Genomic DNA, 57,671 nt, shown 5'->3' on the forward strand with positions numbered 1-57,671 from the left:
TGATCATGGGCATTGTCGGAGTGGCGCTCGTGGGCGTGCTGACCGGTGCCGTCTGGCTGGGCCTGCGGCGCCGGGCCCAGGAGCTGCCCCCGCCCCGGCCCGAGGAGCAGCCGCTGCGGCCCGACCACCGGAGCCATATCGAGGAACGCGATGTCCACGGAGACGACAGCTTCCCGCCCGACGGCCGGGGCCTGTCCCCCTATGAGCTCGGTGACCACGGAAACGAGATCATCCGTCGCGACAGCGACGAGCAGCGTGACCGGCCCCCGGAGGACCGGGGGACGCAGACGCCTCACTGAGCGCTGCCGCGAGGCGGGCGGCGGTGCCGCGTGTTGCGGGAGCGACCGCTCGCGGAGAGGCTGGTGAGGCCCGACGGCCGCCGTCACGCGCGGGCCGCAGAACCGATGAAGGCAGTAGGACCATGACCGGAAGCCATCCTGGGACGGCGTCGATGCCGGCGCCGCTGACCGGATCCGCAGCGCCCTGCTGGGTCAACCTCATGACCCGCGACCTGGAATCCGCGCAGAAGTTCTACGCCGCAGTGCTGGGCTGGACGTTCCGGCCGGGCAAGCTGGGGCAGGAGTTCTCCGTCGCACGCCGTGGGGACGTGCCGGTCGCCGGCATCGGTGCGGTGGCGACCGCCTACCGGGTGGCCGTGGCCTGGACCCCGTACTTCGCCGTCCCCGACGCCGACGCGGCGGCCTCACGCATCCGTGAGCGCAGCGGCACGGTCGCGGTGGGACCGATGGCGCTCGGCAAGGGGCGCGGGGCCCTGGCGGCGGACCTCGACGGTGCGGTGTTCGGCATCTGGGAGCGGACCGAGCCCGCGACCTCGCCCTCCGCGCCGGACGACCGCTCGCACGCATGGCTGCGCCTGCACACCAGGAACGCCTTCGACGCGGCGATCTTCTACGGCGGGGTGCTCGACTGGGCGAGCGGGCGGCCCGGGTGCTGCGAGGTGTCGTACGAGAAGGACGAGGTCATCGTCGAGTGCGAGGGGCGTCAGCTCGCCCGGATCAGCTCCGGTGCCGTGGAGGCGGCACCCGATCCGCTGGTCCGCCCGCACTGGCAGGTCCACTTCCCCGTCGCCGATCTGGCGGCCACGGTCGAGGCGGCGCGGCAGCACGGCGGCAGTCTGGTCGAGCAGCGTCCGCTGGGGCAGGGCAGCGAGGCGACCCTGCTGGACCCGGACGGCGGGCTCTTCACGGTCACGGACGTCCGCGGCCCCGTTGCGGGCGATTCCGGCTGAACGGACCGCCCTCGCACAGCGGTCACTTCTCGCGTCCGGGTGAGGGTGAGGAGCGTGCCAGCGCCCAGGCCGGGAACACGAACCAGCAGACCAGGAACCACAGCGCCATCGCGCCGACCAGCCACAGGGCGAGAGGGTTGTGCAGTGCCACCCGCAGGATGAGCAGCAGCGCGGAACACATGGTGCACAGCAGCAGGACCAGCCCGAGCACCGTCAGCCGTGACGCCCAGGTGACCGTCTGCGGCTTGAGCCGTCGCCCGGTGAGCAGCCGGTGGTACGACACGGGCCCGATGAGGGCGGCGACGGTGGCGGAGCCCAGCATCACGGTGACCACGTAGATGGTGCGGTCGGTGTCCGACAGTTCGGTGAAACGTGGTTGGAAGACCACGGCGAGCAGGAAGCCGAACAGGATCTGGACGCCCGTCTGAGCCACCCGCAGTTCCTGGAGCAGTTCGTTCCACTGCCGGTCCGCCCGCTCCTCCGGCGTCTCGTGGCGGCCTGTGTCGCGGCCCGGGCCGCCGGGGAGGTGGGATGTCGAGGTCACCGTGAGCCTCCGTCCGAATGCGCGGAGTACTTCGCCTTCCCCTCCTCCCCCACCGTAGACCTCGCGGCGGGCGCTCCGGGCCTCGACGACCGGCACGACCCCGCCTAGGATCTTGAGTACGGCATCGCGCGTCGGTCACCGGCCGGGTGAGGCGTGGAGGTGCCCGTGAGATGCCCGTTGGAGGCATTCCACAGTGTCAGTCGAGTTGAATCACACCATCATTCACGCCCGGGACAACCGGGAATCCGCCGAGTTCCTGGCGAACATACTGGGTCTGGAAGTCGGCGGCGAATGGGGCCCGTTCATACCGGTCGCCACCGCGAACGGGGTCACCCTGGACTTCGCGACCATTCCCGAGGCGTCGATCGTCATGCAGCACTACGCCTTCCTCGTCTCGGAGGCGGAGTTCGACACGGCGTACGCCCGCATCAAGGAGCTCGGGATCACGTACTACGCGGATCCGCATCAGAAGCATCCGGGCGAGATCAACCACAACGACGGCGGCCGAGGCGTCTACTTCCTCGATCCCGCCGGTCACGCCATGGAGATCATCACGCGTCCGTACGGGGGCTGAACCTCGTAACACGACGTGCTGGAAAGGGGGTTCGGCCGGGGTCCGTGCGCGGGTTCCGGCCGGGCCCCTCCGCGTCGGGTCAGGCGACCGGCAGTACCAGTTCGGGCCGGTCCCACATCACCGCGGGCGGGTTGGCCGCACAGGTGCCGGTCCGCCGGGCCCCGACACTGCGGTAGAAGCCCTCGGCGGGCGGGTGCGAGACGATGCGGACGCCGGTCAGGCCGGCGCGCTGCGCCTCGTCGCGCAGATGCCCGATGAGCAGCCGCCCGATGCCCCGCCCCTGCGCATCGTCGGCGACGAACATGAGGTCGAGTTCCGACGGGGCGAGGACCAACGAGTAGAAGCCGAGGAGTCGGTCGGTGCCGGGCTCGACAGCAGCGAAGACCTGGTGGGTCTCGATGTAGTCGGGCCCCACCCGGTATCCGGCGACCATGGCGGCGTAGGGCCCCTCATAGGCGCGGGAGGTCCTGACCAGCCGGGTGAGCCGCTTCGCGTCCCGTGCGGTCGCCCGCCTGATCCGTATGGTCTCGCTGCGCGTCCCGCGACCGGAACGCGTAATGCTCGATGTCATGGAGCGAGTATTACGCATCCGGTTGCGGGGCACACACTTCCGGGGCCGCGGACTCCCCACCGCTATGACGGTCCGCGCGCCGCGCGCCACTCCTCGACCATGGCGTCGATGTCGAACGGCTTGAGGTTCAACAGGGGACCCGGCGGCGGCCGCCTGATGGCTGCCCGGATCTTCTCGTTGACGTCCGTCAGCATGCGCCGCACCTCGGCCTCCGTCCGCGCCCCGGGCACGGCGTCGCACACCTCCTCCGCCTCTTTGCGCAGCGCCAGTGTCGGCGGGAGCACCGACACCCCTTCCCGCTGCATCTTCTGCTTGATCCACCAGGTCTCGTCGTAGGGAGCGTCGAGGCCGTCGAGCGGCTTGCCGAATCCCGGCAACTGCGAGAAGTCGCCGCGCTGCTCGGACTCGCGGATCTGCTTGTCGACCCATGATTCGAAGCTGACGCCCGCAGGCTTGCGTTCGGTCAACGTACGCCCCTCTCGGAGGATTCATGATCCGGGTCCTTTCACCATACCGAGGGGCCACAGGAGCACCCGCTGTGCCCATGTCGTCACCTCGTGACGGGCGTCGGCGCAGCGCCGCTTCGGGTTCCGGGGGGCGGCACCCTCGCGCCCGCTTCAGTGCGCGTGCCCGCCGGTTGCCCCAGCCCCGCTCTCCTCATGGCCGGCGACGCCCTTCCCCGATGCCGCCACCGGGACGGTGAACGCCGCGGTGCGGACCTTCCCGTCGTGCCGGAAGTCGAGGAAGAGCCGGTACGTACCAGCACTGGGCGCCGTCGCCGTGAAGGACACCACGGGCCCCGGTCCGCCCTCGTTCGGGTGGACGTGCAGATAGGCCAGGTCGCCCGAGCGCAGTGCGACCAGGTGCCCGTACGCGCCGAGGTAGGGCTGCAGATCGGTGACGGGCCGGCCGTTCCTGCTGACGGTCAGCTTCAGCTCTCCGCCCTGGCCGGCGCGGAGTTCGCCGTCGAGTGCGACGTGGTAGCCGTCCACCTCGGCGATGGCGCGCGGGGCCGGCAGAGCCGTGGGGCGGTAGGTACCTGCAACGGCCAGATCCGCACCCAGCGTGAGGTTCCCGGCGCCCTCGGCAGCCGGCGTGAAGTCGGCGAACGCCCGGTAGCCACCGGCCTTGGGCAGGTCGACGGGGGTCGACCAGGTGCCGTCGGCCGCGCGGACGGGATGCAGGTGCCGGAATTCGGTGAGATCGCTCGACGCAAGGATGAAGTGCAGTTCCTTGCCGTGCTCGCGTTGATAGGCGGTGACCTTGCGGCCGTTTTCGTCCGTGATGGCGAACCTGACCTCGGTCCGGGCCCCTGCCCGTATCGCGGGTGTTTCGAGGGCCAGCGTGTAACCGCCGTCGGAGATCTGCAGTCCGCCGGCCACTTGCTCCGCCGCCCCCTTCGTCCCGCCCTCCTCTCCCGCGCCGTGGCCGGCGTGCTGCTGCGCGGGGCGGTCCTCGGCGGCCACGAGCGGGGCGGCGCTCCTGCCCACGCCGTACGCGGTCCCGAAGGTCGTGGCGAGCGCGGCAGCGAAGGCCGTGATCCTCAGTGCGTTGTTCATGACGGTGTCCTCCATCGGGTTCGTCGGGAGGCGACGCTTCCCGACGAAGTTCAACATACCCCCTGGGGGTATCAAGTCAACCCGGGAGTGCGTCATTGCTTCCCGATTGCCTCACGCTTCCGAGAGAGACCGGCCGACGACGCCGGGGCCGGGGCCTCGGCGTCCGGCTCAGGCGGACACCACGAGCCCGCTGCGCAGCCGCTCCACCGCGACCTCCGGAATCCTCAGACCGTCGCGCACATACCCGTCGAGCCCGCCCCACCTCTCGTCCATGGCGTCCAGCGCCATGTCGAGATAGCGAGGGCGGACCTCGATGATCGCGGATGCGATTTCCGGGTCACCGCCCGCGTCGAGGAAGCCCTGTACGTACGGGGCGTAGGCGACCCGAACGACCGGGTTCACCGCGAGGAACTCGGCCCGCACCACATCCCGTGACGCCCCGACCAGCATCAGCAGCAACGCGGCGGCCCAGCCGGTTCGGTCCTTGCCTGCCGTGCAGTGAAAGAGCACCGGGCGGGCCAGATCGTCGGCGGCCGTCTCCACGAAGGCCCGGTAAGCAGCGGCGGCTCCCGGCGAGAGCACCATCTGCCGGTAGGTCTCGGCGAACATCTCCTCGGCCTTCCCGCTCCCCAGCAACTGCTCCGCCGCGACCGGATCGGCGAGCAGCGCACGCAGCCGGGCGGGCGCCACGCCCGGGTTGTCGCCGAGCACATCGGCGACGAAGAGCCGCGCACCGGGCGGCAGCCGGTCGGGGGCCGCCGCACGCTCGTCGGCAGTGCGCAGATCGACGACGGTACGGATTCCGAGCGCGGCCACCGCCATGTCCTGCGCCGCATCCAGACCGCTGAGCTGGCCGGAGCGCAGCACGGCGCCCGGCCGGACCCGATGGTCAGGACCCAGAGCGATGCCGCCCAGGTCGCGAAGATTGACGACGGTGGATGCCGGGACGGCCCTGGCGGTTTGCACGATGAACTTCCCCTTTTCCCGGCACGTATCCGAATTGATTCGACCTGGCCGGATCAAACGTCGCACGCGGTCGGGAGATCGACAAAGTAAAACGCCGGAGGAGCACCGATCGACGACACCTGAGGAGATAAAGGAAATGTGAAATCTCAACCGCCCCCTCCGGGTCAGGGGCACAGCTCAATTGACGAGCCACGCTTCCACGCCAACTCGCTCGGTATGGAACAGTTGTCGGCGCGTAAGCGGGGCCGGTAACCGTTGATTTTCCGACCGCACGATTCCCCGACGCGGTACGAGCGGATCAGTCCGCCAGGATCTTCCCCTTCTGGGTCTCGAACTCGGCATCGGTTGCCCTGCTTCTTCAGCTCGGCCGGCCGCTCCAACCGGCTGATGAGATCGTCCGACCGCCCGAGGCGCGGACGGCCGCCGTGAGCGGCACCGCCCACAGGTCCTCCCACACGATCGGCGCCGCGGAGCTGCCCGGCGGCACCTGCTCACCCAGCGCTCGGATGTCTTCACTGTTCAGCAGGTCAGTGATCACGCCTTCGACCGGCTCGAACGACACGAGCTCATCGGGGTCGAGGTCTTCCGGTTCGATCACGTCGAGGGTGCCGTCCTCGGCCCGGTGCACAAAGGTCGTCACCGCACGGCCTTCGACGCGACCGCTTCGGCCGGCGCCGGTGCGATGGCGCCCCTGAACCGGCTGCCCGGGAAAGCGATGACAAGGTATTCCACAGGTCCCACAGCCACGGGCGTGTCCTCTCCCGATGGATGGATTGCCGGCAGCATAACTTCGGTCATTTGGCCCTGCATCATGTCCAATCATGGATAACCGATGGATACACGGCCTATTCAGTCACAGGGTGACGACGGTGGTCTCGGTTGCCTTCACGTCGGTCCGGACGGCGCCTCCCGTCGCCGGGACCCAGCTCGGTCACTGAAGGCCTGCCGCCTGCGGCCTGTCGGAGGAAGCACCAAGTCACCGCAGCCGCGCCGGCTACGCGACGGTGTGTGAAGGATCAAGTGCGCTCGGAGAGGGCAAGGTCACAGACGGAGCCCCTGCTGCTCGTCTGAGACCTGACCTAGCATCTGGGCATGACGGTCCTGCCTGCCGACGGGCTTTCGTTGGCCGCCGAATTCCCTCACGCCGCCCATGAGCAGTGGCAAGGCCTTGTCGAAGGCGTGCTGCGCAAATCGGGCAAGGATGTTGCGGGTTCGGCCGCCGAGGAAGCGCTGTCCACCACAGTGGAGGACGGGCTCATCACCCGCCCCCTCTACACCTCGCGCGACAGCGCGCCCGATGCCGGATATCCGGGCTTCGCCCCCTTCACCCGCGGCGGCAAGGCCGAGGGCAACGCGGCGGGCGGCTGGGACGTACGGCAGCGACACACCCTGTCCGATCCTGCGCGTCTCAACGAGGCGGTGCTCGCCGATCTGGAGAACGGTGTCACCTCGCTGTGGGTGACCGTAGGCGGTACCGGCGGCGTTCCGGTGTCCGCCCTGACGAGGGCGCTGGACGGCGTATATCTCGATCTGGCTCCCGTGGTGCTGGACGCCGGAAGCGAATTCGACGCCGCGGCGGCGGAGTTGCTGCGGCTCTACGCGGAGCGGGGCGTCGGTGCGCAGACCGCGCGCGGCAACCTCGGCGCCGACCCGCTCGGGCAGGCCGCCCGCAGCGGCGCCGAACCCGCCCTGACGGCGGCGGTCCACTGGGCACAGCGGTGCGCGCAGGAGTATCCCGGACTGCGGGCCCTGACCGTCGACGCCCTGCCGTACCACGAGGCCGGCGGCTCGGCAGCCGAGGAGCTGGGCGCTTCGCTGGCGACGGGTGTCGCCTATCTGCGGGCGCTGACGGAGGCCGGGCTCCGCGTCGAAGAGGCCTGCGCGCAGATGGAGTTCCGGTACGCGGCGACGGCCGATCAGTTCCTGACCATCGCCAAGCTGCGGGCCGCTCGACGGCTGTGGGCCCGGGTGGCCGAGGTGTGCGGGGCCGCCGACGCCGGGGCGCAGCGCCAGCACGCGGTGACGTCCTCGGTGATGATGACGCGGCGCGATCCCTGGGTGAACATGCTGCGGACGACACTGGCATGTCTGGGCGCGGGCGTCGGCGGGGCCGACTCCGTCACCGTGCTGCCGTTCGATCACGCCCTGGGTCTGCCGGACGCGTTCGCCCGGCGCATCGCCCGCAATACGTCGACGATCCTGCTGGAGGAGTCGCATCTGGCCCGGGTGATCGACCCGGCCGGCGGTTCCTGGTACGTGGAGCGTCTCACCGCCGAACTCGCCGACGCCGCGTGGGCGTTCTTCCAGGAGATCGAGCGGTCGGGCGGCCAGGAGGCCGCCCTGCGCTCGGGGATGATCGGTGAACGTCTCGCGGCCACCTGGGCGGCGCGCAGCAAGGATCTTGCGCGGCGCAAGGAGCCGGTCACCGGGGTCAGCGAGTTCCCGCAGCTGGCGGAGCGCGCGGTGGAGCGCGAGGCGGCCCCCGCCGAGGTGTCCGCCACGGGGTCGGGCGGTCTGCCCAGGGTCCGCCGTGACGAGGCGTTCGAGGTGCTGCGCGCCCGGTCGGACGCCCATCTGGCGGCGACCGGGCAGCGGCCGCGGGTGTTCCTCGCCGCGCTCGGACCGGCCGCGGCCCACACCGCGCGGGCGTCGTTCGCCTCGAACCTGTTCCAGGCGGGCGGGATCGAACCGGTCCACGACCCGGTCTCGGTCGACGCGGCAACGGCCGCCGACGCGTTCCGGGCCAGCGGGGCCGGCGTGGCGTGCCTCTGCTCCAGCGACACCCTGTACGCCGAGCAGGCCGGGGCGGTCGCCGAGGCACTGGGCTCGGCCGGCGCTCAGCGGGTGTTCCTCGCGGGCCGACCCGGCGAGTACACCGGTGTCGACGAGTACGTCTTCGCGGGCTCCGATGTGGTGGCCGTGCTCTCTTCCCTTCTCGACCGCATGGGTGTGGCGTAATGCGTATCCCTGACTTCTCCGACATCGAGCTCGGACCGGGCGGCGCCGCCGAGGTGTCCGAAGACCATTGGCGCGCCTCGGTGAAGGAGTCCTCCGGCAGTTCCGACGGCGACCTGCTGTGGGAGACCCCGGAAGGCATCACGGTCAAGCCGCTGTACACCGGGCGCGACCTGGAGGGGCTCGACTTCCTCGGTACATATCCGGGCATGGCTCCCTATCTGCGGGGCCCGTATCCGACGATGTACGTCAACCAGCCCTGGACGATCCGGCAGTACGCCGGGTTCTCCACCGCCGAGGAGTCCAACGCCTTCTACCGCCGCAACCTCGCGGCCGGGCAGAAGGGCCTCTCCGTCGCCTTCGACCTGCCGACCCACCGCGGTTACGACAGCGACCACCCGCGGGTGACCGGCGACGTCGGCATGGCCGGCGTGGCGATCGACTCGATCTACGACATGCGTCAGCTCTTCGACGGCATTCCGCTGGACAGGATGTCGGTTTCCATGACGATGAACGGCGCGGTGCTCCCCGTACTCGCGCTGTACATCGTGGCCGCCGAGGAACAGGGTGTTGGGCCCGAAAAGCTGGCCGGAACCATTCAGAACGACATTCTGAAAGAGTTCATGGTCCGCAACACGTACATCTATCCGCCGAAGCCCTCGATGCGGATCATCTCCGATATTTTCGCGTACACCTCGCAGAAGATGCCGCGCTACAACTCGATCTCCATTTCCGGCTATCACATCCAGGAGGCGGGTGCGACAGCCGATCTGGAGCTGGCGTACACCCTCGCGGACGGGGTGGAGTACCTGCGGGCCGGGCGGGACGCCGGTCTCGACGTGGACGCGTTCGCACCGCGGCTGTCGTTCTTCTGGGCGATCGGTATGAACTTCTTCATGGAGATCGCGAAGCTGCGGGCGGCCCGGCTTCTCTGGGCCAAGCTGGTCAGGGAGTTCGAGCCCCAGAACGCCAAGTCACTGTCTCTGCGCACCCATTCGCAGACGTCGGGGTGGTCGCTGACCGCGCAGGACGTGTTCAACAACGTCACCCGGACCTGTGTGGAGGCGATGGCCGCCACCCAGGGGCACACCCAGTCGCTGCACACCAACGCGCTCGACGAGGCCCTCGCCCTGCCGACGGACTTCTCGGCGCGGATCGCCCGGAACACCCAGCTGCTGCTTCAACAGGAGTCGGGCACCGGCCGGGTCATCGACCCGTGGGGCGGCAGCGCGTACGTGGAGCGGCTGACGTACGACCTGGCGCGCCGGGCCTGGCAGCACATCCAGGAGGTCGAGGCGGCAGGCGGCATGGCGCAGGCCATCGATGCCGGCATCCCGAAGCTCAGGGTCGAGGAAGCCGCGGCCCGTACCCAGGCGCGCATCGACTCCGGGCGCCAGCCGGTGATCGGGGTCAACAAGTACCGGGTGGAGACCGACGAGCAGATCGATGTGCTCAAGGTCGACAACTCCTCGGTGCGCACCCAGCAGATCGAGAAGCTGCGCCGACTGCGCGAGGAGCGCGACGAGCCGGCGTGCCAGGCCGCGCTGCGGGCGCTGACGGCGGCGGCCGAGCGGGCCCCCGGACCCGGTCTCGAAGGCAATCTGCTGGCACTCGCCGTCGACGCGGCACGCGCGATGGCGACCGTGGGCGAGATCTCGGACGCCCTGGAGAAGGTGTACGGGAGGCATGCGGGCCAGATCCGTACGATCTCCGGTGTGTACCGCAACGAGGCAGGTGAATCCCCTTCCGTGGACGGGACCCGGGAACTGGTGGACCGGTTCGAGCAGGCCGAGGGGCGCCGTCCGCGCATCCTGGTCGCCAAGATGGGGCAGGACGGCCACGACCGCGGACAGAAAGTGATCTCGACGGCCTTTGCCGACCTGGGCTTCGACGTCGACGTCGGCCCGCTGTTCCAGACGCCGGCCGAGGTGGCACGACAGGCGGTGGAGGCGGACGTGCACATCGTGGGCGTCTCCTCGCTGGCCGCCGGGCACCTCACGCTCGTACCGGCGCTCCGCGAGGAGCTGGCCGCCGAGGGCCGCGACGACATCATGATCGTGGTGGGCGGGGTGATTCCGCCGCAGGACGTCGAGGCATTGCACGAGGCGGGGGCGACGGCGGTGTTCCCGCCCGGCACCGTGATTCCGGATGCCGCGTACGACCTGGTGACGCGGCTCGGTGCCGCGCTCGGCCACGAGCTGTGAGCCGCTGACCCGATGCCTGCGAAGATCGACATCGACAGCTATGTGAAGGGGGTGCTCGACGGGAAGCGGGCGTACATCGCGCGCGCGATCACTCTCGTCGAGTCCACCCGCCCCGATCACCGGGCGCTGGCCCAGCAGTTGCTGCGCGAGCTGCTGCCGCGCTCCGGGAACGCCCGGCGCATCGGCATCAGCGGCGTGCCGGGGGTCGGGAAGTCCACCTTCATCGACGCGCTCGGCACGATGCTCACGGGGCTCGGTCACCGGGTCGCGGTGCTGGCCGTCGATCCTTCCTCCAGCCGTACCGGCGGCTCCATCCTGGGCGACAAGACCAGGATGGAGCGCCTCGCGGTGGACCGAGCGGCGTTCGTACGTCCCTCTCCGACCGCCGGGACGCTCGGCGGGGTGGCCAGGGCGACCCGGGAGTCCATCGTGGTGATGGAGGCCGCGGGGTACGACGTGGTGCTGGTGGAGACGGTCGGCGTCGGCCAGTCGGAGACGGCGGTGGCCAATATGGTCGACACGTTTCTGCTGCTGAGCCTGGCCCGTACCGGCGATCAGCTCCAGGGGATCAAGAAGGGCGTCCTGGAGCTGGCGGATGCCATCGCGGTCAACAAGGCGGACGGCCCACATGAACGCGACGCACGAGCTGCAGCGCGCGAACTGGCGGGCGCACTGCGGCTGATGCACCCGGTCGACGCGGCCTGGACGCCTCCGGTCCTCACCTGCAGCGCCCGGGAGTCAACCGGTCTCGATACGCTGTGGGAGCGGCTGGAGCAGCACCGTGCGCTGCTCGAATCGACCGGTCGGCTCGCCGCGAAACGCCGTGACCAGCAGGTCGACTGGACCTGGACGATGGTGCGGGACGAGCTGTTGGAGAGCCTGCGCGGCCATCCGGAGGTGCGCGCGCTCACCCCGGAACTCGAACAGCGGGTACGGGACGGCGAGTTGACGGCCACACTGGCGGCCGAGCAGATCCTGGGGGCGTTCCGGCGCACGGCCCCGGCGGCGGAGGGCGGTGACCCTGCGGGATGACGGAGGCCGCGCTGCGCGGCCCCCCGTCGTGGAAGGCTCCTGCGACCGGCCCCGCACCCTCTCCGGGGTCGTACGGGTCAACGGCCGCTCTCCGCAGGCGCTGCGCGACTCACCGAGGAGGGCGGCTCCCTCACCATCCTGGCCACCGCGCTGGCGGAGACCGGCTCCCGCGCCGACGACTACTTCTTCGAAGAGCTGAAGAGCACCGGCAACATGGAACTCGGGCTCGACCGTACCCTGGCGGACAGGCGCACCTACCCGGCCGTCAACATCCAGGCGTCCGGCACCCGACGCGATGAACTCCTCGTTCCGGAGGCCGAGTTGCGGGTGGTACACGGACTGCGCCGCGCGCTGCACTCCCGGGACCCGCAGACCGCGCTCGAAACACTGCTGGACCGGATCCGGCACGCTCCGGACAACGCGGCATTCCTCCGTACGGTCCACCGCACCCTCCCGGACACCTGAGCCTGCTCGAGCCGCGCCGGACGGCGCAATAACATGGACCGCCCTTGCACGATCCGTCCCTCACGAGCACAGGGAGAGCAGGCACATGGAATTCCGCCGACTCGGCCGCAGCGGTCTGACCATCAGTGAGATCGCCTACGGGAATTGGCTCACCCACGGCTCCCAGGTGGAGGAGGACGCAGCGGTCGCCTGTATCCGCGCCGCCCTCGACGCCGGGATCACCACCTTCGACACGGCGGACGTCTACGCCGAGACGCGGGCCGAAGCCGTCCTGGGCCGGGCGCTCAAGGACGAGCGCCGCGAGGGACTCGAGGTGTTCACCAAGGTCTACTTCCCGACCGGTCCCGGGCACAACGACCGGGGTCTCGGCCGCAAGCACATCATGGAGTCCATCGACAACTCGCTGCGCCGCCTGCAGACGGATTACGTGGACCTGTACCAGGCGCACCGCTACGACCACTCGACCCCGCTGGAAGAGACCATGGAGGCGTTCGCCGACGTCGTCCGCTCCGGCAAGGCCCTCTACATCGGCGTTTCGGAATGGACGGCCGACCAGCTCCGCGCCGCACATGGGTTGGCCCGCGAACTGCAGGTACCGCTGATCTCCAACCAGCCGCAGTACTCGGCGTTGTGGCGGGTCATCGAAAGCGAAGTAGTTCCCGCTTCCGAGGAATTGGGCATCGGTCAGATCGTCTGGTCACCGATCGCTCAGGGCGCCCTCACGGGCAAGTACAAGCCCGGTGCGCCGCTCCCGGCCGGCTCTCGGGCGACGGACGACAAGGGTGGCGCGAGCATGGTCGCCGGCTGGCTCCGTGACGACGTGCTGGAGCGTGTCCAGCGGCTGCGGCCGCTCGCCGACCAGGCCGGTCTGAGTCTTGCCCAGCTCGCGGTCGCCTGGGTGCTGCAGAACTCCAATGTCTCCGCCGCGATCATCGGCGCCTCCCGGCCCGAGCAGGTGACGGAGAACGCCGGGGCGGCGGGTGTGACACTCGACGCGGAGCTGCTGAAGGGCATCGACGACATCCTGGACCCGGTGGTGGAACGGGACCCGGGGCTGACGGCCGGGCACGAGAGCAACAGCTGATTCGACCGGCCCGCACTTGTGGGGCAAGGGCCTCCGGCACAGCGGCCTCTGCCCCACACCTCGTACGCCCGCGGCGAACCGGGGCCCCTCGCCGCCCGGCATCGGTCAGGCGCCGGTGTGCAGCGAGGCGGTGTGCTCGCGGACCTGTGCCGGTGTGAGGTAGGAGTCCGTGAACTCGAAGTCGCGCAGCTTGGCCGGGTTCCGGGACTGGAAGCCGGTGCGTACGAAGTCGTCGCCCGCGATGGCGTTGAGCATCCAATTGGTCATGACCCGGACCTTGGCCACGTTGGTCCGCAGCGCGGACCAGTGGTAGCCGCGGGCGACGGCCTGCGCGATGATTCCGCGCATTTCGATGCCGATCGGCTTGGAGACCGCGTCCTTGCCGCCGAGGTCCACGACGAGGCCGAGATCCTTGTGGACGTACGGTTTCAACGGCTGGTGCCGCAGCGTGGCGATGAGGTTGTCGGCGAGCCTGCGGCCCTGGCGCATGGCATGCTGCGCGGTGGGCGGGCAGACCGCCCCGTCGCCCTTGCTCAGGTCCGGTACGGCCGCGGCGTCGCCGAGCGCGAAGACGCCGTCGAAACCGGGCAGCCTCATCTCGGGCGTCACCGCCAGCCGGCCGCGTACGGTCTCCGCGTCGAATGTGGCGACCAGCGGGCTCGCGGTGACTCCCGCCGTCCAGATCAGCGTGCGGCAGGGCACCACCCGGCCATCGGTGAAGGTCACCTTCTCCCGGCCCGCCTCGGCGACCGAGACTCCGAGCGACACCTCGATGCCACGTGCGCGCAGCACTTCCAGGGCGCTCCGGCCGAGCTTGTCCCCCAGTTCGGGCATCAGCTTCGGGGCGATGTCGATGAGATGCCACTTGATCAGCTTCGGGTCGAGCCGTGGGTAGTGCCTGACCGCGTTGGTGGTGAGGCGCTGCAGACAGGCAGCCGTCTCGGTGCCCGCGTACCCGCCGCCGACCACCACGAACTGCAGGCGGGAAGCCCGCTCGTTCTCGTCGTGGCTGGCGTCCGCGAGATCGAGCTGAGCGATCACGTGGTCACGCACGTACGCCGCCTCGGCCAGCGTCTTCATACCCCGGGCGTTTTCGAGCAGGCCGGGGATGTCGAAGGTACGGGTGACGCTCCCGGGGCTGAGCACGATGTAGTCGTAGGGCTCGTAGACGACCTCGTCGGTGATCTTGCGAACGACGCAGATCTTCGCCTTGGGGTCCACTCCGATGGCCCCGCCCGGGATGATCCGGGTGCGGTGCTTGCGACTGCGGCGCAGCGACACCGCGACCGACTGCGGGGTGAGCACACCTGCCGCCACCTGCGGCAGCAGGGGCAGGTAGAGCTGGTACGAGAACGGGGCGACGAGCGCGATCTGAGCCTCGCCCGGGATCAGCCCGCGCTCCAGACGGCGTACGCACTCCACCCCGGCGAATCCGGCGCCGACAACGAGAATCCTGGGTCGTGCCACAGTGTTCGTCCCTTCTCGGGCCTGCACGGTCGTCCGTTCGCCTGCCCCGTCGCACGCGCCGGTCACGTCACATCTTTACGAGCCGCATCCGACTTCGCCTGCTGGGGGCGGCGGACGGACGACACCACCGGGTCAGCGGGCCAGCAGGGTGACGGCCGTGCAGGTGCCGCCGACCGCGCTCACGAACACGACACCGGCGGCCACGCAGCGTGCCTTGAGCCGGCGGTAGCGTGCCTCGTATTCGCCGCGCAGTCCGGTGGCGCGGGCGGAAACACGGCAGAGCATGGCCCGGGACGTGGCGAGGCGGTCCGCGGTGTAGACCCGTTCCACGTCCTCGCGCTGTGCCGATGTGAGCCAGGGCAGCTCGTCGGTGAAGCGACCGGCCTGTCGTCGCGCCTCCTCGACCTCGGCGTTCCACAGCAGATAGCCCTCCAGTTGTGCCAGACCGCGGGCACTGTCCTTGTCGGGGTCCACTCGCTCCTCCTCTCCCGGGGCCGCCGTGCTCACGCCTGCCTGTCCCCCGGGGTCCACGTCGTCCCGGTGCCGGGATGGTTGAGGCCTTCGTCGAGGGAGCGCACCGAGGGGTGGTGCAGGTCGAACGCCGGGGATTCGGAGCGGATCCGCGGCATCGTGAGGAAGTTGTGCCGCGGCGGCGGGCAGGAGGTTGCCCACTCCAGCGAACGGCCGTAGCCCCACGGGTCGTCGACCCCTACGTTCTTGCCGTACTTCGCGGTCTTCCACACGTTGTAGAGGAACGGCAGCATCGACAGGCCGAGCAGGAACGAGGAGATCGTCGAGATCGTGTTGAGCGCGGTGAAGCCGTCTGCGGCGAGGTAGTCCGCGTATCGACGCGGCATGCCCTCGGCACCCAGCCAGTGCTGCACCAGGAACGTGCCGTGGAAACCCACGAACAGCGTCCAGAACGTGATCGTGCCGAGCCGCTCGTCCAGCATCTTGCCGGTGAACTTCGGCCACCAGAAGTGGAATCCGGCGAACATCGCGAAGACCACGGTGCCGAAGACGACGTAGTGGAAGTGCGCGACGACGAAATAGGAGTCCGAGACGTGGAAGTCCAACGGGGGCGACGCCAGGATCACACCGGTCAGACCACCGAAGAGGAAGGTGACCAGGAAGCCGATCGACCAGAGCATCGGCGTCTCGAAGGACAGCGATCCCTTCCACATCGTGCCGATCCAGTTGAAGAACTTCACACCGGTCGGTACCGCGATGAGGAAGGTCATGAACGAGAAGAACGGCAACAGCACACCGCCGGTGACGTACATGTGGTGCGCCCACACGGTCGCCGACAGCCCGGCGATCGCGATCGTCGCACTGATCAGACCGATGTAGCCGAAGATCGGTTTGCGGCTGAAGACCGGAATGATCTCAGTGACGATCCCGAAGAACGGCAGTGCGATGATGTACACCTCCGGGTGACCGAAGAACCAGAAGAGGTGCTGCCAGAGCAGGGCGCCACCATTGGCCGGGTCGAAGACGTGTGCACCGAACTTGCGGTCCGCCTCCAGCACCAGCAGGGCCGCCGCGAGGACCGGGAAGGCCAGCAGGACCAGCACAGCGGTCAGCAGGACGTTCCAGACGAAGATCGGCATGCGGAACATCGTCATGCCGGGAGCGCGCAGGCAGATGATCGTGGTGATGAAGTTGACCGAACCGAGGATCGTGCCGAAGCCGGAGAAGGCCAGACCCATGATCCACATGTCGCTGCCGATGCCCGGCGAGCGGACCGCGTCGGTCAGCGGGGAATAGGCGAACCAACCGAAGTCGGCCGCACCGCTCGGGGTGAGGAAGCCGGCCACCACGATGATCGAGCCGAAGAGGTACAGCCAGTACGCGAACATGTTCAGCCGCGGGAACGCCACATCGGGCGCGCCGATCTGCAGCGGCATGATCCAGTTCGTGAATCCGGCGAAGAGCGGCGTCGCGAACATCAGCAGCATGATCGTGCCGTGGATCGTGAACGCCTGGTTGAACTGCTCGGGCGAGACGATCTGGATTCCGGGACGGGCCAACTCGGCGCGCATGACCAGGGCCAGCACGCCGCCGACGATGAAGAAGGCGAACGAGGTGACCAGGTACAGCGTGCCGATCGTCTTGTGGTCGGTGGTGGTCAGCCACTTGATGACGACGTTTCCCGGTTCCTTGGCCCGGACCGGAAGCTCGTTCGCGTACGCCTCCTCTTCCTCGGCTGCCCCTGTTGTACCCGTCGTCGTCACCGGGACGCTCCTTCGATTGTCGTTCGCGAGTGGACTGAGCACCCGGCAGGGGCGCCGCCTCCACCGGCCGGCCGACAGGCCGAACCCGCGCGCGTCACGCCAGATTCCAGGTGCAGCAAATCAGTCGCAGGGCCACTATGTGCGGCCCTGCGCCCGCCGTCGCGTGACTTTCACTCGTCAGGGCGTCCTGAGGTCCGGGCCTCGGCCCGCTCGCACAGGGCCGAGGCCGGTGCGGACCTGCGCATCGGTGCGGACGTCTTGCAGCAGTCCGAACTCCCGCACGGTCCAACGCTGTTACCGCAGAATCCCGTGAACGCCCGGACCGGTGACCGGTCCCGGGCGACCCGGCTGTCGCTCAGGCCAGCCCGCCCGTCGCGCGCACGTTCTGGCCCGTGATCCACCGACCGTCGTGGCCGGCCAGGAAGGCCACCACATCGGCCACATCGGAGGGTTCGCCCAATCGGCCGAGGGGGGTCATACCGGCGACTGCCTCAAGGGCCTGCGGCTGGTTGGTTCCGCGCAGCAGATCGGTGTCGGTCGCGCCGGGCGAGACGGTGTTGACCGTGATCCCGCGCGCTCCGAGTTCATGTGCGGCAATGGTGGTGAGTTGCTCGACCGCACCCTTGCTGGCGGCGTATGCGGAGATGCCAGGACCCGGCCGCACGGTGTTCGCCGTGGAGATGTTCACGATGCGGCCGCCGTCGCGCATCCGCCGGGCCGCATGGCGGATCGTCATGAAGACCGCTCTGGTGTTGACCGTCATCACCTTGTCGAACACCGCCGGGTCGGTGTCCGCGATGAGGGACGGGGTGAGGCACAGTGCGGCGTTGTTCACCAGGATGTCCAGGCCGCCCAGCTGTGTCTCGGCGGCTTCCATCAGCTGTTCCGGCGCATCCGGGTCCGCGAGATCGAGCCGGACGGCCCAGGCCTTGCCTCCGTTGTCCTGCACCGTGCGGACGACCTCTTCGGCCGCGTCGTCGCTGGTGGCGTAGTTGAAGACCACATGGGCCCCGTCTCGGCACAGTCGCTCGACGATCGCGCGGCCGATGCCCCGCGACCCTCCGGTGACCACCGCATTCCTGCCTGTCAGCACGGTCTCTCCCCCTCCAGGAGCAGTTGATCCGGGTCATTCGAACCTACCGGCACAGCTGCTCCCTGTAAGCGATTGCGCGCAGAACCGTCGGCGCCGGCCGAGCGTCTTCGCTGCAGGCTCGGGACACGGAACCGCCCCGGCCGGGCAAAGTGCCGACCGGGGCGGGAGGGGTGAGGGGGGTGCCGGGATGCGCCCCCTTCCGCGACTGTCTCGTCAGCCGATCGTGGCGATGGCCTGGGTGAACGTCGACGACGGGCGCATGACAGCCGAGGCATTGGCCGGGTCGGGCTGGTAGTAGCCGCCGATGTCGGCCGGCGAGCCCTGCACCGCGATCAGCTCGTCGACGATGGTCTGCTCCTGCTCTCCCAGCGTCTTCGCGAGCCCGGCGAACGCCTGCGCAAGCTGCGTGTCATCGGTCTGCCGCGCCAGCTCCTGGGCCCAGTAGAGGGCCAGGTAGAAGTGGCTGCCGCGGTTGTCGATGCCACCCAGCTTGCGGCTCGGCGACTTGTCCTCGTTGAGGAAGGTGCCGGTCGCACGGTCGAGGGTGTCCGCGAGGACCTGGGCACGCGAGTTGCCCGTGGTCGTCGCCAGGTGCTCGAAGCTGGCCGCGAGCGCGAAGAACTCACCCAGGCTGTCCCAGCGGAGGTAGTTCTCCTTGACGAGCTGCTGGACGTGCTTGGGTGCGGAGCCGCCGGCACCGGTCTCGAACAGTCCGCCGCCGTTCATGAGCGGGACGATGGAGAGCATCTTCGCGCTCGTGCCCAGCTCGAGGATCGGGAACAGGTCGGTCAGGTAGTCACGCAGCACATTGCCCGTGACCGAGATGGTGTCCTCGCCGCGGCGGATGCGCTCCAGCGAGAACGCGGTCGCCTTCACCGGCGACATGATCTCGATCTGCAGGCCGTCGGTGTCGTGGTCGGCGAGGTACGTCTTGACCTTGGCGATCAGCTGCGCGTCGTGGGCGCGGTCCTCGTCGAGCCAGAACACGGCCGGGACGCCGGTGGCGCGAGCGCGGGTGACGGCGAGCTTCACCCAGTCCTGGATCGGCAGGTCCTTGGCCTGGCACATGCGGAAGATGTCGCCCGCGCCCACGACCTGCTCCAGCACGACGTTGCCGCTGCCGTCGACGACCCGCACCGTACCGGTGGTGGGGATCTCGAAGGTCTTGTCGTGGCTGCCGTACTCCTCGGCCTTCTGCGCCATCAGGCCGACGTTCGGCACCGAGCCCATGGTCGACGGGTCGAAGGCGCCATTGGCGCGGCAGTCGTCGATGACGACCTGGTAGACACCCGCGTAGCTGCTGTCGGGGAGCACCGCGATGGTGTCGGCCTCCTTGCCGTCCGGGCCCCACATGTGACCGGAGGTGCGAATCATGGCCGGCATGGAGGCGTCGACGATGACATCGCTCGGTACGTGCAGGTTGGTGATGCCCTTGTCGGAGTCGACCATGGCCAGCGCGGGGCCTTCGGCGAGCTCGGCCTCGAAGGATGCCTTGATCTCGGCGCCCACGTGCGGCACCGAGTCCAGACCCTTGAGGATGCCGCCGAGGCCGTCGTTCGGGGAGAGACCGGCCGCGGCGAGCACCTGGCCGTACTTGGCAAAGGTGTTCGGGAAGAAGGCGCGGACCACATGGCCGAAGATGATCGGGTCGGAGACCTTCATCATGGTGGCCTTGAGGTGGACGGAGAACAGCACGCCCTCGGCCTTGGCGCGGGCGACCTGCGCGGTGAAGAACTCGCGCAGGGCCGCGACACGCATGACCGCCGCATCGACGACCTCACCCGCGAGCACCGGCACCGACTCACGCAGAACGGTGGTGCTGCCGTCGTCGCCCGCGAGCTCGATGCGCAGCGAACCGGCCTCGGCGATGACCGTGGACTTCTCGGTGGAGCGGAAGTCGTCGACGCCCATGGTGGCGACGTTCGTCTTCGAGTCGGCCGACCAGGCGCCCATCCGGTGCGGGTGCGCCTTGGCGTAGTTCTTGACCGAGGCGGGGGCGCGGCGGTCGGAGTTGCCCTCGCGCAGCACGGGGTTCACCGCGCTGCCCTTGACCTTGTCGTAACGCGCGCGGACGTCCTTGTCCTCGTCGGTCTGCGGGTCGTCCGGGTAGTCCGGAAGGGCGTAGCCCTGTGCCTGCAGCTCGGCGATGGCAGCCTTCAGCTGTGGGATCGAAGCCGAGATGTTCGGCAGCTTGATGATGTTGGCCTCGGGCTTCTTGGCCAGCGCACCGAGCTCGGCGAGCGCGTCGTCGATGCGCTGGCTCTCCTCGAGGTACTCGGGGAAGCCGGCGATGATGCGCCCGGCCAGCGAGATGTCACGGCTCTCGACATTGACCCCGGCCGTCGAGGCGTAGGCCTGGACCACGGGCAAGAACGAATACGTCGCCAGGGCCGGGGCCTCGTCGGTGTGTGTATAGATGATGGTCGAGTCAGTCACCCTGTGCTCCGCTCCACGTCTGCAACATTGCTTGACATCAAGATATCTCGTGATCGCGGCCGACTCGACAGGGCCCTGCCCCCTGCTTCGGCAGGAGCCGCCACGGGCGCCGGGTTCAGGGACGCCCCGACGGCGGGACTTCCTCCCCGGGCGGCACCGGACCGGGCGGGGTGCCGTCGCCGAACGGGCGTCCGCCCAGCTCAGCCCGGTGGTGCGGGGTCAGCCAGCCCGACAGATCGGGGCCGACGGGCACGATGCCGGTGGGGTTGATGCCCGTGTGGACCCGGTAGTAGTGCTGCTTGATGTGGCGAAAATCGACCGTGTCGCCGAAACCCGGGGTCTGGTACAGGTCTCTGGCGTACGCCCACAGGACACGGTCCTCGGCCAGCTTCGAACGGTTGCACTTGAAGTGTCCGTGGTAGACGGCGTCGAAGCGCACCAGTGTGGTGAACAGCCTGATGTCGGCTTCGGTGAGGGATTCGCCGACGAGATAGCGCCGGTCCGCGAGACGCTCGGACACCAGGTCCAGGCGGCCGAACACATCCTGGTAGGCGGCCTCGTATTCGGACTGCTGCGCCGCGAAGCCCGCGCGGTACACGCCGTTGTTGACATCGTGATAGATGCCCTGCATGACCTCGTCGATCTCGTCACGCAGGGCCTCGGGATACAGGTCGGGGGCGCCCTGCCGGTGCAGCGCGGTCCACTCGGTCGCGAAGTCCGGCGTGATCTGCTGGAAGTCGTTGGTGACGAGTCTGCCGCTGGGTACGTCGACGATCGCGGGCACGCTGACCCCGCCGGGGTGGTCCCGCTCCCGTGCGTCGTACGCCTCGCTCAGATAGCTGATGCCGAGCACCGGGTCCCTGCCGCCCTCGTCCAGGGTGAAGCGCCAGCTGCGGTCGTCCTGAATCGGATCGGCGACGGCCAGCGAGAGGGCGCTCTCCAGGCCGAGGAGCCGCCGGGACACGAGTGCGCGGCTCGCCCACGGGCAGGCGCGGCTGACAACCAGCCGGTAGCGGCCGGCCTCGACGGGCCAGCCGTCCCGGCCGTCGGCGGTGATGCGGTCGGCGAAATGACTCCTGGACCGTTTGAAGGCCTTGTGCCCGTACGCCGCGTTGCTATCGGTCCCTGCGCTGGTGGTCGCGCTCCTCTCGCTCTCCTTCATGGCGTTCTCCCTACGGACGGACTGCGGACGGACCGGTGTGTACGACTCCTGCTGCGACGCTCCCCGCGCACATCTGCCAGCCCGATGAGCAGAGCGACCAGGACGAAGGCGACCGCGACGAGGAGCCCGTGGTCGTACGCGACGGCCCACCCGCCGCCGCCCAGTTGGGCGAAGAACATCGAGCCGACCGCGGCGATCCCGATCGCCGACCCGACGCGCTGGCCGGTCTGGAGAGTTCCGCCGGCGCTCCCCGCCCTGGCCACCGGGACTCGGGAGAGGGTCAGTGTCTGGTTCGGGGCGATGACCAGGCCGCTGCCCAGACCCCCCAGCAGCAGCGGGGCCACCATCGCCCACCCCGCGCCCCGCCCCGGCACCAGATGCACAGCCAGCGCCGTGGCCGCCAGCCCCACGGCCACCGTGGTCAGCCCGGCTACGACGAGGGGGCGCCCGAATCGGCCGACCATTCGGCCGCCGGGGCTCGCCGCGACGGCCGCGCCCAGTGCGAAGGGTGTGATGGCGAGTCCCGCCTGCAGGGCGGAGTAGTGCAGTCCGCTCTGCAGGTAGAGCGTGGTGATGAAGAAGATCGAGGTGAATCCGGCGAAGTACATCAGGCTCAGCAGACAGCCCAGCCAGTAGGAGCGGACCCGGAAGAGCGACAGGTCGACGACCGGTTGCGTGCCGCGTCTGCCGCAGCGGGATTCCCAGCCGACAAAGAGGGCGAGCAGCGCCGCGGCCACAGCGATCAGCAGCCACTTCCGGTTGCCGGGCCACTGCTGCGACTGCACGAAGGGCAGCAGCAGAGCCAGTACACCCGTGCCGAGCAGCAGCACGCCGAGGGGGTCGAGGTCACGCAGGCGCACCCGGCCGGCCGAGGGGGTGTCCGGAAGCAGGCGCCGGGCAAGCAGAAGGCAGACGGCGCCGAGCGGCAGATTGACGTAGAACACCCAGCGCCACCCCTCCTCGGAACCGGCCGCCTGGATCAGCAGGCCACCGGCGAGCGGGCCGACAGCGGTGGAGATGGCGACCACGGTGCCGAACATGCCGAAGGCCCGGCCGCGCTCCTGGCCGGAGAACATCTGCTGGATCAACGCGGAGATCTGTGGCGAGATCAGTCCCCCGGCGAGGCCCTGCACCAGACGGGCGACCACCAGCCAGAGGCTGGACTGAGCGGCTCCGCAGGCTGCTGATGCCAGGGTGAACAGGGCGAGCCCGGCCATGAACACCGCGCGGCGTCCCCGCGCGTCACCGAGCCGTCCCGCGGGGATCAGGAACAGGCCGAAGGCGAGCGAGTACCCGGAGAGGACCCACTGCAGGTCGGACTCCGGGGTGTGGAGCCCTTCCCGGATCGACGGCAGGGCGACATTGACGATGGATACGTCCAGCAGGGTCATGAACCCCGCGATCAGACACACCGCGAGCGCCTGCCACCGGCGCGGGTCGGGGGTGCCGGGGCCGGGGGCCGAGTGAGCATCCCACCCCGCAGCGCCCCAGTGAGCTGCACTCTCTGCCATGGCTCGCACCCTAGGACCAAGGGCCCCGATACTCATCCCGGCAGGGCCGCGACGGCGGTTTTCCGGCATCCGTTTCAGTGGACGGGAGGCATCGCACGCAGGCCACGGCCGTGCCCCGGGGGAGGACACGGCCGTCGACGGTCCGCACGGGCTCCGGGCCGTGGCGTTCGAGAGCCGGTCGGCCGGACGCGCCGTTCGCAGCGGTGGTGCGGTCACACCCCCGGCAGGCGGTGCGCGGACCGTCGCAGGTAGAAGGCCCAGGTCACCACCAGACAGAGGCCGTAGTACCCGAGGAACGCCAGATAGGCGGCCTGTCCGTTGTGTGTCTCCAGGAAGGACTGCCGGAAGGCCAGATTGACCAGCACTCCGCCGAAGGCGCCGATCGCCCCGGCCACCCCGATCAGTGCCGTGGTCTGCCGCCGCGACCTCCGCTCGGCCTCGGCCGGCGACGTGCCGCCCGCGATTTCGGCCCGCGCCCTGGCCCGGAAGATCGCCGGGATCATCTTGTACGTCGACCCGTTGCCCGCCCCGCTGAGCACGAAGAGGGCGACGAACCCGCACAGGAAGAGCGCCAGCGAGTGCTGCCGGGACGCCGCCAGCACCGTGCCCGCGCCCAGCGCCATCGCCGCGAAGGTCCAGAAGGTCACCCGGGCGCCGCCGAACCGGTCCGCCAGCAGCCCGCCCGCCGGGCGGGAGAGCGAGCCGAGCAGTGGACCGAGGAAGGTGAGGGAGGCCGCCTTCACCGGGGTGTCGAACTGCTCATGGAACTGCACCTGGAGGACCTGACCGAAGGCGAAGCCGAAGCCGATGAACGAGCCGAAGGTACCGATGTAGAGCACCGACATCACCCAGCTGTGCGCGTCTCCCAGCACCTCGCGCATCGCTCCGCGTTCGTTGCGCGCGCCTGCGAGGTTGTCCATCCGCAGCGCCGCGCCGAGCGCAGCCAGTACGATCAGCGGCAGATAGACCAGCACCAGCAGGCGTGGGTGGCCGGCGCCCGCGGTGGCCAGCACCAGCAGGCCGAGCAGCTGCACCACCGGTACCCCGAGGTTGCCGCCGCCCGCGTTCACACCCAGGGCCCAGCCCTTGAGGCGCTGCGGGTAGAAGGCGTTGATGTTGGCCATCGAGGAGGCGAAGTTGCCGCCGCCCACCCCGGCCACGGCGGCCACCGCGAGCAGCGTGCCGTACGAGACGCCGGGCCGCAGCACGATTCCGGCCAGCACGGTCGGCACGAGCAGCAGCAGGGCGCTGAAGACGGTCCAGTTGCGCCCGCCGAAGCGCGCCACCGCAAAGGTGTACGGGATGCGCAGCACCGAGCCGAGTGCGGTGGGCACGGCGGTGAGCATGAACTTGCCGGCCGCGTCGATGTGGTACTCCGGGCCGAGGAAGAGCACCAGCACCGACCACAGGCTCCAAATGGAGAAGCCGATGTGCTCGCTGAGGACCGAGTAGACCAGGTTGCGCCGGGCGATCCGGGCGCCCGCCAGGCTCCAGAAGTCGGTGTCCTCGGGATCCCAGTCCTTGATCCGGCGGGTGCCGGCATCGGCGGCGGTCGCGGTGACGCTGCTCATCAGCACGCCTCCGCAAGCCTTGCCGCGACCACGCGCACCGGCCAGACCCTGAGGTGGGCCGTGGCGCCGTCGGGGGCGTGGTCCTCGTCCAGGCAGCGTCCGGTGCGCAGGTCGAAAGCCTGCTTGAGCATAGGCGAGATCACCACCGGTACGCTCCCCCGGCTGCCGAGCAGGCCGCGCGAGATGACGTGGGCGCCGCTGAACGGGTCGCGGTTCGCCAGCGCGTGCACCGCGCCACCGCGTTCGCTGAAGACCGCCACTTGTTCGCCCTGCGGGCCGACGAGCACCGCGATACCGCGCCCCGGGAGCAGGTCCTGGTACCGGCAGACCGGTGTCCATGCCCGGCCGTCGTCGATCTCCACCGTGTACTCGGCGTTCTCGGGCGGATTGGCCTCGCTCATCGTGTACGTACCTCCAGGGCAGGGCCGGCGATCAGGGCCGGCGCGAGGGGGAACCCGTCCTCTTCGGGACGGGCGGGGCGGATCCCGTCGCGCTCGTGGACGAAGCGCACGGTGGGGTCGGGAGTTCCCGGGGCGTTGGCGAAGGAGACGAAGCGGCGTACCCGCTCGGGGTCGGCGAGAGTGGCCGCCCATTCGTCCTCGTAGGTCTCGACGTGGCGGGCCATCAGTTCGTCCAACTCCGCGCAGATGCCCAGCGAGTCGTCCATGACGACCGCGCGCAGGTGGTCGAGTCCGCCCTCCAGGCGGCCCAGCCAGGGAGCGGTGCGCTCCAGGCGGTCGGCGGTGCGGACGTAGAACATCAGGAACCGGTCGATGGTGCGGATCAGGGTGTCGTGGTCCAGGTCCGCCGCCAGCAGATCGGCATGACGCGGCGTCATTCCGCCGTTGCCGCCGACGTAGAGGTTCCAGCCTTCCGAGGTGGCGATCACCCCGAAGTCCTTGCTCTGCGCCTCCGCGCACTCCCGGGCGCAGCCGGAGACCGCGGACTTGAGCTTGTGCGGTGCCCGCAGACCCCGGTAGCGCAGCTCCAGTTCGATCGCCAGGGCCACCGAGTCCTGTACGCCGTAGCGGCACCACGTCCGTCCGACACAGGACTTGACCGTGCGCAGCGCCTTTCCGTAGGCATGGCCGGACTCGAAACCGGCGTCCACCAGGCGGCGCCAGATGCCCGGCAGCTGGTCGACGGTGGCGCCGAACAGGTCGATCCGTTGCCCGCCAGTGATTTTGGTGTAGAGGCCGTAGTCCCGTGCGATCTCACCGATGGTGATGAGGCCGGCGGGGGTGATCTCGCCGCCCGGGACCCGGGGCACCACCGAGTACGAGCCGTTGCGTTGCAGGTTGGCCAGGAAGTGGTCGTTGGTGTCCTGCAGGGCGGCCTGTTCCCCGTCCAGCACGTGGCCGTTGCCGAGAGCGGCCAGGATCGAGGCCACGGCCGGTTTGCAGATGTCGCAGCCCTCGCCGCTCCCGTGCTCGTCGATCAGACGGGAGAAGCCTGTGATGCCCTTGACCCGAACGATCTCGTAGAGCTCGGCGCGGGTGTGGGTGAAGTGCTCGCAGAGGCCGCGGGCCACCTCGATCCCGCCCGCCTCCAGCTCCTCGGCCACGACGGATCCCAGCAGCTTGACGCAACTCCCGCAGCCGGTACCGGCCTTGGTGCACTTCTTGACCTCGGGAACGGTGCGCATGCCCCGCTCGGACACGGCCGCCCGGATCGCTGCCTTGCTGACGTGGTGGCAGGAGCAGACCACCGCTTCGTCCGGCAGCACCAGCGGGCCCTGCCGTCCGGCCGCGGCGGGCACGAGCAACTGTTCCGCAGGTCCCGGCAGTTGAGATTTTCCGATAGCGAGCGGTCGGAGCGTGGCATAGGACTCGGCGTCACCGACCAGGATTCCGCCGAGAAGCCGGCCGTCCGCGCTGACCACCAGCTTCTTGTAGATTCCGGCCCGGCTGTTGGCGTACAGCACCTCCAGGGCGCCCTCGGTGGTACCCAATGCGTCACCGAAGCTGGCCACGTCCACGCCCAGCAGCTTGAGCTTGGTGGAGGTGTCCGCGCCGGTGAATTCGGCTCCGGTACCGGCGAGTTCACGGGCCACCGTGTCGGCCATCGCGTAGCCGGGGGCGACCAGGCCGTAGACCCGGCCGTCGACGGCGAGGGCGCACTCGCCGATCGCCCAGATGTGCGGGTCCGGGGTGCGGCAGTGCTCGTCCACCGCGATACCGCCTCGCTCGCCGACCGGCAGACCGCAGTCGCGGGCGAGCTGGTCGCGCGGGCGCACACCCGCCGAGAAGACCACCAGGTCGACGGCCAGGCCGGTGCCGTCGGAGAGCGCCATGGTCCGGGCCCGGCCGTTCTCGTCGGCGTCGATCCGCCGGGTGCCTGCGCCGGTGTGCACGTGAACGCCGAGATCCTCGATCTTGCGCCGGAGCACCGCTCCGCCGCCGTCGTCGACCTGCAGGGCCATGAGCCGGGGCGCGAACTCCACCACATGGGTCTCAAGACCCATGGCCCGCAGCGCTCCGGCTGCTTCCAGGCCGAGCAGGCCGCCGCCGACCACCGCGCCGACCGTGGCGTGCCGAGCGCTCGCGGTGATCGCCTCCAGGTCCTCGATGGTCCGGTAGACATGACAGCCTGCGGCGTCGTGGCCGGGCACCGGCGGCACGAACGGGTAGGAGCCGGTGGCCAGCACCAGGGCGTCGTAGCGCAGCTCGGCGCCGCTGCGCGTGGTGACGGTGCGGGCCCGGCGGTCGATCGCGGTGGCCGGGTCGCCGAGTCGCAGGTCGATGCCGTGCTGTTCGATGAACCCGGGCGGGCACAGGGTCAGTTCTTCTGCCGATGTGCCGGAGAACCAGCTGGTCAGGTGTACTCGGTCGTAGGCGGGACGGGGTTCCTCGGCGAGTACGGTGACTCGCCAGCGGTGTGGTTGTCCGGCGGCCGGCTGTTCGGACAGGGCTTCCAGGAAGCGCTGTCCGACCATGCCGTGGCCGACCAGGACCAGGGACTTCTCGATCACGGGCGGGCTCCTCGGGTGGCGGTACAGACGGTCATGGGGTGGAGGTGAGCAGATCGAGGGGATCCGGCGGCAGCGGATCGTCGCGCTCGTAGGCCCGGGCCAGGGTGCCGACCGCGGCCAGGTCGCCCAGCAGGATGCCGCCGACGAGCCGGTCACCGCGCAGCACGAGCTTCTTGTACGAGCCGCGGGTCGGGTCGACCAGGCGAAGTACGTCGGTGCCGGGGAGGTTCTCGCCTACTTCACCGAAGGCCGCGTACTCCACGGGCCCTGCACTGAGCCGGGTCAGCGGGCGTGAGCCGGTGTATCGGGCATCGTCGTCGGCGCCCGCCAGCCGGACCGCCAGCAGATCGGCCTGGTCCCAGGCCGGGCTGGTCAGCCCGTGGACGATCCCACGGTGTTCGGCGCAGTCGCCGATCGCATATACCCCGGGGGCGGAGGCCGCCAGCCGGTCGTCCACCACGACTCCCGAGCGCACCGTGAGCCCGGCCGCGACGGCGAGCCCGGTGCGCGGGCGGACCCCGCAGGCGAGCACCACCAGGTCTGCTTCCAGCACGTAGCCGCCGGCCAGTTCGACTCCGGTCACGCGTGCTTCCCCGTGCAGGGCACGGGCCCGGTTGTCCGGGTAGGTCTCCACACCCAGCGCGGCAAGGGATCCGCGCAGCGCGTGCCCGGCCTGCTCGTCGAGATGGCGATCGATCAGATGCGGTGCCTGGTGGACGATCTCCACCGGGAGGCCGAGCGCGGCCAGTGCCCGGGCCGCACTCACCCCGAGCACCCCGCCGCCGATCACCACGGCACGCTCGGCAGCGGCGGCGTCCTCGGCGAGCCGGGCGCAATCGGCCAGTGTGCGGAACGCGTGCACCCCGGCTCTCAGACCGTCCGGCCCATGCAGTCCGCGCAGCGGCGGGAGGAGGGGGTTGGCGCCGGTGGCCAGGACCAGCTCGTCGTAGCGGGCCGACTCACCACCGGCCAGCCGCAGTTCGCGCTCCGCCGGATCCAGAGCGACCACTTCGCAGCCGCCGCGCATGAGCGTCCCGGCGCCGTAGGGCAGTGCGATGGCCTCCGGGTCATAGCGGCCTGTCAGGACTTCGGCCAGCAATACCCGGTTGTAGGGGCCACGCGGCTCGGCGCCGTACAGCACCACTTCCCCGTCCCCGCCCAGTGCCCGGTATTGCTGCGCGAAACGGGCGCCCGCCATGCCTGCGCCGACCACCGCGATGCGCCGGCTCATCGGACCCGCTCCACACGCACGGCGCACACCTTGAACTCGGGCATCCGGGACACCGGATCGAGTGCTGGATTGGTGAGCGTGTTGGCCCGCCCGGCACCGGCCCAGTGGAAGGGCATGAAGACGGTGTCGGGCCGGATCGTGTCGGTCACCCGGGCGGGGGCCACCGCGCGGCCGCGCCGGCTGGTGACCGCAAGCGCCTCCCCGTCGGCCACGCCGAGCCGCGTGGCCAGCCGAGGGTGCAGCTCCACGAACGGCCCGGGCTCGGCACGGTTCAGCTCGGGCACCCGGCGGGTCTGGGCACCGCTCTGGTAGTGCGAGAGCACCCGGCCGGTCGTCAGGTAGAGCGGGTACTCGTGGTCCGGCTCCTCGGCGGCCGGACGGTGTGTGACGGGGGCGAAGCGGGCCCGGCCGTCCGGGGTGGCGAAGCGTTCCAGAAACAGCCGGGGGGTGCCGGGGTGCTCCTCTCCGGGGCAGGGCCAGAAGACCCCGTCCTCGGCCCGGATCCGCCGGTAGCTGATTCCGGCGTAGTCGGCCGGGCCGCCGGCCGAGGCACGGCGCAGCTCCTCGAACGCCTCCTCGGCCTCTTCCGGGAAGCCCTTGTCCACGCCGAGCCGCGCGGCCAGTTCCCGCAGCACATGCAGGTCGGTGCGTACGCCCTGTGGAGGAGTGAGTGCGCGCCGGCGCAGGATCACCCTGCCTTCCAGGTTGGTCAGCGTGCCGGTCTCCTCCGCCCACTGCGTGGCGGGCAGCACCACGTCGGCGAGGTGCGCGGTCTCGGAGAGCACGAGGTCGCTGACGGCCAGGAAGTCCAGGGCGCGCAGACGTCCGGTGATGTGTGCGGCGTTCGGCGCGGAGACCACCGGGTTGGAGCCCATCAGCAGCAGCGCCCGCGCGCCGCCCTCGGTCCCCAGGGTGTCGAGCAGTTCGTAGGCCGAGCGGCCCGCACCCGGCAGATCGTCGGCCTCGACCTCCCAGACGTGGGCGATGTGTGCGCGGGCGGCCGGGTCCTCGATCGAGCGGTAGCCGGGCAGCTGGTCGGCCTTCTGGCCGTGCTCGCGTCCGCCCTGGCCGTTGCCCTGGCCGGTGAGGCAGCCGTAGCCGGAACCCGGCCGGCCGGCCTTGCCCAGTGCGAGACAGAGGTTGATCCAGGCTCCGACGGTGTCGGTCCCCTTGCTCTGCTGTTCGGGGCCGCGGGCGGTGAGCACGATGCCGGTGGCTGCGTCCGCGAAGAGCCGCAGGGCCTCGCGCAGTTGGTGCACGGGGACGCCGGTCAGCCCCTCCACCCGCTCCGGCCAGTGCGCCATCGCCGCGGTACGGGCGGCTTCGAAGCCGGTGGTGCGCTCGGCGACGAACGCCTGGTCCACCCTGCCGTCGGCGATCGCCAGGTGCAGCAGGCCGAGCGCGAGCGCCAGGTCGGTGCCGGGGACCGGCTGCAGGTGCAGGTCGGCCTGTTCGGCGGTGCGGGTGCGACGTGGGTCCACCACGATCAGGGTGCCGCCGTTCGACCTGAGTTCGCGGAAGTAGCGCAGCGCGGGCGGCATGGTCTCGGCCGGGTTGCCGCCGACCAGGATCACGCAGCCGGCCTTCGCGATGTCCTCCAGCGGAAAGGGCAGTCCGCGGTCCAGGCCGAAGGCGATCTTGTGTGCGGCGGCTGCCGAGGACATGCAGAACCGGCCATTGTAGTCGATGTTCGGGGTGCGCAGCGCCACCCGGGCGAACTTGCCGAGCAGGTACGCCTTCTCGTTGGTCAGGCCGCCTCCGCCGAAGACCGCGACGGACTCCCGCCCATGGCGCTGCCCGGCCGCCGCCAGACCGGCGGCCACCCGGTCGAGCGCCTCGGTCCAGGACGCCTCGCGCAACTCGCCGCCCCGCTTGTCGCGGATCAGCGGCGTGGTCAGCCGGGCACCTGCGCCGAGCACCGCGGTGGCCGACTGGCCCTTCCCGCAGAGTGCGCCGCGGTTGACCGGGAAGCCGGGGCGCGCCAGCACGTGCGCCTCGCCGCCGTCGTGCGGCACCTGCAGGCGCATGCCGCACTGCAGTGAGCAGTACGGGCAGTGGGTGTCGGTCGTCGTCATGCCCCTGAGCGTCGGTCCGCACCATTACGCGGCCGGGTCGCACTTGTTGCGCCGGAGGTACGGCTTCTTCACCTGCCGCCGGGCCCAAGGTGACACGGCGGAAATCTTGCGTAACGCCGGGGCGGCCTCCGCTTACCCGGGTGTGATCGGCGCGCAACGAGGACGAAACAGCGTCGGCGGAGCCTGCACGGCATGGACAGCACGCAGCCCTCGGGCCCTTTGGTCGGCTTCACCGTCGGAGTCACCGCCGCGCGCCGCCGTGAGGAACTCGTCGCGCTGCTGCGCCGACGGGGCGCCAGGGTGGTCGAGGCGCCGGCGCTGCGGATCCTCCCGCTGGAGGACGACGCGGCGCTGCGCCGGGCCACCGCGCGCTGCCTGACCGGGCCGCTCGACTACGTGGTGGCGACCACCGGGGTCGGCTGGCGCGGCTGGCTGAGTGCCGCCGACGGCTGGGGGTACGGCGCACGGCTGGCCGAGGTGTGCCGGGAGGCCGTGGTACTCACCCGTGGTCCGAAGGCGACCGGTGCGGTGCGCGCCGGAGGCCTGAGCGAGACCTTCTCCCCGGTCAGCGAGGCCACCGACGAGCTGCTGACCTGGCTGCTCGCGCGCGACCTGCCCGGCAGACGGATCGCCGTGCAGGAGCACGGTGTGCCGCTGGACACGTTCACCGCCGCGCTGAGCGAACGCGGAGCCGAAGTGATCCCGATACCGGTCTACCGCTGGGGCCCGCCCGACGATCCATCGGCGCTTCGCCGACTGGTCGAGCAGACGGTCCGCCGCGAACTGCACGCGCTCACCTTCACCAGCGCACCCGCGATCACCGCGTTCCTCTCCACCGCGGACGAACTCGATCTCCGCGAAGAGGTGCTGGCCAGTCTTCGGAAGGATGTGCTGTCGGTCTGCGTCGGCCCTATCTGTGCCCGGCCGCTGGAGGAGGCCGGAATCGCCGTGCTCTGCCCGGAGCGGGGCCGGCTCGGGGCCATGGTGCGGACCATCGAGGCCGCACTGCCTGCCCGTGGCAGGCGTGAGTTCCGCTCCGGCGCCAGCGTGTTGGTGCTTCAGGGGAACGCCGTACTGATCGACGGCGGGCCGGCCGTGCAACTGCCTCCCCTGCTCGCGGCGGTATTGCGCGCGCTGGCCGAGCAGCCGGGGCGAGTGCTCAGCCGGGCCGAACTGCTGCGCCGCGTCTGGGTCACCGGCCAGGCCGACCAGCACGCCGTGGAGGCGGCCGTCGCCCGGCTGCGCGCGGCGCTCGGCGGGCACTCCCGGCTGGTGCGTACGGTGCCCAAGCGCGGCTACAGCCTGGCGGCCGCGCTATGACGGACGCGCCCGCGACCCCCACCCTGCTGGCCGTCGCACATGGCACCCGCGACCGGGTGGGCATCGCCACCTACCACGCGCTGCTCGACGAGATCCGCGCCCAGCGGCCCGGTCTGGCGGCCCGTCTCGCCTTCCTCGACCTCGCCCTGCCCACCCCGGCCCAGGTACTGGCCGATTCGTGCGGCACGGTGGTGCTGGTCCCCCTGCTGCTGAACACCGGCTACCACATCCGGGTCGACCTCCCCGCCGTCCGGGCCACCGCACCGCACCTCGATGTCCGGATGGCCGCGGCGCTCGGTCCCGACCCGCTGCTCGCCGCCGCTCTCGGCGACAAACTCGCCGAGGCGGGCTGGTCCCCGACACGTTCCGGTGCCGATGCCGTCGTGCTCACGGCCGCGGGGTCCACCGACCCTGCGGCCGTCGCGGACACCGAGCTGATGGCCGGCCTGCTCCGGCAACGGCTCGGCCGGCCGGTCGTCCCGGCCTACCTCGGCGCGTGCACGCCGACCCCGGCCGAGGCGGTGGGAGCCCTGCGCGCCGCGGGCCATCGCCGGGTGGCGGTGGCCCGCTATCTGATGGCTCCCGGCCACTTCGCCCTCCGCGCGCAGAGAGCCGGTGGCTGCTTCGTGTCCGCCCCGCTCGGCGCGCACCCCGATGTGGCGCGGCTGGTGCTGAAACGCTTCGACGAAGCGTCCGGGCAGACGGCGTAGCAGCGAAGTACCGCTTGCGTGTGGTGGCCGACGCCGTCGGCGAGGATCTGCTGCGTCGTGTCCTGCCGCGGCTTCCCCCGGCTACGACCTGCTCTTCGGCCGCCCCATGTCCGGCTGAGAAGCCGGCAGTGACGGCGCACCCCATCCGGGTCCTGGCCGATGCAGTCGGCCTCGCTGTGGCACTGTGGACGGTGCTGCAGGCCATCGGAGGCTGACGTGACCGTGCTTGTCTGGATCAATGAGGGCACCTGGCGGGCCGCGGTGGACGCCGCCCGCTCCCACGCCCGAGCCGGGGACGAGATCACCTTGCTGCACGTCACCGGCGACGACGTCGCCGAAGCAGCCCACGGCGCATTCGTCGGTCTGCTGGGCCGTGGCCACCGCGAGCGCGACCCCGGCGACCGAGTGGCGGCCCTGTCCGCGAGCGCGGCCGCCGAACTCATGGATGCCGCCGCCGACCGCCTGGGTCGGCCCGCGGTGCGCCTACAGGCCCACGGCCGCGCCGAAAGGGAGGTCGTCCGCGCTGCCGAGGGCGCGGGCCTGCTCATCTGCGCTCGCGACGGCGACCGGCACCGCCTGGGGCCCCGCAGCCTGGGCCCTGCGACGCGCTTCGTCGTCGACCACGCCCCTTGCCCGGTCCTGTTGGTCTGGCCGGAACCGCCGCCCGGCATCGATTCACTGCCACAGCAGCCCCACCCTTGACGGCTCGGCCTTCTCGTCCAGTGATCAGCCGACGAGACCTTGTCCACTGCCGAGGGCTTCATCCGGCTGCCCGGTTCACCGGGTGAGTCTCCCGCCGGAGCGCGGGCTCCGGTCACGGTCGGCAGTGCGGGATCGGGGGCGCACGCAGTGGTGCTGAGGTGCGGTGCAGCCCTGTCGGGTACAGGGTGAGGGCATGAGCCCGACCCCGCCGTTCGTGAGACACAGGTCTCGAAGACCCGGGGGCGATCGTCGACAACCCTATGGGGTGGGATGACGAGGAGCCGATGCCCAGCCATACGAGCTGAAAGCCCAACAGGCCCCAGGAATGCAGGGTCCGCTCCGACGTGTCCGGGGGCAACGGAACCGAGGAAGTGATCGTCATGGGACACGGTGGCAACGTGATCGCGGAACTGACGGCCGATCACCGTGAGGTGGAGGAGCTGTTCCAGCAGATCGAAGCACAGCCCGTCGGCCATCCGCAGCGACGGGACCTGGCCGACCGGCTGACCGCGGAACTGGTGCAGCACTCAGTGGCCGAGGAGATGCACCTGTACCCGACCGTACGCAAACGCGTCCGCAGCGGTGCGGAGCTGGCGGACAAAGAACTCGCCGAACACACCAGGATCGAGCGCATGCTCAAGGACCTCGAAGACCTGAACGCCGACGATCCGCAGTTCAACGACATCGTCGCGAAGCTGAAGCTCGAGTTCGCCGCCCACCTTCGCGAGGAGGAGAACGACCTCTTCCCGAAACTCGCAGCCACCTGCTCACCCGAGAAGCTGGACGAGCTGGGGCAACTGGTCCGCCGAGCCAAGGAAACCGCACCCACCCGCCCGCACCCCGCACTCCCCCACACCCCGCCCGCCAACAAGTTGATCGCGCCCGGCGCAGGGCTCGTGGACCGCGTACGGGACCTGCTGAGCGGCCGCAGGACCACGGGCTGAAGTCCCGTACTCACTGCGTTCCGACGACACGTACGGCCCGCTCGAAATAGTCGCGATCACATGCGCAGACCCTCCTGACCCGACCTCATCACCGTGAGCCCCTGGCCCCCATCAGTTCAGATGCGGCTGCCGGAGGCGGTGTCCGACGAGAGCCGTTGGGCGAGGTAGATCGGTATGACGGACAGCAGGACGAGCACGGCGGCGACGACGTTGACGACAGGAGCCTGTTGGGGGCGGGCCATGTTGGAGAAGATCCAGACGGGGAGGGTCTGGACGCCGGGTCCGGCGGTGAAGGTCGTCACGACGATCTCGTCGAAGGACAGAGCGAAGGCGAGCAGTCCGCCCGCTACCAGCGCGGAGCGCACCAGCGGGAAGGTGATGTCGAGGAACGTACGGAAGGTGTGGGCCCCGAGGTCCATGGCTGCCTCTTCGTACGATCCGGGCATCCGGCGCAGCCGGGCGATCACGTTGTTGAAGACGACCACGATGCAGAAGGTGGCGTGGCCGACGACCACCGTGAACATTCCGAGGCCCACGCCGAGCGGTTCGAGGACCGTTCGGAAGGCGGTGTTGAGCGCGACGCCGGTGACGATGCCCGGCAGTGCGATCGGCAGGACGACGACGAAGGAGATGGCCTCGCGTCCGAAGAACTTGTAGCGCTGGCAGGCGAAGGCGATGAGAGTGCCGAGGACCAGGGCGATCGCGGTCGCGCCGAGACCGGCCCTGACCGAGGTCCAGAGTGCGTCACGGGCGCCTGAGCTGTGCCAGGCGGCCACCCACCAGTCGAAGGTGAGACCGGGTGGCGGCCAGCCCGAACTTCTGTCCGGGTTGAGGGAGTTGACGAGGACCAGGAGCAGCGGGACGTAGATCACCGCGAAACCGAGCCCGGCGGCGATGCGCAGTGTGACGCGCGCGGGACGGGAGAGATTCATCGGGGGCCTTCGCTGTGCGTGATGCGGAGGAGAGGGAGAGGGGTCAGAGGCTGCTGAGGGCTCCGGTGCGGCGAACCGCGAGCAGATAGAGCACGATGATCACGACGGGCACGGTGCCGAGTGCGGCGGCCAGCGGCAGGTCCAGGGTGATGTTGGAGTAGATGAGGTTGCCGATGAGCTGCGTCTTGCCGCCGACGATCTGTACGGCGATGTAGTCGCCGAGGCTGAGCGAGAAGGTGAAGACCGAGCCGGCCGCGATGGACGGCAGAATCATCGGCAGCACCACGGAGCGGAAGGTCCGGCCGGTGCGGGCGCCGAGGTCTGCGGAGGCGTCCAGGAGGCCGGCCGGGAGTTGTTCGAGTCCGGCGTGGATGGGCAGGATCATGTACGGCAGCCACAGGTAGGTCAGCACCAGGACGGTCGCGGTCAGCCCGTAGCCGGGCCCCTCGAGTCCCAGTGGCTTCAGCGCCCAGTCGAGCAGGCCGCCCTGGGCGAGGATCAGCCGCCAGGCATAAGCCTTGACCAGGTAGCTGGCCCACAGCGGAGTGAGGATCGCCACGACGAGGAGCGGTCGCCACTTGGGGTTCGCGATGCGGGCGGTGTAGAACGCGATCGGGAAGGCGATCAGTGCACACAGCGCGGTGACTGCGAGGGCGACGCCGATGCTGCGCAGGGCGACCTGACGGTAGACGTCGGTGGTGAACAGTGCGGTGAAGTTGTCCGTGTTCCAGATCTTCACCACGTTGGAGGTGAAGGAGTCCGTGGTCCAGAAGGCGGAGAGGAACAGCACGGAGAGCGAGCCGAGGTAGGCCAGGACGAGCCAGGCCAGCGGTGCGGAGAGCAGCAGGGACAGCCGCAGCCGGGGGCGGCGGTGCAGGGTCCCGGCGAGCCGCCGGACGGGTCCGGCGGCAGGCGCGGTGGTGGTCATCGACAGGTAACCCTCAGCCCTTGATCCCGGTCCAGGCCTGGACCCACTTGGCGTACGGCACGCACTTGGTGTCCGTACGTCCGTCCACGCACTGCACGATGGGTGTGGTCCAGAAGTGGACGTTCCTCCAGTACGACTCGTCAGCGGCGTGATAGGTGGTGCAGTGGCTCTTGTCCGCGGTCAGCGTGCATGCCTTCGCATTGGACGGGGCCTCACCGAAGTACTCGGCGACCTGGGCGTTCACCTTCGGCGAGACGATCCAATTCATCCAGCTGTAGGCGCAGTTGGGATGCTTCGCCTTGGCGGAGATCATCCATGTGTCGGACCAGCCGGTGGCACCCTCCCGGGGAAGGACGGCTTCGACCGGGACCTTCTCGGCCTGGGCGGTGTTCAGGATCACCTGCCAGCTGGTGCCGACCACCGAGTCACCGCTCTTGAAGGCGGAGACCTCCTTCAGGTAGTCGCTCCAGTACTCGCCGACGTTGGCGTTCTGCTTCTTGAGCAGGTCGACGGCGGCGTCGAACTGCTCCTGGTCCAGGGCGTACGGGTCCTTGATGCCGAGGGACGGCTGGGTCTTCATCAGATACAGGGCGGCGTCCGCGATGTAGATCGGCGAGTCGTACGCCGTGACCTTCCCCTTGTACGCCGAGGACTTGTCGAAGACCACGGACCACGAGTCGGGCGCCGGGGAGACCGTCTTCGTGTTGTACATCAGCAGATTGGCACCGCGGCCGTGCGGGATGCCGTAGGAGACGCCCTTGACCGAGTTCCACTGCTGGTCCTTCAGCCCGGAGAAGACATCCTTGTAGTTGGGCACCAAATCGGTGTTGACGGGGGCGGCGTCACCGGAGGCGATCAGCCGCAGCGCCGCGTCACCGGAGGCGGAGACCGCGTCGTACTGACCGGTCTTCATCAGGCTGACCATCTCGTCGGAGGTGCCCGCGGTCTTGGTGTTGACCTGACAGCCGGTCTGCTTCTCGAAGTCGGTGACCCAGTCGACCTTCGGGTCGTTGGAGCCGTCCTCTGCGTATCCGGCCCACGCGATCAGGTTCACCTGCCCCTCCGTCTTGCCGAGGGTCTTCTGTGCGACGAGCTCGGGCGGAGTGAAGCCACTGCCGCCGGGTGACGTACCGGCGGTGTCCGACGAACCGCAGGCAGTGGCGAGGAGCAGGGCACCGAGCGCGGCCGCTGCTCGGGACGTTCGGTTCAGACGCACAGGGATCTCCACGGAAGAGGGGTAGGGCGGGGACGGGTCGTGCGGGTGGGCGCTCACCGGGCCTCAGGGACCCGGAAGTTGTGTCGTCGGTGCCACTGGAGCGTGACCCGGGAGCCACGGAAGGCGGCGACGTCCTCGGAGGAGGTCTCCAGGTTCTGCTGGAGGGCGGTGAGCCGGCCGCCTGCGTCGAGGTCCACCAGGAAACGGGTGGCGTCCCCCAGGTAGACGACCTCCGCCACGGTGCCGGTGGCAGTGGAGTGCTGTGCCTCGTCGGCGAGGGCGGACGCCCCCAGCACGCGGATCTTCTCCGGCCGGATGCTGTACGTTCCCCGGTCGCCCACGACCTGCTCCGCGGCGTCGTCGGTCAGCAGGTTCGACGTACCGACGAAGCCCGCGACGAACGGGGTGGCGGGACGTTCGTATATCTGGGCGGGGGTACCGATCTGTTCGACGCGGCCCTGGTTGAAGACCGCGATCCGGTCGCTCAGCGTCAGCGCTTCCTCCTGGTCGTGCGTGACGAAGACGAAGGTGATGCCGACCTCGCGCTGGATCGCCTTGAGTTCCACCTGCATCTGCTCACGCAGCTTGAGATCGAGGGCGCCCAGCGGCTCGTCGAGCAGCAGCACCTTCGGACGGCCGACCAGGGCGCGGGCCAGTGCCACGCGCTGGCGCTGGCCTCCGGAGAGCTGGGACGGGCGACGCGTGCCGAAGTCTGCCAGCCGCACGCCCGCCAGAGCCTCCCTGGCCTGTGCCATACGCTCGGCCTTGGGCACCTTGCGGACCTTGAGGCCGTAGGCGACGTTCTGCTCCAGGGTCATGTGCGGGAAGAGCGCATAGTCCTGGAAGACGGTGTGCACGTCGCGTTCGAAGGGTGCCAGACCGGTGACATCGGCCCCTGCGAGCTCGATGGTTCCGCTGGTGGGAGCCTCGAAGCCGGCGATCATCCGAAGCACCGTGGTCTTGCCGGAACCGGACGGCCCCAGCATCGAGAAGAACTCGCCGTCCGCTATCTCCAGGTCGACTCCGGCCACAGCCTCCGTCCGGCCGAAGGACTTGCGCAGGTTCTGCAGCCGGATGGCCATTCCCTCCATGGGCGGGAACCTTTCTGGTGCTGTCGGGAGTTGGCCGTAAACATATGAAGTCATAGTTCTAATTTCAATACCCCGCTAAGGTAAAGGCTGGGTCAACTGGCAAGGTGGTGAACGTGAACCGAGACAAATCCGGCGCCCGCAGAGCCGTCTTCACGCCCGTCGACACCCTGGCCCGCGTGGAGGCCGTCGTGCGGCGGCTCGGTGACGCCATCGACCTCGGGCTGCTCGCCGACGGAGAGCAACTGCCCGGCGAGACCGACCTCGCCGCCCAGCTCGGCGTCTCCACCGTGACCCTGCGGGAAGCTCTGATGGCACTGCGGCAGAGGGGTCTGGTCACCACCCGCAGGGGCCGTGGCGGTGGCACCTTCGTCACCGTGCCCGACGGTCCTGCGGAGGATCGGCTCCTTGCCCGCCTCTGCGACTGGAGCACCGAGGAACTCCGCGATCTCGCCGACCACTGGGCAGCCGTCTCAGGTGCCGCCGCCCGGCTCGCGGCCCAGCGCACCGAGCCCGGAGATCTGCAGCCACTGCACAGATCTCTGGGAGAGTTGGTGGACGCCGAGGACTCGGGGGCACGCAGCCGCATCTTCGGGCGCTTCCATGTCGAGCTGGCCGCGGCTGCCCAGTCCACCCGGCTGACCAGGGAGGAGGTCGCTCTCCAGACCGAGGTGGGGGCGCTTCTGCGCCTCGTACTCTGCGAGGACGGGCACCTCAAGGACATGGCGGATCGTCACCGCGCCGTAATCTCCGCCGTGCATGATGGGGCGGATGACCGTGCCAGGGCCCTGGCCGAACAATGCGTACAGGCATCCATGGCGCGCCTGATCGAACTCCGCCTCGGCTCTGGTGACGGTGCGCGCGGTCCCTGTCCGAAGGAGGGCCCCGATGGGCAGCAGTCCCCGTCTCGCAAGCGCCGGATCGGCAGTACTTGACGAGATGTCGGTCGCCGACGTGGCCGCCCGTGTGCGCGACGCGCTCGAAGGAGTCTTCGACGCTGTGGGCAGGACCGCCACGGACACGGGGGCGGTGCTCTCCTCGGCCGTCGCAGCCGGCCGTCGGCCGGTGTCGGCCGATCTGGCCGCGCTCCGCCCCGGCCTGAACGCCTGTCTCACCCGGTACGACCTGGTCTCGGGGCTCGGCTTCGTCGCGGCGCCAGGACTGCTCGACGACGTACCGGCGTGGCTGGAGTGGTGGCAGACCACCATGGACGGTTCCGTGCATCCGCTGTTGCTCGATCTGGACCCGGAGCACTCGGCGTACTCCGACTACACCCACTGGGACTGGTTCACCCTGCCCCGCGACACCGGACAACGCGCGGTCGCGGGACCGTACGTCGACTACCTCTGCTCCGACGAGTACAGCCTCACCCTCTCCGCACCGGTGACGATCGGGGGACGCTTCATGGGAGTGGCCGCTGCCGACGTCTACCTGCGGCACTTCGAAGCAGCCGTCATGCCCCTGCTCCAACGCCTGCCGGGAGCCGCCCGCCTGGTCAATGCGCGCGGCCGGGTCGCCGCCTCCACCGACCCCCATCACCTGGTCGGATCACTCACCAAGGACCCGGACTTCGCGGCGGTACTGGCCGGACCGCCATGCGGCGCCGAACACGGCGGGCGGCACCTGCGGCCCTGCGACGGCGTCCCCCTCATCCTGGTGACGGCGGAAACCCCGGCAAAACACCCCTGAGCCCCGATCTGCCGGAGGCCACGGATGCGCGCTCCGGCCCAGGCGCGGGCGGCCTGCGGGTCGGGGGCCCGGCGCCCGTCCGTCTTGCTGTCGGGGCCGGTTCTTCGGGTACGTACCGGCGGCTCGGCTCGACGATGGTGACGTCGCGGCCGGGAAGGCCGTCGCCGGCCTACGTAATTCGCTCCCGACGAAGCGGCTGCTACTGCTGTCGCAATCACGATGGCGGTCGAGCCCGGTCGGCGGGTACGGCATGCGGAGCCTGTACTACGACAGTCCTCAACTCCGGTTCTACTGGGAGAAGATCGAGGGTCTGAAGTTCCGCCGCAAGCTGGGCGTCCGGCACTACGGCAACCTCGACGGCGTCACCGACGAGTCGCCGGTGTGCGTGGAGATCAAGCAGCGCGTCAACCGGGTCACGCAGAAGCGCCGCATCACCCTTCCCTACTGCGTGGCACGGCAGTTGTGTAACGACCGGGTGATGGTAGGCCACTCGGCGAAGGAGAGCGCCTTCATCCAGGAGGTCCTCGAACTGGTCGTGCGACTCGACCCGCAGCCCACCGCCATCACCGGCTACCAGCGCGAGGCGCTTGCCGCGACCGGGACTTTCACTTCGGCACCCCCACTCCGGAGAACCGGTTCACGATCCCGCCGCACCTCTCCGTGATGGAGATCAAGGTGAACGAGCACACCCCGCACTGGATCACCGACCTGGCCGCGCGGCGCAGCCTCAGCCTCGTCCGGATCTCGAAGTACGTGCAGTCCATCGAGGCGTTCGGCCTGGCCCCGCGTTCGGTCTTCCACGTCAACGAGGCGGATTATCCGCCACCCACCCCCAATGAAGAGCAGCCTCTCCAGCAGCGGCCGACGCAGCACGATGCGTCGTTGACGGCATGAGCGAAGTGTCTTCGGTCTGCAGGAACTCAGCGGCACGTTCATCAGCGTCGCCGACGTCGTGGCGGCGACGGCGCTGTCGTTCATCCTGTCCACGCTGATCGGTTACGTGTACCGGTACACGCACCGCAACGTCCCCCACAGCCAGTCCTACGTGCAGACCCTGGTCATCGTCGGCATGATCGTCGCCTTGATCATGCTGGTGGTCGGCTCGAACCTGGCCCGCGCATTCTCGCTGGCCGGCGCCTTGGCCGTGGTCCGCTTCCGTAACGCGGTCAAGGAGACCAGGGACGTCGTTGCCATCCTGACGCTCGTCGGGCGCGGGGGCGCGTCGAGGCCGTCGGGTGCCCGCTCAATCCCGCACAGCTCGCAGCACGGCGACGCTGGACAGCTAGGCACGACAGGCACACCGCAGGCGGCAGCAGCAAGCTGGGACGCCAGAAGGCGTACCCGGACATCACCTGCAGGTGGCACAGTGGACCCACGTCGCGGCCACCCGCCTCACCCGCTTCCAGGCATCCGCCGGCGTGGTCAACGGCAACGTCGAGGGCTGGGCCCTGTACGCGGAACGCCTCATGGACGAACTCGGTTTCTTCCACGACCCGGCGCACCGCCTGGGCCACCTCCAGGCACAGATGCTGCGGACCATGCGACTCGTCGTCGACATCGGCGTCCACCTGCGCCTGCCCATCCCCGCCGACGCCCCGTACGGCCCAGGACAGCGCTGGACACCCGAAGTCGCCGGGAGCTTCCTTCGCGACAACCACCCCCGTCCGGGGGCCTTCGTCGACTCCGAAGTCGTCCGCTACCTGAGCCTCCCGGGCCAGGCGATCGGCTACAAACTCGGCGAACGCGCATGGCTCAGGGGCCGCGAGGCCGCCCGCGCCCGGCGGGGCGCGGGCTTCGACGCCAAGTCCTGGCACATGGCGGCCCTGTCCCAGGGCTCCCTCGGCCTGGACGACCTGGTGGAGGAACTGGCCCGCCTGTAGATCGCCCTGCTGCCCCTGGCAAGTGCCCAGGCCTCACTGATGCGTCCGCGGTGCGGGCGCTCGGGGGCTCCGTTGTCGCTGTGGAAGATCGCCCCGTGCAGGCCGTCGGCGCCGCGGGCCGCTGCGGCGGCCCTGAGTGCGTCGGTGACCAGCTCCGTGCGCATGTAGCCGGCGATCGACCAGCCCGCCAGCCGCTTCGAGTGCAGATCCAACACCGTTGCCAGACAGCGGAATTGGCCGCCTCCGATCGGGATACAGGTTATGTCGCCCACGTACTTGGTGTTCGGCGACCGGGCGGTGAAGTCGCGCCGCAGCAGGTCTGACACGCGAGCAAGCGCCAGGCGATCGCAGGCGCTGTGGCTGCGCGCTGGGCGAGGGGTCGAGGGCCGCGGTTCAAGAGCCTTTGGCCGCGAGCTGCGGAGGTGGATCGCCGCCGAGCAGGGCGATCAGTTGGGCGAGCAGCATGTCCAGTTCTCGGCCGACGTCGGCGATCTGCGGGTTGTCGTAGCTGGCGAACAGCAGACTGGGCTGGTCGACGGCGAGTTTGGTGTCGCCGTCCGGGTCGGCGTAGAGCAGGGTCCGCAGTGGTGCGTGCAGCATGACCGACGGGTCCCTGCAGAACATGCGTTCGGCGATGGTGTGGTTGCCCATCAGGTACTGCGTGGCCTTCCACACGGACGGCGACCCGGCCATGACGGCGGTGATGTCACTGCGGTAGTAGCGCATGAAGCCGTGCGGGGCGTTGATCTCCGCCAGCTCGAGCGTGGCCTGCCACGATGCCATTTGGAAGAAGCGGGCGAGATCGACCTCTGGTACGAGGGTTTCGTAGTGCTCGCGGGTGGCGTCGTACGGGTGCGGGAGTGCCACGACGAGCCGCCGGGCGGGGTGATCGATGGTGGCGTCATGAGTGGTCATGGCTGCGCCTGTTCGTCGCCGGAGCGAACCTGTTCGACGTCGTGGATGTCGAGGGTGATGGACGGCAGGTTGAGGTTGACGCTGTTGTCGGGGTTGCGGCGGAATACTCGGCGGCGCGTGGCCAGGAGCAATCCGCCGAACGTCTGGTAGCGGCTGGTGTAGTGGCCTACGAGGGTGCTGCCGTTGACTTCGGTGATGTAGTCCATGCGGCGTTGCATTCCGAAGGTATCGAAGTAGAACACCTGGTCCGGGTTGTGCGTGGCGATCCGGGGTGGGAGGCGCACCTGCAGGCGTCGCCAGGTCTGGCCGGCTGCGCCACGGTTCGATTTCCCGGGCCCGCACATCTGGACAGGTGAACAGGAACGGCGTTGTGAAGTAGTTCCAGCACGCGTAGCCGAGGAAGTAGCCGAGGTGAAGGGCGTCCCAGGGAGTGTTGCGCAGCATTCCTTTGAAGCATGCACGTGCGGGGGTGAGGGTCTCGACCGGTTCGCCGTCGAGTGTCTGCATGGTGACGCTGTCGGTGGCGGCGTCGAAGACCATCCGCTGGTCGGGGCGGGTGAACGGGCTGAACACGATGTGCTCCCTGACCGTGTCCAGTGTCAGGATCTGGTCGAACGTCCTGTCCGGGGGCCAGCCCTTCATCGCCCAGATCGGGCCGCCGATGGAGATGTCGATTTTCAGGCCACGCAGGGTGTTCCAGAGTTCTTGGCCGCCGGTTGTGGCGATTGCCAGATCGAGGAGTCCGTCACTCATGGCAGGTCCTTTCCGCGGCCGTTTCCGCGTGGGAACTCGATCTGGTGCCCGGAGCCCGTTGGCGGCGGGACCCGCAGACCGTGGCCGGTGCCCGCGGTGGCCAACCCACGACGTAGGACGCTTCACGACGCTTCGGACGAAATGGTTTCAGCGAGTGAACAGGTCCTCGTTCTTACGGACGAAGTCGGCTATCCCTGACGGGGGCCGCCCGGTGACCTGCTCCACACCGTCCGCCTTGCGGTCGTAACGATTCTCCGCGTGAAGGCGGGCCATGGTGGAGATGTGCTGGAAGACGTGGTCCGGCAGCCCCATCGGCGTGAGGTCGTTGTCTATCCATTCCTGCAGTGGGACGTCGGTGTAGCTGACCGGTCGGCCCAGGGCTGAAGAAAACTCCGCGGCCATGGCGGTCATGTCCTGTGAGCGGGGGCCGGTCAGTTCGTAGGTCCGGCCGATGTGTGCGGCCGGGTCGGCCAGGATCTCCTCCACGACCGCGGCGACATCACCGGCCGCCACCGGTGAGGTCTTCGCCTGACCGAGGGGCAGTCTGATGGTGCCGTCCTTGGCGATCGAGGAGAAGCCGACGCGGAAGAGCGGGTTCTCCATGAACACCGTGGGCCTGATCTGGACCACGGGCAGCCCTGACCAGTCGAGAACCTGCTCGACCAGCCACTGCTGTCGCTGCTGATTCGATTCGAAGGTGCTGGTGAGGTCCATCTGGGCAACAGTCAGCTGCGACATATTGACGAACACTTCCAGGTGCCCGTACACGCGCCCGACGGCCGCTGCCGTCACGGCAGCCTCCAGATACTGCGCCGACACTCCCATACCGAAGTACATGCGCCCGCAGCCGGTCAGGGCGTCGGCGACGTCGCCCGCATGCGTCAGGTCTCCGACGACGACCTCGGCGCCCGTCGCGCGCAGCGCCTGCGCGCGTTCGTCATCGCTACGCACCATGGCCCGGACGGGCAGGCCCCGTCGCCGAAGGCCTTCGACCACGGATCGCCCGACGGCGCCGACTCTGCCCGCAGCGCCGGTCACCAAAATGGGCAGCACGCTGGCTTCTGGGGTGCGGTCCATAGGGGCAGCGTGCAGCGCCCACGACCATGGTGCAACCGGAGCCTGTCGCCCCTGGGCGACAGCGGAATGCGGGGCATGTGGTCATCGGTCGGTCGGTCGGCGCAGTGCGTAGGCTTCGCTCTCGGACACGGTTCAGCTCGTCCAGGAAGGGGCCCGCCACCTGGTGGTCGCCGGTCACGGTCGCCAGGGCACTCGGGCCGTGGCCGAGGCCGTGAAGTCATGCACCGTCGACTCCACTGTGGCAGCCGGCCGGGAACCGTCGGTTGCCGGTGTCACGGTGATCTGTCCCTGCTCGCGGTCGGGCATCCACCCGCCACCGCCGGGTCCGGTCAGCGTCAGCCGGATGGGCTTGGCCCGGCGGGCGACGAAGCCCGGCTGCATGTTCGGCAGGCCGGTCGGGAGCCATCCCACGGCGGGACGCAACCGGGTCGCGTCCGGTTGGGGCAGCTGACGCCGCAGTGGGCCGCGGGGAGCCTGAATCTCGTCGAGACAGGCATCCCGGGCCCTGATCGGCGCGATGTTCGGCAAGCGCGAGGGAGAGACTCGTCTCCCACGACGACCGGCACACCACTCCGGCCGACCGCCGTAGATAAAGCGTCCTGGTCCTAATCCACGCGGCCTCTGACCGCCACTGGCGCACCCCACACATCACCCGCCACCTCGGCGACATCACCCTGGGCACCATGCACCCACAACTCTCCCGATGGGCCCACCAAGGACTCGTCGCAACGCCGGCCCCGCCACCTGCACCAGGGTGAACACCCCACCAAACCCCTTGTCACCAGCCTGCGCTCCTCGTGGACGGCTTGGCGTAGGCAACAGACATGATGAATAGTAACTTTATGGACATATGGGGCACATTGGACGATATACTCGTACACCAGACCGAGCCGTACAACGCCGAATCGCCTCCCGGCGCCCTCGCAAGTCAGATCACCCCCCTGGACAGCTTCTACAGTCGCAACCACGCGCCGATTCCCCGCATCGCCCCGGAGGGCTGGCGGCTGCGAGTGGACGGTCTGGTCGATCGCCCACTTGACCTGTCGATGGACGAACTGCGGCGTCACTTCCCCGAGCGGAGCGTGGTGGCAACACTGCAATGCGCGGGCAATCGCCGCGCGGACCTCATCGAGATCCGCGACATACCCGGCCAGGTCTCCTGGGGCCCCGGAGCCATCTCCACCGCGTGCTGGAGTGGGGCAAGCCTGGCGGATGTGCTGGCCGAGGCCGGAGTGCAGCCGGAGGCGGCCCACATCGCCTTCACCGGTGCCGACGTGTCACAGCAGGCCAAGCCACCGCAACCCTTCGGCGGCTCGATACCAGTGGCGAAGGCAACCTCCAGCGAGGTGCTGCTGGCCTGGGCCATGAACGGTCAGACACTGCCCACCGCGCACGGCGCGCCGCTGCGCGTGGTCGTCCCCGGCTGGATCGGCGCCCGCAGTGTCAAGTGGCTCAAGCGCATCACCGCTCAGGCCGAACCGTCCGACAACTACTTCCAGATCGAATACAGCATCCTGCCCGCCGAAGCCGACCCTCACCAGGTCAAGCAGGCGGACGGCATCACCCTCGGCCCGATCGCCATCCACTGCGCCATCCTGCACCCCGGCAAAGACGCCCAGTTGCCGTCCGGGCCGACCGAGGTCACCGGCTTCGCCTTCGCCGGGGACGACAGAACCGTGGAACGCGTGGATGTCTCCGCTGACCACGGCGTCACCTGGACCCACGCCGACCTGGACCCGCCGGAGAACCCCTGGACGTGGCAGCACTGGCGCACCACGCTTACCCTGCCCCCGGGCGAGGCCGAGCTCATCGCCCGTGCCTGGGACTCCACGGCAGCCGTGCAGCCTGAGTCCCCGGCGACCGTCTGGAACCCCAGGGGGTACGCCAACAACGCCGCGGCCCGCCTGCACGTCACATGCCGTCCCTGAACCGGACGCTTGGGTCGAAGGATTCGGCGTTGACACAGCGCCACATCCAAACTGACGTGGATGCCGACGAGTTGGACGGCCTGACGGCGCCGTCACCGCCTGCTCGACCGTGGCGTTCTGCCGGTGCTGGAGCTCGGCGTGGTGCATTTCGAAGGGGCCGTCGATGACGACCGGGTGGAAGCGCCAGGCGGTGAACAGCTCGCCCCGAGCGGAGGCGACTTCTGCGTTGAGGCGGGCGGATGCCACCGGGGGCCGGATCGCGCCTGCACGGTCAACTCAGCTCGGTCATGCTGAGATTCTGAGGGACACCAGCGGACACTCGTGAGCTCAGTGGCCGCCCATGCCATCGGCCTGACTGCTTGCCCCGCTGTCTGCTGAGTCCCTTTCCCCCTGATCGGCGGTGCCGAAGACGTAGACGTCTTTGTACGCGCAGAGAATGAGTCGTCCGTCGGGCGCGAACTCCAGGGCGTTGATCCCAACCTGGTCGGGCACGGTGAACATATCGACAGCGGGGTCGGGGGAAGCCGGCGGCCACACCTTGCCATCCGTCTCCCAGACCGTCACCTGTCCAGCGCTGTTGCCGGTCGCCAGCAGCAGGCGACCCTTGACGATCCGCCCCGTGAGTGTCCTGATCCCAGGCTCCTGCTCACCGAGGACAATGTCCGTGAGACCGTCCCAGGCTCTGACAGTGCCGTCATCGCATGCAATCAGAGCGACGGAACGCTCGCCGGGGCGGACGCAGGCCACTGCCGTCGCCGTCCACATGCCGCGCAAGGTCTTGCCGGGGTCGTTCGTGCCGAGACGCCACAGTCCTACGGATCCGTCCGATCGGACGGCGGCTACGTCCAGCGGGCCCCCTTGGGGCGCGCAGGCCAAGGCCGTCACCGGACCGACGGCTCTGGTCAGGTCGTGCAGCGAAGTGCCGCTGATCATGTCCCATACCTGGAGGCGGTGCGCGTAGTCCACCATCACTGCGACGGGACGGCCTTTGTCGTGACCGACCGCAACCGCCATACCCCAACGAGGTCGCTGCCGGTCCATTGTGGTGCCGCTCGTCAGGTCCCACACTTCGGCCGGCCGGTTAGCTGCACGGGTCAGAGCTAGGGTACGGCCGTCGACCGTAGCGGAGACGACTCCCGTGAAACCTGAGACTTCATCGGTAATGGGGGGCAGGGCGAGAGCCCCGGTATCCATCCGCCAGATCCGTATGGTCGTGTCGCTCCCTGCTGTCACCACGACCGGCTGGCTCCGGTGACTTGCGCAGGCAGCGGCGACAGCGGCCCGGGTGTGGCCGTCGTTCGACGTCCCAGGCGGCGGGGTGAGGTCACATACCTGTACGGATCCGTCGGTCGTGCCAAGGACGGCGGTGGCGGCGCCGTCACGGGAGACGTAGGTGTGCAGTGAGGTGAACGACCGCTGCAGACCGGAAGGGCTTGAGGTCGTGGCCTCGGCCGGTTGCCGGGGCGCTGATGAGGCGACGAGACGGCGGCTCTCCAGATCGAGCATGTGCACTGAGCCGTCCACGCAGGCCAGAACGGCGGTGGGTCGACCGCCCGGCGTGGTGCAGGAGACGGCGGTCGCTGGAGACGGCAGGACGAGCGCGTCCACTTCGCGTGGCGCGCGCAGACGTCGCAGGGACCAGATGCGAACGGCGTTTCGGTCGGCGGTGACGGCAACTGGAACCCCGTGCAGGACAGCACAGCCGACTGCATCCAGTGGCGGAAGGCGCGGATCGGCCGGGGAGGCCGCGGTCTTCCCACGGGCCAGGTCCCAGATGTGCAGGGAGCCGTGGTGGCCGCCGGCGACGACCACTTCCCGGCCCCGTCGCCCGACCTTGTCGGCTGCGTCAAGGTCCGCGTCCACGGTGACCGTCGCCAGGCCGCCGGGGCAGCCGTCCGGCAGGAGAAGCCGGTGCGGCAGTGCGGTCGCGTTCGCGAGATCCCATACCTGCTGGACGCCGTCCTCGGTAGCGCTCACCGCGATCCTGCGGCCCCCCAGGTCGAGCGTGACGAGGTGTGTCACCGGCGAGGAATCTACGGGGGCAAGGCGGCTGGCTTCCCTTGTGCGTGCGGTGGTGAGGTCGTGGACGTGCACGGCACCGGTAGCGGTGCCAGTTATGAGGAGGTCGTGACCAGCGGAGGTAGTAGTGGTCAGCGAGGTGAAGGCTGTGCTGCAGGCGGGGGTGGGCAGGTCGACCGGGCGCCCGGTCGCCATGGCCCATGCGCGGAGCATTCCGCCGTCGACTGCGACGACAATGTCTCCTCCGATGCGGCTGGCTGCGGTGATCGGTCCCAGGCCGTCGGCGAGGCGTTGCACGGAGAGGGTGGAACGGGAGCTGCCTGCCGCTGCCCACAGGGGACGCCATCGGCCTGCCCGGCCCCCGGTGTTCAGCTGGTCGAGCAGGGCGGTGTGCCGGTGCCGGGCGGCATCGCAGGCGAGGATGTGACGGCGGTCCTCGGGGCTCGTCCGCCGGTGCAGGTCCAGATGGTCACGGTAGACGCCGGCGGCCGACCGGGCTTCGTCGGTGCGCAGCCCGTGCAGCAGGGGCGCCAGTCCTGAGGGGTGCGCATGGATCAGGAACTCGCCGTCGGTGACCAGTTCGTCGAGGCGTCCGGCCGCGGCGGCCTTGGCGGGCAGGTGACGCAGGACGTACGCGTCGGCCTCACGCCACGACAGGGTTCCGTCGGTCGCACGGGGGACGGTGCCCCGAAGTCGCCGGTACCAGCGGTCCTCGGCCTCCCGAGGTGAGTCGTGGCGGCGCAGGTCGTCGGCGAGTGCCTGGTGGTAGAGCCGGTAGACCGAGCGCCCGTCCTCATCGAGGGTTTCGACGAGATAGGGGCCTACGGCGTCGTTGCGCAGGAGGTTGAGGAGCCGCTCGGCAGTAGGTCCGGTCTGGTGCGGGTGGGGTGCCGCGAGAGCTGCCCAGATATGTGGGAGAGGCATGCCCTGACCCTCGGCATACGCCAGAGGCAGCAGTAGCGACCTGACCTCCGCCGCCTCCGAGAGGGTGAGCTGCTGTGTGAGGGCCCAGCGGAAGGCCCGGCCGATCGCGGTCGCGGGGCTGTCCGATGGGTCGGGTGCAGGAAGGCTGAGCGGCGAAGTGCTGAGGCCGGCCGTGGCATTGGCCGTGGCGCGGGCAACGAGACGAGCCACCAGATAGAGGGGGTGAGCAGCTAGGGCGATCTCGCCGGCGGCGCGGGCGACGAAGAAGTCGGGCAGGTTCCTGCCGCTGTTGGGGCCGAGCGGCGCTCGCAGCAGGTGCTCGGAGTAGGTTACGAGGTCTTCGATATCGGTCCAGTCAGGTTCCGCGAGATCCATGATTCGTGCCTGCGGTGCCCTCCATGCGAGGGCGCCCACGATATGAGGCCTGGTGCCGATCAGGAGGCGCAGCCGGGGGAATGCGTCCGCCAGGTCGGCGAGGAACCGGGCGATGTGGCGCTCTTCGTCATGGGCGACACCCGACTCGTCGAGCGCGTCGACCACGAAGGTGGCGAAGGAGTCCAGAGAGGCGAGACGTTCCCGTAGGCCGGACACGGTCGGCTCCGGGGCTCCGACTGCGGCGGCGAGGGCGGCGACGACCTGGTCCAGGGTCAGGGCCCGCGCATGTAGGGCGACCGTGATGGCTCCGGTCGGCGGTTGCGTACCCGGTGCGACGGTGCCGGCGGGGATGGTGTCACGTGTGCCCTCGTCGGACAGGGCGACGAGTCGGCCAAGAACTGCTGACTTGCCTACGCCGGGCGGGCCGGTCACGACGAAGACTCGGGCGTCGTGGTCGTTCTGGCCTCGAAGCCAGCCGGCGAGCCGGCGCAGGGCTCGGGCCCGGCCTGTGAAGTAGTGGCCAATCTCCGTGGCTGTCTGCCGGCCAGTGCCCCGTGGGGAGAAGTGCTCACTCAGGTCGGCGTAGCGGCGGCGCTGTTCAGCGATCTCGAAGGCAGAGGCGGCGCCCAGGCTGCGTACGAAGTGGCGCTGTTCGGCGATATCGAGTTCGCGTCCGGCCAGGCGTAGTTCGGGTACGTAGTAGGGGTTGGGGAAGAACCCGGTCGCCGGGTCGCCTTGGATGGTGTCGTCGAACAGCTGCGCCCAGTCCGCCTTCTGGTCGACTTCACGCCGCCGGAACTCCGCGTTGAGCGCGGCAACGAGTTCGGGCAGCGAGATGTGGCTGGCGTGATGGCCGAGCCGGGCCTCGTCAGTGAGGACGTGGGCGAGTGCAGCGCTGAACGCGCCGTCGTGTGCCTCCTCGGTGATCCGTGCGGCGCTGAGTACCCCGAAGGACTTCAGGAAGCGATGATCTGCGCCTGGTGCGTGGGCGAGCGTGAGCTTGGCTCGTACAGCCTGGTCCATTGCGTCCACCGCGCCGCGGCCGGCATAGCAAGCGTCGATGACGAGCAGCAGGCGTTGGACACCCTTGAGGGCTGGGAGTTCCACGAGTTGGTGGGCGGCTAGCGCGCTGAGGCGGACCTCGGCCGGCCCCGGCTCGGAGTCGGAGCACATCAGGTAGTGGGCCGGGCCCTCCTCCTGGCCGTGGCCGCTGTAGTAGACGAGAAGCGTGTCGCCGTCCTGGAAGTCGTTGGTGAGCCAGCGCAGCAAAGGCCGCAGGACGTCGTCGGGGGCAGGGGGGTCCAGCTTTCCGTCGGGGAAGACGGGCATCGGTTCGTATCCGATGCCGGCGAGGGATCTGAGGATGCTCGGCAGGTCCTCGGCCACGCCGGGCAACGTGGTCAGTTCCTCGTGCGTGTAGTGCGCGGCGCCGAAGGCCAGCGCGTACCGTTTCGGCGTCGCCTCTCCCATTAGCCCGCCGCGAGCCCCTCGCCGATCGCCGCTCCGGACTCCCTGGCGGTCAGATGGCGCAGCAGGTCGTGGACCTTCCATCCGTTGTCGACAGGCACGTCCCGGAGCACGGGACGGCCGGCGCCGACGGCGGCGTCGGTAGCCTGGCCCGCTGCGGTCGCGTGGCTGGTGGGGAGAGGGCTGGGGGGCCGAGGACTGAACAGGTCGGCCAGCTCCTTCACCGACGCAACCACATCGTGCCGGTCGGCGAGATTGGTCCAGCGTTCCAGGCCGCCCGGCCACTGCCCGCGCCCTGCGGCCGGCGCCGGGCGCAGCCGGTCGAAAACGAGCGAGGGCATGCCGAGCGGAGAGCCCATGGTCACCAAGGTGCGGACAGGCCACTCGGGGTGCGTGCACAGGGTTTCGTACGCGATGACCGAGCCGAGCGAGTGGCCGACGAGCACGGTCGTGTCGGGGCCGATGCGGGCACCGATGGCCTCGGCGGCACGGGCCCGCACAGCGTCCTCGGTGAAGTAGCGGCGCACCTGGCGCAGGACACCCAGAAGGAACCGCTCAGCCACCGGCCCGGGCAGGAACGGCGAACGCAGCAGGGCGTTCATGGCGCGCTGGAGCGTGCGCGGGGTGGGGGCCTTCGTCGGGTCGGAATCCGCTTTCGTGGGGTCCGGTGCGGCAGCCGCTGCCCAGGCTTCGAGAAGGGCCTTCTCGTACGGGTCGGCAAGGTCGGCGGCGCTACGTGGCGCGGGTTGCGCGCCTTTGGTGCCGGGGGTACGGAAGACGTCTCCGTAGAAAGCTACGTCGACGTCTTCCGGCGCCGGGGCGGGGCCACCGATGTCCCCGGCGGCAACGGCAATCTCTACTCCGTCGGCGAGTGCGGCGCCGATGGGGTCCCGCAAGGACCGTCGCCCCAGGTACTCCTGTCCGATTCCGTGCACCACCACGACACGCGCCATGCGGCCCCCTCGATCGTCTTCGGTCGATGACAGCATGATCCCCCAAGCGCGTTGCGTGGAACGCCTTTTGAGACATTGCGCAGATCGCTCTGACCGAGCACCAGTGCAGGACGTGCTCTGCGTCGCGCCGGGGCTGTGGCAGGACGAGTAGCCGCAGCAGCAGCCATGGGCCGATCCCGCAGAGCCTGGGCAACCGTCGCTTCCATCGACATGGCCCTTTCGCTCGGAACGCCACGCGCCCGACGTCCTGCGACGCGGGCGCGTGCCTGGGCCGGATCGCTCCAGGACAGGTCAGTTGAGGATCTCCAGCATCCGGTTCCCGAGGACCGCGGCCGAGGCCGGGTTCTGTCCGGTCACCAGGTTGCGGTCCTCGACCATGTAGGGCTCCCAGATCGGACCACGGCTGAAGTTGACCCCGACCTTCGCCTTCACATCGGTCTCCAGCAGCCACGGCGCCCTGGAGGCCAGCCCGACGCCGTCCTCCTCCTCGTCGGTGAAGCAGGTGATGTTGTAGCCCCTGAACGGCGACTCACCGTGGATCCTGGTGGCCAGCATCGCGGCGGGACCGTGACAGACGATGAACAGCGGGTTGCCCGAGGCCAACTGCTGGGTCAGCAGCCGCCCCACGTCGGCGTCCCACGCCAGGTCCGCCATCGGACCGTGACCGCCCGGCAGGTAGACCGCGTCGTAGTCCTCCAGGCGCACGTCCGACAGCTGCAGCGGTCGACGCATCACCTCCGCGGAACGGATGACGGACTCCAGCTCCAGGGCGCTGTCGTTTCCACCGACCATCTCGGGGCGCAGGCTCATCATGTCGACGGTCGGCGTCACACCGTTCGGCGTCGCGACGACGACCTCGTGACCGGCGTCCGTGAGGATCTTGTACGGGTTCGCGAACTCCTCGGCCCAGTAGCCGGTCGCGTGCCGCGTGCCGTCCTCCAACATCCAGTAGGCGGCTCCGCTGACGATGAAAAGCACCTTTGCCATGGGAGAAATCCCCTCTCGGACGCATGCGCAGGAACGGGTTCGGCGGGATGCCCCACGAAACCGACCCGACCCGCCGGCTTTCTCTCCCTTTCCCACGCAACCACGCTAGGCAGCTGCGCCGGCCGCGCGCAACCCGGTGCTCGGTCGGCGGCCTTGGACGCGTATCGCGCCGTCGGCGGTGGCGCCCCCCGGCCACGGACGCATCCGGTCACATGTCCAGGACCACGTCGGCCGGGGGTGTCGAACAGCAGATGAGCGCGCTTCCTCCGGCGGGGAGCTCCAGGGGCTGCGGGGCGTACTCGACGTGGCCGGAGAGAAGCGCGGTCTCGCAGGTGTGACAGATTCCGGTGCGGCAGGACCAGCGCACGGGCACGTCGCACGCCTCGGCAAGTCCGAGCAGCGTCCCGTAGTCAGGGTGCCAGGGGACGATCAGCCCGCTGCGCGCGAAGGCTACGGACGGCCCCGGGCGGCCGCCGGGAGGAGCGGCCGGCTGGTGCGGTGCGCGGGCAGACCCGGTCACCACACCGGGGGTGACGGCGGACGTGGCCCCGAAGACCTCGGTGTGGATCCGGGAGGACGGCAGGCCGCAGGCCTCCAGGGCTCCGGTCATGTCCCGCATGAACGCGCTCGGCCCGCAGATGTAGGCGTCGGCGTCCGGAGGCGGCTCCAGGCTGCGGATCCGCTCGGGACTGAACCGCCCACTGACCGTGTAGTCGACACCTGAGCGGTCGACGCCGGACGGACGGCTGTAGGAGACGAACGACCGGCCTGCGGGCAGCTGGGAGAGCAGTGCGCGCACTTCGCCGGCGAACGGGTGGTTCTCGCCGTCCCGGGCCGCGTGCAGCCACCACACCGCGCGCTGCGAGCGCTCCGCGGCCAGAGCGTGCAGCATGGCCAGGACCGGGGTGGCACCGACACCGGCGGACAGCAGCAGGACCGGAGTGTCCGCGTCCGCGAGCAGGAACGTGCCGCGCGGAGCGGCGACATCGAGAACGTCACCCACCTTCACGTGCTGACGCAGGTAGGTGCTGGCGACGCCGTGTGGCTCCTGCTTGACACTGATGCGGTACGTCTCGGCGCCCGGTCGGCCGGAGAGCGAGTAGTTGCGGATGACCGGGGAGGCCTGTCGGTCCGGCCGCAGACGGACCGTGAGGAACTGCCCCGGCAGAGCGGCTGGGAGCGGCTCACCGTCAACTGCCGCCAGAGTGAGCGAGAAGATGCTCGCGCTCTCCGGCTCGATGCGGGCGACTTCGAGCCGGCGGAACCCGGGCCAGGCCGGTGGCGGGCTGCTGGTGGTCAGCCCGCGGTTTCCACCCACGACGCCGGAGCCGCGATCCGCATCGTCGAGCAGGGCTCGCAGCGACGTCTTCCAACCGGGGCTCAACGCGGGGATGCGCAGGGCCCGTTCGAGGTGCGGCCGGGCGTGACCGGGCAGGTAGAGCAGCGCGTCGATCTCCGCGACGGTCATCTCCTCGGGGCCCGAGGCGATCTTCACGATCTCGTCCCCGGCCCGCACCCGCCCTTCAGTCAGCACCCGCATGTAGAAGCCCGGGCGGCGATGGGACACCAGCAGGGCGGCCATCTGCGGCTCGCCGAGCCGCAACCCCACGCGGTAGCACGTCACGCGGGGCTGGGTGACCTCGAAGACCGCACCGCCGATCTTGTAGCGGTCACCGATGCACACCTCGTCGTCGGCGAGTCCGTCCACAGTGAGGTTCTCGCCGAACTGGCCGTACGTGAAGTCGTCCCGCTTCAGGTACTCCTGCCAATGGCGATAGGAGCTCAACTGGTAGACCAGCACGGCACGCTGCTCGCCGCCGTGCCCGGCGAGGTCACCCTGCCCGTCGCCGTCCAGGTTGAGGCGGCGCGCCATCACGGGCCCGTCGACGGCGTGCTTCCAGATGCCGGTGTGGGTGGTCCTGCCGTGCCAGGGGACGTCCTTGGGCATGCCGACGTTCACGGCGATCAGAGCGGCCATGACCTGTGCTCCTCCCGCGCTCGACAGGCCGGTGTCTCCAGCGTCGTACGGTCGGCCGCCGACCGCACCCGAAGAGCTCTACGCGGCGCCGGGGCTCGGCGACACGTAGAGTGAGAGCCGGTGGGCGCCGTCGCCGCGTGTGGCCCGCCGTGAGCCGGAGACTTCCAGGGCGAGAACCTCAGCTTGGACATGCCCATGAGCTCGGAGAAGAAGGTGGCAATCGTCACCGGTGCTTCACAAGGCATCGGCGCGGCCGTCGCCGACGCGTACCGCAGGCGCGGGTACGCCGTCGTCGTGACCGCCCGGTCCATCCCCTCGTCGCACGATCCGGACGTACTCGCCGTGCCCGGCGACCTGAGCCGGCCCGGTACCGGTGCGCAGATCGTCGAGCAGGCGCTGGACCGCTTCGGCCGGATCGACACGCTGGTGAACAACGCCGGCGTCTACCGGGAGAAACCATTCACCGACTACACCGACGCCGACTACGACCTGGTGACCGGCGTCAACCTGCGCGGCTTCTTCGACCTCACGCGCAGCGCCATCCCCGCGATGCTCGCGGGCGGCGACGGCGGGCACGTCCTGTGCGTGTCGACGTCGCTGGTCGACCGCGCCAACGCGCGCATACCCGCGGCGCTCGCCTCGCTGACCAAAGGCGGCCTGGTCGCGGCGACGAAGGAGCTGGCCATCGAATACGCGGCGCGCCGCATCCGAGCCAATGCCGTCTCACTCGGCGTCATCCGCACTCCCATGCACCCGGACGACCCGGGCGGCACGCTCGCCGCGCTGCACCCGCTCGGGCGGATGGGCGAGATCGACGACGTCGTCGAGGCGATCATGTACCTCGAACAGGCCTCGTTCGTCACCGGCGAGATCCTGCACGTCGACGGCGGCCAGAGCGCCGGCTTCTGAAAGTACCGGGATCGGGAGTGATCGACCTGCGCGCACTCGCAAGCAACTGGCTCCGCTCGGCGCTGTCGGTGCGGGTCCGGCGGCGGGAGTGATGGGCACCGTCTGCATGGGCACCGTGCGGTTCCTGCGCCAGCGCCGGGCCGGCGGCGAACACAACGCCGTGCACTGGGAGTTCGCCCCGGTCCGCACCTGGCAGAAGGCGCCGGATCCCGGGCGGGTCGGAAAGCGCCTGGCCGAAGCCTTCACCTTGCGCGAGCTGCCGGACAGTGCGGCGTTCCCCGTCAGCACGTTCATGCACTGGGCCTATGGAGTGGGCAACGCGGTTCTACGGCGTCGTCAGCGCCTCGCTGCGCAAGCCCCACGTCCTCTGCGCGCTCCCCTACGGTGTGCTCGTGTGGCTCAGCAGATACGTGTTGCTTCCGATCGCGGGACTCTGCAAACCCATCTGGACATACGACGCCAAGACGCTGGGCGATGATCTGACCGCCCACCTCGCCTACAGCGCCGGCACGAGCAGCGCTTTCTGGTTGCTGAGCAGAGAGGACCCGCCCCGGACCTGTGTGCCTACCCGAGGTGGACGATGCCGTCCTCGTCGAGGCGTGGGTGGAGGACTTCGGGGGCGTGGGTGGAGGTGTCGGACGGGCGTGGGCCTTCCGGACCGTCAGGCCCCAGCGCAGCAGGCGGCGGGGTCGGACGATCCGAGAGACGGTGCCGTTGACCTCGATCTGGTTGAGACGGCCCATTTGGAGTCGGTCCGCGGCCTCGGCGTGCACCGCCAGCTCCGCGGTCGCGGAACTGGCGCCCTTGGCGACGGCGGTGTGTGCGCCGATATGTGCCGCAGCTGTCAGCGAAGGGCAGCTCAACTGAACCCCGTTCCCCGCCTGATCCCGGCCCGGAAACAGGCCGCGACCGAGCCCGCCGCGCGCTGACCTCACACACGCCGGCAACAGGAGCATCCGGACGGGTCCCCACCACCAGCCCCATGCCCCATGCCTCCGGGCCTCCATCGACGGCGGCCGTGGC

Annotated in this window: 47 protein-coding genes and 4 pseudogenes; 18 read left to right on the top strand and 33 right to left on the bottom strand. The window is 69.6% G+C overall.

Translation table 11 applies throughout. The features are described 5' to 3' along the window. Both GA0115254_RS27720 and GA0115254_RS27725 read left to right on the top strand, forming a co-directional pair. A partial coding sequence (locus GA0115254_RS27720; protein WP_370740954.1) for a DUF6479 family protein occupies positions 1-299 on the top strand: 299 nt, incomplete at its 5' end. A gap of 122 nt (positions 300-421) precedes the next feature. Continuing rightward, complete coding sequence (locus GA0115254_RS27725; RefSeq protein ID WP_176740314.1) at positions 422-1,249, top strand: VOC family protein; 828 nt, start codon at positions 422-424, stop codon at positions 1,247-1,249. 22 nt (positions 1,250-1,271) lie between these two features. Here the strand turns inward: GA0115254_RS27725 and GA0115254_RS27730 are convergent, their stop codons facing one another. Then, positions 1,272-1,793 (bottom strand): DUF6328 family protein, encoded by a 522-nt coding sequence (locus GA0115254_RS27730; RefSeq protein WP_093898029.1) that lies wholly within the window; start codon positions 1,791-1,793, stop codon positions 1,272-1,274. Between the two features lie 193 nt (positions 1,794-1,986). Between GA0115254_RS27730 and GA0115254_RS27735 the strand changes: the two genes are divergently transcribed. Further along, the gene (locus tag GA0115254_RS27735) at positions 1,987-2,367 is read left to right on the top strand and encodes a VOC family protein (protein ID WP_093898030.1); all 381 of its coding nucleotides are present in this window, start codon (positions 1,987-1,989) and stop codon (positions 2,365-2,367) included. 79 nt (positions 2,368-2,446) lie between these two features. Here GA0115254_RS27735 and GA0115254_RS27740 read toward each other — a convergent pair whose 3' ends face one another. The 5 genes from GA0115254_RS27740 to GA0115254_RS27760 form a co-directional block, all read right to left on the bottom strand. After that, the gene (locus GA0115254_RS27740; RefSeq protein ID WP_093898031.1) at positions 2,447-2,938 is read right to left on the bottom strand and encodes a GNAT family N-acetyltransferase; all 492 of its coding nucleotides are present in this window, start codon (positions 2,936-2,938) and stop codon (positions 2,447-2,449) included. 62 nt (positions 2,939-3,000) lie between these two features. Next, entirely contained in the window at positions 3,001-3,405 is a 405-nt protein-coding gene (locus GA0115254_RS27745; RefSeq protein WP_093898032.1) for a DnaJ family domain-containing protein, read from the bottom strand. Positions 3,406-3,555: 150 nt separating this feature from the next. Next, the gene (locus tag GA0115254_RS27750; protein ID WP_093898070.1) at positions 3,556-4,497 is read right to left on the bottom strand and encodes a hypothetical protein; all 942 of its coding nucleotides are present in this window, start codon (positions 4,495-4,497) and stop codon (positions 3,556-3,558) included. A 168-nt stretch (positions 4,498-4,665) separates the two neighbouring features. Next, complete coding sequence (locus tag GA0115254_RS27755) at positions 4,666-5,463, bottom strand: tyrosine-protein phosphatase (RefSeq protein ID WP_093898033.1); 798 nt, start codon at positions 5,461-5,463, stop codon at positions 4,666-4,668. A 358-nt stretch (positions 5,464-5,821) separates the two neighbouring features. After that, positions 5,822-6,091: a DUF1269 domain-containing protein gene (locus GA0115254_RS27760; RefSeq protein ID WP_256102810.1), complete on the bottom strand. Its 270-nt coding sequence runs from the start codon at positions 6,089-6,091 to the stop codon at positions 5,822-5,824. A 464-nt stretch (positions 6,092-6,555) separates the two neighbouring features. Here GA0115254_RS27760 and mutA point away from each other — a divergent pair, with 464 nt between their 5' ends. The 5 genes and pseudogenes from mutA (at position 6,556) to GA0115254_RS27785 (ending at position 13,203) form a co-directional block, all read left to right on the top strand. Then, positions 6,556-8,421: a methylmalonyl-CoA mutase small subunit gene (gene mutA, locus GA0115254_RS27765; protein ID WP_093898034.1), complete on the top strand. Its 1,866-nt coding sequence runs from the start codon at positions 6,556-6,558 to the stop codon at positions 8,419-8,421. Next, positions 8,421-10,622: a methylmalonyl-CoA mutase gene (gene scpA / locus GA0115254_RS27770; RefSeq protein WP_093898035.1), complete on the top strand. Its 2,202-nt coding sequence runs from the start codon at positions 8,421-8,423 to the stop codon at positions 10,620-10,622. Before mutA ends, scpA begins: the two co-directional genes overlap by 1 nt. A 12-nt stretch (positions 10,623-10,634) precedes the next feature. Next, positions 10,635-11,654, top strand: coding sequence for a methylmalonyl Co-A mutase-associated GTPase MeaB (meaB, locus tag GA0115254_RS27775; protein WP_093898036.1), 1,020 nt, complete (start codon positions 10,635-10,637; stop codon positions 11,652-11,654). Positions 11,655-11,750: 96 nt separating this feature from the next. Next, positions 11,751-12,119 (top strand): annotated as a pseudogene (locus tag GA0115254_RS27780) (transcription termination factor Rho); the annotation flags it as partial. Between the two features lie 85 nt (positions 12,120-12,204). Then, positions 12,205-13,203, top strand: a complete 999-nt coding sequence (locus tag GA0115254_RS27785; protein ID WP_093898037.1) for an aldo/keto reductase family protein — start codon at positions 12,205-12,207, stop codon at positions 13,201-13,203. Between the two features lie 105 nt (positions 13,204-13,308). Here the strand turns inward: GA0115254_RS27785 and GA0115254_RS27790 are convergent, their stop codons facing one another. The 12 genes from GA0115254_RS27790 to GA0115254_RS27845 all read right to left on the bottom strand — a co-directional run bounded on the left by GA0115254_RS27790 (position 13,309) and on the right by GA0115254_RS27845 (position 30,954). Further along, complete coding sequence (locus GA0115254_RS27790) at positions 13,309-14,670, bottom strand: NAD(P)/FAD-dependent oxidoreductase (RefSeq protein WP_093898038.1); 1,362 nt, start codon at positions 14,668-14,670, stop codon at positions 13,309-13,311. Positions 14,671-14,802: 132 nt separating this feature from the next. Continuing rightward, positions 14,803-15,144, bottom strand: coding sequence for a hypothetical protein (locus GA0115254_RS27795; protein WP_093898039.1), 342 nt, complete (start codon positions 15,142-15,144; stop codon positions 14,803-14,805). Between the two features lie 29 nt (positions 15,145-15,173). After that, entirely contained in the window at positions 15,174-16,904 is a 1,731-nt protein-coding gene (gene ctaD, locus GA0115254_RS27800) for an aa3-type cytochrome oxidase subunit I (protein WP_093898040.1), read from the bottom strand. A 355-nt stretch (positions 16,905-17,259) separates the two neighbouring features. Beyond that, the gene (locus GA0115254_RS27805; RefSeq protein ID WP_093898041.1) at positions 17,260-17,997 is read right to left on the bottom strand and encodes a glucose 1-dehydrogenase; all 738 of its coding nucleotides are present in this window, start codon (positions 17,995-17,997) and stop codon (positions 17,260-17,262) included. Between the two features lie 213 nt (positions 17,998-18,210). Continuing rightward, on the bottom strand, positions 18,211-20,433 hold the full coding sequence (locus GA0115254_RS27810; protein WP_093898042.1) for an NADP-dependent isocitrate dehydrogenase: 2,223 nt from the start codon (positions 20,431-20,433) through the stop codon (positions 18,211-18,213). Between the two features lie 115 nt (positions 20,434-20,548). Beyond that, positions 20,549-21,595: a glutathione S-transferase family protein gene (locus GA0115254_RS27815; RefSeq protein WP_093898043.1), complete on the bottom strand. Its 1,047-nt coding sequence runs from the start codon at positions 21,593-21,595 to the stop codon at positions 20,549-20,551. Beyond that, positions 21,592-23,106 carry an MFS transporter gene (locus GA0115254_RS27820; protein ID WP_093898044.1) on the bottom strand — a complete coding sequence of 505 codons (1,515 nt, stop codon included), beginning with the start codon at positions 23,104-23,106 and terminating at the stop codon, positions 21,592-21,594. Before GA0115254_RS27820 ends, GA0115254_RS27815 begins: the two co-directional genes overlap by 4 nt. Positions 23,107-23,318: 212 nt before the next feature. Then, on the bottom strand, positions 23,319-24,677 hold the full coding sequence (locus GA0115254_RS27825; protein WP_093898045.1) for a nitrate/nitrite transporter: 1,359 nt from the start codon (positions 24,675-24,677) through the stop codon (positions 23,319-23,321). Then, positions 24,677-25,078 carry a nitrite reductase (NAD(P)H) small subunit gene (locus GA0115254_RS27830; protein WP_093898046.1) on the bottom strand — a complete coding sequence of 134 codons (402 nt, stop codon included), beginning with the start codon at positions 25,076-25,078 and terminating at the stop codon, positions 24,677-24,679. Before GA0115254_RS27830 ends, GA0115254_RS27825 begins: the two co-directional genes overlap by 1 nt. Next, the gene (gene nirB / locus GA0115254_RS27835) at positions 25,075-27,648 is read right to left on the bottom strand and encodes a nitrite reductase large subunit NirB (RefSeq protein ID WP_176740315.1); all 2,574 of its coding nucleotides are present in this window, start codon (positions 27,646-27,648) and stop codon (positions 25,075-25,077) included. The genes GA0115254_RS27830 and nirB overlap by 4 nt, the downstream gene beginning before the upstream one ends. 31 nt (positions 27,649-27,679) lie before the next feature. Further along, the gene (locus tag GA0115254_RS27840; protein WP_176740316.1) at positions 27,680-28,879 is read right to left on the bottom strand and encodes an NAD(P)/FAD-dependent oxidoreductase; all 1,200 of its coding nucleotides are present in this window, start codon (positions 28,877-28,879) and stop codon (positions 27,680-27,682) included. Continuing rightward, positions 28,876-30,954, bottom strand: a complete 2,079-nt coding sequence (locus GA0115254_RS27845) for a molybdopterin oxidoreductase family protein (RefSeq protein WP_093898047.1) — start codon at positions 30,952-30,954, stop codon at positions 28,876-28,878. The genes GA0115254_RS27840 and GA0115254_RS27845 overlap by 4 nt, the downstream gene beginning before the upstream one ends. Before the next feature lie 192 nt (positions 30,955-31,146). Between GA0115254_RS27845 and GA0115254_RS27850 the strand changes: the two genes are divergently transcribed. From GA0115254_RS27850 to GA0115254_RS27865, 4 genes are all read left to right on the top strand, one after another. Then, positions 31,147-32,274, top strand: a complete 1,128-nt coding sequence (locus GA0115254_RS27850) for a uroporphyrinogen-III synthase (RefSeq protein ID WP_093898048.1) — start codon at positions 31,147-31,149, stop codon at positions 32,272-32,274. Further along, entirely contained in the window at positions 32,271-32,984 is a 714-nt protein-coding gene (locus GA0115254_RS27855) for a sirohydrochlorin chelatase (protein WP_093898049.1), read from the top strand. Before GA0115254_RS27850 ends, GA0115254_RS27855 begins: the two co-directional genes overlap by 4 nt. Positions 32,985-33,200: 216 nt before the next feature. Then, positions 33,201-33,686, top strand: a complete 486-nt coding sequence (locus tag GA0115254_RS27860) for a universal stress protein (RefSeq protein WP_093898050.1) — start codon at positions 33,201-33,203, stop codon at positions 33,684-33,686. A 380-nt stretch (positions 33,687-34,066) separates the two neighbouring features. Continuing rightward, complete coding sequence (locus GA0115254_RS27865; protein WP_093898073.1) at positions 34,067-34,630, top strand: hemerythrin domain-containing protein; 564 nt, start codon at positions 34,067-34,069, stop codon at positions 34,628-34,630. A 116-nt stretch (positions 34,631-34,746) separates the two neighbouring features. Here GA0115254_RS27865 and GA0115254_RS27870 read toward each other — a convergent pair whose 3' ends face one another. Genes GA0115254_RS27870 through GA0115254_RS27885 form a run of 4 tightly spaced genes read right to left on the bottom strand, consistent with a single transcriptional unit; the run spans position 34,747 to position 38,797 of the window. Continuing rightward, positions 34,747-35,562 carry an ABC transporter permease gene (locus GA0115254_RS27870; RefSeq protein ID WP_093898051.1) on the bottom strand — a complete coding sequence of 272 codons (816 nt, stop codon included), beginning with the start codon at positions 35,560-35,562 and terminating at the stop codon, positions 34,747-34,749. 43 nt (positions 35,563-35,605) lie between these two features. Next, a complete protein-coding gene (locus tag GA0115254_RS27875; protein WP_093898052.1) occupies positions 35,606-36,490 on the bottom strand; it encodes an ABC transporter permease in 885 nt (294 codons plus the stop codon). A gap of 13 nt (positions 36,491-36,503) precedes the next feature. Beyond that, complete coding sequence (locus GA0115254_RS27880; protein WP_256102811.1) at positions 36,504-37,706, bottom strand: ABC transporter substrate-binding protein; 1,203 nt, start codon at positions 37,704-37,706, stop codon at positions 36,504-36,506. 53 nt (positions 37,707-37,759) lie between these two features. Next, positions 37,760-38,797, bottom strand: a complete 1,038-nt coding sequence (locus tag GA0115254_RS27885; protein WP_093898054.1) for an ABC transporter ATP-binding protein — start codon at positions 38,795-38,797, stop codon at positions 37,760-37,762. A gap of 107 nt (positions 38,798-38,904) precedes the next feature. Between GA0115254_RS27885 and GA0115254_RS27890 the strand changes: the two genes are divergently transcribed. The 3 genes and pseudogenes from GA0115254_RS27890 to GA0115254_RS27900 form a co-directional block, all read left to right on the top strand. Continuing rightward, the gene (locus tag GA0115254_RS27890; protein WP_370740955.1) at positions 38,905-39,729 is read left to right on the top strand and encodes a FadR/GntR family transcriptional regulator; all 825 of its coding nucleotides are present in this window, start codon (positions 38,905-38,907) and stop codon (positions 39,727-39,729) included. Next, positions 39,683-40,483 (top strand): cache domain-containing protein, encoded by an 801-nt coding sequence (locus tag GA0115254_RS27895; protein ID WP_256102812.1) that lies wholly within the window; start codon positions 39,683-39,685, stop codon positions 40,481-40,483. Before GA0115254_RS27890 ends, GA0115254_RS27895 begins: the two co-directional genes overlap by 47 nt. 229 nt (positions 40,484-40,712) lie before the next feature. Beyond that, positions 40,713-41,377, top strand: a pseudogene (locus GA0115254_RS27900) (VTC domain-containing protein); the annotation flags it as partial. Positions 41,378-41,524: 147 nt separating this feature from the next. On the opposite strand, the gene GA0115254_RS44740 reads toward GA0115254_RS27900, so the two are convergent. Then, positions 41,525-41,677: a hypothetical protein gene (locus tag GA0115254_RS44740; protein WP_176740317.1), complete on the bottom strand. Its 153-nt coding sequence runs from the start codon at positions 41,675-41,677 to the stop codon at positions 41,525-41,527. 137 nt (positions 41,678-41,814) lie between these two features. Here GA0115254_RS44740 and GA0115254_RS27905 point away from each other — a divergent pair. Continuing rightward, positions 41,815-42,363: pseudogene (locus tag GA0115254_RS27905) on the top strand (DUF885 family protein); the annotation flags it as partial. Positions 42,364-42,428: 65 nt separating this feature from the next. Here GA0115254_RS27905 and GA0115254_RS27910 read toward each other — a convergent pair. From GA0115254_RS27910 to GA0115254_RS27930, 5 genes and pseudogenes are all read right to left on the bottom strand, one after another. Further along, positions 42,429-42,695: pseudogene (locus tag GA0115254_RS27910) on the bottom strand (DDE-type integrase/transposase/recombinase); the annotation flags it as partial. A gap of 61 nt (positions 42,696-42,756) precedes the next feature. Then, the gene (locus tag GA0115254_RS27915; protein ID WP_256102813.1) at positions 42,757-43,278 is read right to left on the bottom strand and encodes a hypothetical protein; all 522 of its coding nucleotides are present in this window, start codon (positions 43,276-43,278) and stop codon (positions 42,757-42,759) included. Next, positions 43,275-43,562: a hypothetical protein gene (locus GA0115254_RS27920; protein ID WP_093898057.1), complete on the bottom strand. Its 288-nt coding sequence runs from the start codon at positions 43,560-43,562 to the stop codon at positions 43,275-43,277. Before GA0115254_RS27920 ends, GA0115254_RS27915 begins: the two co-directional genes overlap by 4 nt. Before the next feature lie 616 nt (positions 43,563-44,178). After that, positions 44,179-45,108, bottom strand: a complete 930-nt coding sequence (locus GA0115254_RS27925; RefSeq protein WP_093898058.1) for an NmrA family NAD(P)-binding protein — start codon at positions 45,106-45,108, stop codon at positions 44,179-44,181. Between the two features lie 174 nt (positions 45,109-45,282). Next, on the bottom strand, positions 45,283-45,519 hold the full coding sequence (locus GA0115254_RS27930; protein WP_141720917.1) for a hypothetical protein: 237 nt from the start codon (positions 45,517-45,519) through the stop codon (positions 45,283-45,285). A 449-nt stretch (positions 45,520-45,968) separates the two neighbouring features. Here GA0115254_RS27930 and GA0115254_RS27935 point away from each other — a divergent pair, with 449 nt between their 5' ends. Then, positions 45,969-47,036, top strand: a complete 1,068-nt coding sequence (locus GA0115254_RS27935; protein WP_256102814.1) for a sulfite oxidase — start codon at positions 45,969-45,971, stop codon at positions 47,034-47,036. A gap of 327 nt (positions 47,037-47,363) precedes the next feature. Here GA0115254_RS27935 and GA0115254_RS27940 read toward each other — a convergent pair whose 3' ends face one another. The 4 genes from GA0115254_RS27940 to GA0115254_RS27955 all read right to left on the bottom strand — a co-directional run bounded on the left by GA0115254_RS27940 (position 47,364) and on the right by GA0115254_RS27955 (position 55,739). Next, on the bottom strand, positions 47,364-51,824 hold the full coding sequence (locus GA0115254_RS27940; protein ID WP_176740319.1) for a caspase family protein: 4,461 nt from the start codon (positions 51,822-51,824) through the stop codon (positions 47,364-47,366). Then, entirely contained in the window at positions 51,824-52,774 is a 951-nt protein-coding gene (locus GA0115254_RS27945) for an alpha/beta hydrolase family protein (protein ID WP_093898061.1), read from the bottom strand. Before GA0115254_RS27945 ends, GA0115254_RS27940 begins: the two co-directional genes overlap by 1 nt. Positions 52,775-53,065: 291 nt before the next feature. Next, on the bottom strand, positions 53,066-53,761 hold the full coding sequence (locus tag GA0115254_RS27950) for a type 1 glutamine amidotransferase domain-containing protein (protein ID WP_093898062.1): 696 nt from the start codon (positions 53,759-53,761) through the stop codon (positions 53,066-53,068). 208 nt (positions 53,762-53,969) lie between these two features. Next, complete coding sequence (locus GA0115254_RS27955; RefSeq protein ID WP_093898063.1) at positions 53,970-55,739, bottom strand: MOSC and FAD-binding oxidoreductase domain-containing protein; 1,770 nt, start codon at positions 55,737-55,739, stop codon at positions 53,970-53,972. 195 nt (positions 55,740-55,934) lie between these two features. Here GA0115254_RS27955 and GA0115254_RS27960 point away from each other — a divergent pair, with 195 nt between their 5' ends. Further along, positions 55,935-56,648, top strand: a complete 714-nt coding sequence (locus GA0115254_RS27960) for an SDR family NAD(P)-dependent oxidoreductase (RefSeq protein ID WP_093898076.1) — start codon at positions 55,935-55,937, stop codon at positions 56,646-56,648. A gap of 290 nt (positions 56,649-56,938) precedes the next feature. On the opposite strand, the gene GA0115254_RS47820 is transcribed toward GA0115254_RS27960, so the two are convergent. Then, the gene (locus GA0115254_RS47820; RefSeq protein WP_370740956.1) at positions 56,939-57,655 is read right to left on the bottom strand and encodes a DUF5954 family protein; all 717 of its coding nucleotides are present in this window, start codon (positions 57,653-57,655) and stop codon (positions 56,939-56,941) included. Positions 57,656-57,671: the final 16 nt, after the last annotated feature.

Source organism: Streptomyces sp. Ncost-T10-10d, assembly GCF_900091955.1.
Taxonomy (GTDB): Bacteria; Actinomycetota; Actinomycetes; order Streptomycetales; family Streptomycetaceae; genus Streptomyces.

Excerpts from the sequence above, each read along its gene's own strand:
- GA0115254_RS27725 (WP_176740314.1), top strand. The coding sequence starts at position 422 with ATGACCGGAAGCCATCCTGGGACGGCGTCGATGCCGGCGCCGCTGACC.
- GA0115254_RS27740 (WP_093898031.1), bottom strand. The coding sequence starts at position 2,938 with ATGACATCGAGCATTACGCGTTCCGGTCGCGGGACGCGCAGCGAGACC.
- GA0115254_RS27750 (WP_093898070.1), bottom strand. The coding sequence starts at position 4,497 with ATGAACAACGCACTGAGGATCACGGCCTTCGCTGCCGCGCTCGCCACG.
- mutA (WP_093898034.1), top strand. The coding sequence starts at position 6,556 with ATGACGGTCCTGCCTGCCGACGGGCTTTCGTTGGCCGCCGAATTCCCT.
- scpA (WP_093898035.1), top strand. The coding sequence starts at position 8,421 with ATGCGTATCCCTGACTTCTCCGACATCGAGCTCGGACCGGGCGGCGCC.
- meaB (WP_093898036.1), top strand. The coding sequence starts at position 10,635 with ATGCCTGCGAAGATCGACATCGACAGCTATGTGAAGGGGGTGCTCGAC.
- GA0115254_RS27785 (WP_093898037.1), top strand. The coding sequence starts at position 12,205 with ATGGAATTCCGCCGACTCGGCCGCAGCGGTCTGACCATCAGTGAGATC.
- GA0115254_RS27815 (WP_093898043.1), bottom strand. The coding sequence starts at position 21,595 with ATGAAGGAGAGCGAGAGGAGCGCGACCACCAGCGCAGGGACCGATAGC.
- GA0115254_RS27820 (WP_093898044.1), bottom strand. The coding sequence starts at position 23,106 with ATGGCAGAGAGTGCAGCTCACTGGGGCGCTGCGGGGTGGGATGCTCAC.
- GA0115254_RS27825 (WP_093898045.1), bottom strand. The coding sequence starts at position 24,677 with ATGAGCAGCGTCACCGCGACCGCCGCCGATGCCGGCACCCGCCGGATC.
- GA0115254_RS27830 (WP_093898046.1), bottom strand. The coding sequence starts at position 25,078 with ATGAGCGAGGCCAATCCGCCCGAGAACGCCGAGTACACGGTGGAGATC.
- GA0115254_RS27840 (WP_176740316.1), bottom strand. The coding sequence starts at position 28,879 with ATGAGCCGGCGCATCGCGGTGGTCGGCGCAGGCATGGCGGGCGCCCGT.
- GA0115254_RS27845 (WP_093898047.1), bottom strand. The coding sequence starts at position 30,954 with ATGACGACGACCGACACCCACTGCCCGTACTGCTCACTGCAGTGCGGC.
- GA0115254_RS27850 (WP_093898048.1), top strand. The coding sequence starts at position 31,147 with ATGGACAGCACGCAGCCCTCGGGCCCTTTGGTCGGCTTCACCGTCGGA.
- GA0115254_RS27855 (WP_093898049.1), top strand. The coding sequence starts at position 32,271 with ATGACGGACGCGCCCGCGACCCCCACCCTGCTGGCCGTCGCACATGGC.
- GA0115254_RS27865 (WP_093898073.1), top strand. The coding sequence starts at position 34,067 with ATGGGACACGGTGGCAACGTGATCGCGGAACTGACGGCCGATCACCGT.
- GA0115254_RS27870 (WP_093898051.1), bottom strand. The coding sequence starts at position 35,562 with ATGAATCTCTCCCGTCCCGCGCGCGTCACACTGCGCATCGCCGCCGGG.
- GA0115254_RS27875 (WP_093898052.1), bottom strand. The coding sequence starts at position 36,490 with ATGACCACCACCGCGCCTGCCGCCGGACCCGTCCGGCGGCTCGCCGGG.
- GA0115254_RS27885 (WP_093898054.1), bottom strand. The coding sequence starts at position 38,797 with ATGGAGGGAATGGCCATCCGGCTGCAGAACCTGCGCAAGTCCTTCGGC.
- GA0115254_RS27895 (WP_256102812.1), top strand. The coding sequence starts at position 39,683 with ATGGGCAGCAGTCCCCGTCTCGCAAGCGCCGGATCGGCAGTACTTGAC.
- GA0115254_RS44740 (WP_176740317.1), bottom strand. The coding sequence starts at position 41,677 with ATGGCAACGACGTCCCTGGTCTCCTTGACCGCGTTACGGAAGCGGACC.
- GA0115254_RS27915 (WP_256102813.1), bottom strand. The coding sequence starts at position 43,278 with ATGACCACTCATGACGCCACCATCGATCACCCCGCCCGGCGGCTCGTC.
- GA0115254_RS27925 (WP_093898058.1), bottom strand. The coding sequence starts at position 45,108 with ATGGACCGCACCCCAGAAGCCAGCGTGCTGCCCATTTTGGTGACCGGC.
- GA0115254_RS27940 (WP_176740319.1), bottom strand. The coding sequence starts at position 51,824 with ATGGGAGAGGCGACGCCGAAACGGTACGCGCTGGCCTTCGGCGCCGCG.
- GA0115254_RS27945 (WP_093898061.1), bottom strand. The coding sequence starts at position 52,774 with ATGGCGCGTGTCGTGGTGGTGCACGGAATCGGACAGGAGTACCTGGGG.
- GA0115254_RS27950 (WP_093898062.1), bottom strand. The coding sequence starts at position 53,761 with ATGGCAAAGGTGCTTTTCATCGTCAGCGGAGCCGCCTACTGGATGTTG.
- GA0115254_RS27955 (WP_093898063.1), bottom strand. The coding sequence starts at position 55,739 with ATGGCCGCTCTGATCGCCGTGAACGTCGGCATGCCCAAGGACGTCCCC.
- GA0115254_RS27960 (WP_093898076.1), top strand. The coding sequence starts at position 55,935 with ATGAGCTCGGAGAAGAAGGTGGCAATCGTCACCGGTGCTTCACAAGGC.
- GA0115254_RS47820 (WP_370740956.1), bottom strand. The coding sequence starts at position 57,655 with ATGGAGGCCCGGAGGCATGGGGCATGGGGCTGGTGGTGGGGACCCGTC.